The sequence below is a fragment of the Amycolatopsis sp. CFH S0740 genome, from assembly GCF_004522315.1.
Taxonomy (GTDB): domain Bacteria; phylum Actinomycetota; class Actinomycetes; order Mycobacteriales; family Pseudonocardiaceae; genus Amycolatopsis; species Amycolatopsis nivea.
The window spans coordinates 54,257-110,313 of record NZ_SDLS01000008.1 but is presented as its reverse complement, the minus strand read 5'-3'; the positions used below and the strand labels follow the sequence as shown (position 1 = coordinate 110,313).

Below are 56,057 nucleotides of genomic sequence, written 5' to 3'. Positions count from 1 at the left end.
GTTGCTGGCTTGGGCGCTGGAGTCCGGCATCCCGGACGATCGCGCGCACGACATCGTGCTGGCCGGGTACGAGGCGCTGGCGAACGTCGCGGACCACGCCTATCCGGGGGAACCTGGGTTGGTGGACCTCGACGCGGTGTGCCGGCCGGACAGCGTCGAGGTCGTGATCGCCGACCACGGGGAATGGCGTCCGCCGGACGTGGCCGAGGACGACCCGGTGTCGGTGCGCGGGCGCGGGTTGCTGCTGGTGCAGGCGACGGCGGACCAAGCGGACGTGCGGACCGGCGCGGATGGCACGGTGGTCACGCTCGGCTGGAAGCTCTGACGGACCCAGTTCCCCGGTCGATGGGGTCCGGTTTGGAGGGCGGTCGGCACCGGCGACGCTGGCGGCTGAGGGCCGGTCCAGTAAGGACGACCGCTTCCGAAGTCAGCTCACCGGTTCGGCCGCGCGGCGGCGCAGCAGGTATCGCTGCACCTTACCGCTCGGGTTGCGCGGCAGGTCCGGGATGAACTCCACCCGTCGCGGGTATTTGTACGGCGCGGCAAGGGATTTCGCGAAGTCCTGCAGTTCCTTCACCTTCGCGTCGTCGCCGGCGACGCCCTCGTTGAGGACCACGTAAGCGGCGACGATCGAGCCGCGCGCGTCGTCCGGGGCCGCGACGACCGCGCATTCCAGCACATCCGGGTGGCGCAGCAGCACTTCTTCCACCTCGGGCCCGGCGATGTTGTAGCCGGACGAGACGATCATGTCGTCGCTGCGGGCGCGGTAGTGGAAGTAGCCGTCGGAGTCGCGGACGTAGGTGTCGCCGGTGAGGTTCCAGCCGTCCTCGACGAAGACGGTCTGCCGGTCGTCGGCGAGGTAGCGGCAGCCGGTCGGGCCTTGGACGGCCAGGCGGCCGGGGGTGCCGTCGGGGACGGGGTTTCCGTTGTCGTCGACGATCTGTGCCCGGTAGCCGGGGACGACGCGGCCGGTCGCGCCGGGACGGGCGTCCTCGTCGGCGGCGGAGATGAAGACGTGCAGCATTTCGGTGCTGCCGATGCCGTCGATGAGCCAGTGGCCGGTGGCCTCGTGGAAGTCGGTCGCGACGGATTCCGGCAGCGCCTCGCCCGCCGATACCGCGCGGCGCAAGCCGGACAACAGCGGGCGGCGGTCGGAGGCCAGGATCGCGCGGTACGCGGTGGGCGCGGTGAACAGGACTGTTACGTGATGCTCGGCGACGAGGTCGGCGAGTTCGGTCGGGGTGGCGCGCTCGATGAGCAGCGTCGCGGCGCCGGCGTGCAGCGGGAAGACCAGCAGGCCGCCGAGGCCGAACGTGAACGCCAGCGGGGGAGTGCCGCAGAACAGGTCGGTTTCCTGGGGTTTCACCAGGTGCCGGGAGAACGTGTCGGCGATGGCGAGCAGGTCGCGGTGGAAGTGCATGGTCGCCTTGGGACGGCCGGTGGTGCCGGAGGTGAAGGCGAGGAGAGCGACGTCGTCCGCGGCGGTGTCGACGTCCTCGAAGGTCGCGGGACGGGCGGCGCAGCGGGCGGCCAGGTCGTCGGGGCTGTCGCCGCCGTAGGGCACCAGGGGGAGGTCGAAGGACTGCAGTTCCTCGGGATACCGGTGGTCGCACAGGGCGATGACGGGCGTGCTCGCCTCGATGATTTTCGACAGTTCGTGCGCGCGCAGCATCGGCATGGTGGCGACGGCGACCGCGCCCGCCTTCAGCACGCCCAGCCAGCACGCGGCGAGCCACGGGGTGTTCGGCCCGCGCAGCAGCACGCGGTTCCCAGGTACGACGCCCTGCGCGGTGAGCTCGTGGGCGATCTGGTTGGCGCGCGTCAGCAGGTCGCCGTAGGACCAGGATTCGGTGGGGGAGAGCAACGCGGGACGGTCGGCTCCCCAGCGCGCGATCGTGTCGTCGAGCAGGCGCGTGGCCGCGTTGAGCCGGTCGGGGTACTGCAGTTCGGGCAGGTCGAACCACAACCGCGGCCACTGCTCGAACGGCGGGAGGTGGTCCCGGCAGAACGTGTCGACATGCGCACTCGGCTGGAGCTGCACCACGTGCCCCCAATTCAGACGACGGCCATTCACGCGTCCAGCTACTGTAATACGTTTTACGACCGTCAGGAAGACGCAACATCGGACGGCGCTCGCGGGGGCACGGAGCGCAGTCGGGGCGGGGTTGGCGGGCTGCGCCGTCGGTGCGGCCATCGTGGTGGGTGCGGGCTTGGTGCCGGGGTGCGGCGGATCGCGCCTGTCAGGAACGGAGCTGCTCGCGGGGGCATGGAGCGCGGTCGGGGCGGGGTTGGCGGGCTGCGCCCTTGGTGCGGTCACCGTGGTGGGTGCGGGCTTGGTGCCGGGGTGCGGCGGATCGTGCCGATCAGGAACCGAGCCGCTCTCGGGGGCACGGAGTGCAATCGGGACGGGGTTGGCGGGCTGTGCCCGCGGTGCGGTCACCGTGGTGGGTGCGGGCTTGGTGCCGGGGTGCGGCGGATCGCGCCGGTCAGGAACGGAGCTGCTCGCGGGGGCACGGAGCGCGGTCGGGATGGGGTTGGCGGGCTGCGCCTGCGGTGTGGCCACCGCGGAGGGTGCGGGCTTCGTGCCGGAGTGCGGCGGATCGCGCCGATCAGGAACCGAGCTGCTCGCGGAACTTGGCGATGGGCTTGCGGAGGAGGAAGTCGAAGTCCTCGGCGGTTGTGTCGAGCGCGGCGAGGACGCGTTCGAGCCGCTCGAGGTGGTCCGGGCGGGCGTGCCAGTGCGACGGCGGGATGCGCAGTGTCGCCGCGAGCAGGTCGCCGGGGTAGAGGTCGCCTTCGCAGAGGGGGTCGTGCTCCAGCATCGCCAGCGCGCGCGGCAGGAGGATCGGCACGCCGACGTTCTGGCCGAGCAGGAGGCGGAGGTCTTCGGCCGTGAGCAGGGCGATGGGCTTGCGCCGCAAGCGATGCACGGTCTCGATCAGCCGGGTCGCGTCGGCGGGAGGATCGCCCCAGTCTGAGTTTTCGATCTGCTCCAGCGACTGGGCGGACCGGTCGGGTCGTCGGGACAGGGGTGATCACCTCGTTCCGGTGACGAGTTTCGGAGAGCTGCCGATGCTCCGCGAGGAGCCCGTGCGGGGAACCCGCGAGCGAATCAGGGTTCCCCGCACGGCAAAGCCCCAGCGGCTCAGGCGTGCGCGTCCAGGTAGGCGGGGTCCGGGGGCGGGATCGGGACGTCCGGCTGTCCGGCCAGCAGCTGGTTCATCGCGGCGAAGTACGGCGGCGCGGCGACCGTGCCGCCGAAGGCGCCGTGGCCGCAGTTGCCCAGGTGGACTGGGGTGCCGGGGCAGATTTCCTGTGGGTGGGGGCCGTCGGCGAAGACCATGGACGACACCGCGTAGTGGTCGACTCCGCCGACGAACGCGACGGATTCGCTTTCCTGCGTGGTTCCGGTCTTGCCGATGTCCGGGTGGGTCCAGCCCGCCGACTGGGCCGCGCGGGCGGACGTGCCGATGGTGGTGTCCTGGCTCAGCCCCGCCTCCAGCGTGTTCGCGACGCCGGGCGGGATCACCTGTTCGCATGCCTGCTGGTGCAGCGCGACCGGCTGGCCGTGGCGGTCGGTGACGGACAGGATCGGATCGGGCGGGCACCACATCCCGCCGCTCATCAGGGTGGCCGAGACGTTCGCCATCTCCAGCGGGCTCACCGGGCTGTTGCCCAGGGTGAACGAAAGCAGGTTCTGGAAATACTGCGACTGCGGTTCGTTGTACTGCGGGTTCTTCGACCGCGGGTCCGACGGGTCGGTGATCGGCTTGCTGCCCGCGTCGTTGGTCGCCATGGTGTTGCGCAGGCCCAGTTTCCGCGCCATGTCCAGCACCGCGGGCATGCCCACCTGCGATTCCAGGCCGACGAACGCGACGTTCGGCGACGTCGCGAGCCCGGCGGCCAGCGTGATCGGGTTCGGGTAGCTCGTGCCGTCGTTGCTCACCGGATAGCAGTGCGTGTACCGGTTCATGTTGGGCGGGTTGAAACAGTCGCTGAACGGGTTCGGCAGCGGCGTGTTCAGGCCCGCCTTCCCGGCGACCATCGCCGCGGCCGAGGTGAAGATCTTGAACGACGAGCCCGCGCCGAACTTGTTGCTCGCGTCGGCCACGATGTTCGTGGACGTCTCGCCCTGGTCGGGATCGGTGCCGTAGTTGCGGTTCGCGACCATCGCGAGCACCTGGTGCCCGTCGCCGCCGGGCTGCACGACCGCGAACGTGTTGGCGACCCCGTCCTGCGTGGTCGGCACGTTCGCGTTGACCGCGTCCTTCGTCACCTGGCTCACGTGCGGGTCCATGGTGGTCTTCACGGTGTATCCGCCGGTGTCGATCTGGTCGACGGTGAGCCCGGACTGCACGAGATAGCGGACCGCGTACGCGCAGAAGAACCCGGCATCGGGAGCTGCGCCGAGGCACGTGCTCGCCGGCGCCTGCGGCCGCGCACCGCTGAGGCCCAGCGGGGTCGCCTTCGCGGTCGCCCCGTAGGACGCCGGGATCGAATGCGCCTGCACCATCGAATCGATCACCAGATTGCGCCGTTGGAGCGCCTTGTCCGGATGCGTGTACGGGTTGTAGATGTTGGGGTTGTTCACCATCCCGGCGAGCAGCGCTGCCTGCGGCACGGTCAGTTTGTCCGCGGTCGTCCCGAAATACGCCTGCGCGGCGGCGCCGACGCCGTACACCGTGCCGGTGTATTCGACCACGTTCAGGTAGTCGGCGAGGATGTCGTCCTTGGACACGGTCTGCGCCAGCTGCACGGCCATCTTCGCCTCGCGCAGCTTGCGTGCCAGCGAATCCTCCTGATCCCGTTGCTGCGCCGCCTTGTCGTTGCGGTCCACGACGTTCACGAGGTAGTTCTTCACGTATTGCTGCGTGAGCGTGGACGCGCCTTGCAGATTCCCGCCGGAACTGTTGTGCACCGCGGCGCGCAGCATGCCCTGCGGGTCGACGCCGCCCTCGCTGTAGAACCGGCGGTCTTCGATGTCGACGATCGCGGCTTTCATCGCCGGGGAGATCTGCGCCGGAGTGACCGGAATGCGGTACTGCGAGTACAAAGTCGCGATCGTCCCGCCGAACCGGTCGGTGACCGTGGTGACGAGCGGCGGCTCCGCGTGCACGAGATCGGCGGAGATGGCGTCGACCGAATCGCTGACCTGGTTGGACAGCACGCCGGCGCCGATCGCGACCGGGGCGAGCGTGCCCGCGACGAGAATCCCGGCCAGCACGCACAATCCGAGGAACGGGGCTATCCCCCTGCGACGAGACACGGTTCCCAACCTATGCCTGTCCCGGTGAGAAACCGGTGTGCGGACGAGGGTGTTTCATCGAGCCAACCTTCCCAGCAGAGCCGAAGCGACCGCGATCGCCAGCGCGGTCGCACCCACTAAGACGCCGAAGTCGGCCCACAGGTTCTCCGGGGTGCCGATCAATAATCCGCGCAAGGCGTCGACAAGGTAGCTGAGCGGGTTCGCGTGGCTCAGCACCTTGAGCCAGGACGGCATGAGGTTCACCGGATAGAGCGCGTTGGACCCGAAAAACAGCGGCATCGTGATCGCCTGGCCGATGCCCATCAGCCGTTCGCGGGAAAGCACCAAACCGGCGATAACGATGGAAAGACAGCAGAAAAAGGCCGAACCGAGCACAACGGCCACGGCGGCGCCCAGCAGCCGCAACGGGTTCGCGGTCAGCCCGACGCCGAGCAGTGCGGCGAGAATCACCACGATGAACGCCTGCACGAGGGCGCGCACCCCGGCGGCGAAAGCCTTGCCCGCCACCAGCGCCGCGCGCGGCGTGGGCGTGACGAGCAGCTTCGCGAGGACGCCCGCGTCGCGCTCCCAGATGATCTGGATGCCGTAGAAGATGGAGATGAACAGCGCGGACTGGGCCAGGATGCCGGGCGCGAGATAGTCGAGATAGGGCACCGAACCGGTCGGGATCGCGCGCAACCGGGTGAACGTTTCGCCGAAGATGAGCAGCCACAGCGCGGGCTGGATCGCCCGGGTGAGCAATTCGGTCTGGTCCCGGCGGAGTTTCTGCAGTTCCACCAGGCACATCGCGCCGATCCGGGAGAACAGCACGCGCAACTGCCCCAGCGGGCCGGGGTCAGCCGAGACGGCGGGCGGTGCGGCGAGCGGCGCGGACATCGCGGATCCCTCCTGCGTCGAGCGCGTTCCCGGTGACGGTCCGGAACACGTCGTCCAAAGTGGACTGCGGGCCGAGCCCGGCCTCGAGGTCGGCCGGGGTGCCGAGCGCGCGGATCTTGCCGGTGTGCATCAGCGCTACGCGGTCGCAGTACTGCTCGGCTTCGTCCATGTAATGCGTGGTGACGAGCACGGTCATCCCGGTGTGGGCGCGGATCTCGGAAATCCGCTCCCAGACCGCCGAGCGCGCCACTGGGTCGAGGCCGATGGTCGGCTCGTCGAGGATCAGCAGCCGGGGCGAGCTGACCAGCGCCTGCGCCAGTTCCAGCCGGCGGATCATGCCGCCGGAGTAGCGGCCGGCCGGGCGGTCCGCGTCGCTCTCCAGGCCGACGAGCTCCAGCGCCTCCCGCACCTGGGCGGTGCGTTGGGCTCGCGGCACGTCGAAGAGCCGGGCGAACAGAGACACGTTCTCGCGGCCGGTGAGCGCGCCGTCGGCGGAAAGCTGTTGGGGGACATAGCCGATCAGGCGGCGGACGGCCATCCGGCGGCGGGCGACGTCGAGCCCGAAGACGGTGATGCGGTCCGGCGAGACGGGCAAAAGCGTCGTGATCATCCGGATCGTGGTGGTTTTCCCGGCTCCGTTCGGGCCGAGCAGGCCGAAGACCTCGCCGGGCTCGATGGCGAGATCCACGCCGTCGACCGCGACGGTGGTGCCGAAGGAGTGCCGCACTCCGGTGCAGCGGACTGCCGGTTCGCTCACGTGTCCTCCTTGAGCACTTCGGTGAGCCGTTCGAGGGCGGGCAGCGCGGCGACGATCGCCGAAGTGTCCTCTTCGGACAGTTGAGTGAGCGCCGCGGAAACCAGTCCGATGCGCGTACGCCGCCAGGTAGTCATCCGATCCTGGGCCACGTCGGTGAGCTGCAGCCGCGCGGCCCGGCGGTCGGCCGGATCGACCTCGCGCCGCAGCAGGCCCGCCTCGGTGAGCGCGTTCACGAGCGTGCTCACCGAATTCCCGGCCAGGCTGAGCTCCCGGGCCGCCGCCGCGACGCCGATGCCCGGGTTCCGGTGCACGACGCGCAGCAGTTCCACCTGCGAGCCCGGCAGATGCGGTCCGGGCAGTTCGGCTCGCACGCGGCGGCGCACGACACGGCGTACGCCCAGTACCGCGGCGAGAACGCGTTCGGCGAGGTCGATCCGGGGTGCGGGCATGCCTCGAAGTTAGCTCTGAGTCAGAGTCATTAGCAACGCTAAATGTCTCGTTCGCCGGAAGCCTGCTGGTTTATCCCTGATGAAGCAGCAGTACGACGCCCAGCGCGGTCATGGTCGCCGCGATCACGCCGTCCAGAATCCGCCAGGCGGTGGGACGCGCGAAGACGTCGGACAGCTTTCGCGCGCCGAGTCCGAGCGTGCTGAACCAGACCGCGCTCGCGACCACCGCGCCCATGCCGAACAGCCAGCGGCCGTCGCCGTGTCCGGCCGCGACGGAGCCGAGGAGAAGGACGGTGTCGAGGTAGACGTGCGGGTTGAGCCAGGTGAGCGCGAGGCAGGTGAGGAGGACGCGCTTCGGCGAGGACAGGTCGGCCGGGGCGACGGCCAGCGTGCCCGGCCGGAAGGCGCGGCGCGCGGCGAGGATCCCGTATCCCACCAGGAAAAGCCCGCCGACGAGCGCGATCGTCTTGATCGCCGACGGCCACCGCTGCAGCACCGCCCCGATCCCGCTCACCCCGGCGGCGATGAGGACCGCGTCGGACAGCGTGCAGACGAGGATCACCGGCACGACGAGACCGCCGCGCAATCCTTGGCGGAGCACGAAAGCGTTCTGCGCGCCGATGGCGACGATGAGGGACATGCCGGTGCCGAACCCGGCGCTGAGCGCTGCGATCACCCTGCTGACGGTAGAAGCGGTCGTCCGCATTATTCCAGGTAAAGATTCTGAACTAAGATAAGCGTTCGTGATGTCCGATCTTCCGCTCGACCAGGTCCGCACTCTGCTCGCGGTGGTGGACGAGCAGTCGTTCGACCGGGCCGCCGCCGTCCTGCACGTGACGCCGCCCGCGGTGAGCCAGCGGGTGAAGGCGCTGGAGCAGCGGATCGGCCGGGTGCTCGTGCTGCGGTCGAAACCCGTGCGGCTCACCGAATCCGGCGAGGTGCTGGTGCGGTTCGCCCGGCAGCTGACCCGGCTCGAATCCGACACCCGCGCGGAACTGGGCCTCGGCGGAGCCGGCCAGCCGACGACGCTGCCGATCGCGGTCAACGCGGACTCGCTGGCCACCTGGTTCCTGCCCGCGCTCGAAGAGGTCCCCGCCGAACCGCCGGTTTCGTTCGACCTGCGCAGCGACGACCAGGACCACACGGCCGCCCTGCTGCGCGAGGGGCTGGTGATGGCCGCGATCACCGCGACGCCGCAGCCGGTGCAGGGCTGCACGGTCAGCCGCCTCGGCACGATGCGGTACCGGGCGGTGGCGTCGGCGGAGTTCGTGCGCCGCTGGCTGGACGGCGGCGCGCTCGCGGAGCGGCTGCCCGCCGCGCCGGTGGTGGTGTTCGACCGGAAAGACGATTTGCAGGACCGGTTCCTGCGCCGCCTGACCCGGCGCAAGCTCTCGGGCCGGGTCCGGCACTGCATCCCGGCGTCGGTGTCCTTTGTGGACGCGGTGGCGGCCGGGCTCGGCTGGGGGATGGTGCCGGAACTGCAGCTGTCCGGACGGGAACTGGTGGATCTCGCGCCGGACCGGGCGGTGGACGTGGCGTTGTACTGGCAGCAGTGGAAGCTGGACTCGCCGTCGCTGGCCGCGGTGGCGGAGGCGGTGGGGCGGGCGGCTGGGCGCGCGTTGGGGCCGTAGGGCCTACCCCTGCGCGATCGGCCACAGGTCGTCGTTGAGAAGCCGCTTCACGATCTTCCCGGTGGCATTGCGCGGAAGCTCCGGCACGAAGTACACATCGCGCGGCACAGCGAACCTCGCGAGCCGCTGGTGGATGTAGTGCCGGACGTCCTCCGCGTGCATGCGGGCGCCGCGGCGGAGCACGACGTACGCGGCCAGCCGCTGGCCGAACTCGTCGTCCGGGACGCCGACCACGGCCGCGTCCGAGACGCCCGGCAGTGCGGCCAGCGCTTCCTCGACCGGGCGCGGGAACACGTTCTCGCCGCCGGACACGATCATCTCGTCGGCCCGGCCGGTGACGAACAGCCGTCCGGACGCGTCCTGGTAGCCGACGTCGCCGGTGGCCATCAGGTCGTGCGCGCGGGGGACGCTGGAACCGTTGGTGTAGCCGTCGAACAGCATGTCGTTGGCGACGAAGATCTGGCCCTCGTCGCCGGGCGGGACCGGGCGGCGGTCGTCGTCGAGGATCGCGACCTGGGTGCCGGGCGGGCAGCGGCCCGCGGACGTCGGCGCGGCGCGCAGGTCGGCCGGGTCGGCGATGCTCGCCCATGACACCTCGGTGGAGCCGTAGAAGTTGTAGAGGACGTCGCCGAAGGTGTCCATGAACGACGTCACGAACGCGCCCGGCATCGCCGAACCGCTGCTCGCCACGATCCGCAGCGACGACAGGTCGTACCGGTTGCGCACGCGTTCGGGCAGGTCGAGGATCCGCTGCAGCATGATCGGGACCGCGAACAGCGCGTCGCAGCGGTGCTCGGCGATCGTGCGCAGCGTCTGCTCCGCGTCGAACCGGCGGATCAGCGACAGCTCCGCCCGCAGCGCCATGCCGAGCTGCATCGCGGCCAGCCCCCAGCTGTGGAACAGCGGGGCGGCCACGGCGATCTTGTCCCTGGCCCGCAACGGGATTCGCGACAAAACGGTCGCCGATGTGCTCACGCCCTTCGGCGTCGGACGGCGCGCGCCCTTCGGGGCTCCGGTGGTGCCGGAGGTCAGCACGACTATCCGGCCTTCGTGTTCGCTCGGCTTCGGCCGGGTCGTCGGGGCGTCCTGGAGCAGTTCGTCGAGCGTGCGGTAGCCCTGGTCGGCGTCGTCCCACGTGCTCACGCGCGGGAATTCGCCGGGCACCGACGCGATGATCGGCGCGAACTCGTCGTCGGCGAGCACCGCGGCGGGCGGGTGCTGCGTGAGCACCTCCTCGACGGCGGCGGGGGAGAGACCGGTGTTGAGCAGGACGACGTCGGCGCCGAGCTTGCTGCAGCCGACGAACGCCTCGATCATCGCCGCGTGGTTGCGGCACATCAGCGCGACCCGCGAACCGGGCTTCACGTCGAGCGCGGCCAGCGCGTTGGCCAGCTGGTTGCTGCGTTCGTCGATCTCGCCGAACGTGCGCGTGTTGCGCTCGTCGTGCACCGCGACGTCGTCGGCCCCGCGCGCGGTCGCGGCGAGGTATCCGCCGGCCAGGGTCGCGCCCCAGCGGGCGAGGGAACTGAGCTGCTTGACCATCTTGTCCGGCCGTCCCGCGGCCAGCACGCCCGCTCGGACCAGCGTGTTCGCCGTGCGCAGGGCGGTGGCGGGCTCCTGCTCCGGCGGATCGCCCGGCAGCCCGGACAGCTGCTGCCCGATCCGCTTCGCCAGCTGTTTGAGCAGGCCTTTCGCCGTGCCGCGGGCGAGCAGGTCGGAGTGTTCCGGCGGCAGCGACGGGAGCATCATCCGCAGCACGATCTCGGTGCCGCCGCGCGGGACCGGCCGCAGTTCGACCGACACCCAGGTGCGCTCGTCCGGCAGGCCGCACCAGACGACGTGCTCGCCCGGGCGGTACACCGCCGCGTGAATCGTGCCCTCGACCATGGTGTGCCGGTCCGGGGCCAGCCGGATCAGGCAGTGCGGCCCGCGCCCGCGCTCGGCCGGAACGGTGACCTCGCACCAGCTGATCGCCGGGACGAACCTCGGGTACAGCTCCGGACTGCCGACTATCTGCCACACCTGTTCGGGCGAGTGCCCGACCACCGCACTCGCCTCGACTACATCGTCTCGCATCGCGATCCGCCTCGCCGCCGCACGCGTGTGGGCTCCCCGGTCCTTCCCGGACGCGTGTTCAGGTTGCGGGGACGCTACCAGGCACGAGACGCCCGGGGTACTCCGAAAGGCCCAAAATCCAACTGGGTGGGAATTTTCTTGCGAAGCGTGCCCGAGGGTGACGGGCGCGACCCGGCGAGGCCCGGCACGCCGGACATAATGGGCCGGGTGGAGCAACTGGTCGAGGAATACGGACCCAGCTGGGACCCGGGCCCGTACGAACGGGGCACCGACGGACCGCGCGTGATCCTGGTCGGCGCGGACACTTCGCCGACCGGGCTGCGGGCGACGGCCTACGGCGGCGGCCTCGCGCGGAGGCAGCGCGCGCGGCTGGTCGTGGTGTACGTGGCCGCGCCGACGGTGTGGACCGGCCTCGCCGCGGCCGCGGTCGTCGACGTGCAGCAGCAGACCTTCGAGGAAGAGATCGAGCAGCTGCGCGCGGAACTGCGCGACCGGGCGGCCGACCTGCAGGTGCCGGTCACGTTCGTGGTCCGCCGCGGCGAGACCTTCCCCGAACTGCGCCAGGCCGCGCAGGAGGTGAACGCGGACATGGTCGTGGTCGGCGCCTCCGAACAGGGCGGGCACCGGCTCGTCGGTTCGGTCGGCAACCGGCTGGTGCGCGCCGCGACCTGGCCCGTCGTCGTGGTGCCGTGAGCGACTTCGAGGACACTGTCGCGCGGCTGCGCGCCGCGGGGTGCGTGTTCGCCGAGGACGAGGCCCGGCTTCTGCTGGGCCAATCGGGCGACCTAGCCCGGATGGTCGAGCGGAGGGTCGCCGGGGAACCGCTGGAGTACATCCTCGGCTGGGCGGAATTCGTCGGCCGCCGGTTCGTTGTCGCGCCGGGCGTCTTCGTGCCTCGGCACCGCACGGAACTGCTCGTGCGGCTGGCCGCCGGGTTCGCGCGCGAGCAGTCGGTAGTGCTCGATCTGTGCTGCGGCTCCGGTGCACTGGGCGCAACGGTCGCGGCCGAGGTGCCCGGAATAGAGCTCCACGCGGCGGACGTCGAGCCCGTCGCGGTGGCCTGTGCGCGGCAGAACGTGCCTGGTGAGGTCTACCAAGGCGATCTCTACGCCCCGCTTCCGCAGCGGTTGCGCGGCCGGGTGGACGTGCTGATCGCGAACGTCCCGTACGTCCCCACTGACGATGTCGCGCTCATGCCGCCCGAGGCGCGCGACCACGAACCCCGCGTCGCGCTCGACGGGGGAGCCGACGGTCTCGACGTGCTCCGTCGCGTCGTCGCCGAGGCTCCGGAGTGGCTGGCTCCGGGCGGGCACGTGCTTTTCGAGGCCAGCGAACGCCAAGCCGACGCCGCGACGGCCGAACTGCGGCGGGCGGGGCTGGTCGCGTGGGTGGAAGAAGAGGACGAACTCGGCGCGACCGTCGTGGTAGGACGGCGCGAACACTGAGCGGCGAACCGGATTCGCCCGCTTTCCGTACTGCGTGCGTCCGGGGCGGACGTCTAGGGTCGACCCATGAAGGTCGGCCTGCTCACCCGGGAGTACCCGCCGGACGTGTACGGGGGAGCGGGGGTGCACGTCGAGTTCCTCGCGCGGGAACTGCGGTCGCTGGTCGACCTCGACGTGCACTGCTGGGGCCCCGACCGCCCGGACGGCGCGCACGGGCACCGCGACGCGCACGGGTACGCCCAGCCCGCGTTCGCCACCATGGACATCGCGGTCTCGATGGCCGACGCGCTCGCCGGGCACGATCTCGCGCACAGTCATACCTGGTACGCGAACCTCGGCGGCCATCTCGCGAAGCTCGCGCACGGCATCCCGCACGTCATCACCGCGCATTCGCTCGAACCGCTGCGGCCGTGGAAGGCCGAGCAGCTCGGCGGCGGCTACCGGGTGTCGTCGTGGATCGAACGCGACGCGTACGAGGCGGCGGACGCGATCATCGCGGTCAGCTCCGGCATGCGGCGCGACGTGCTCGCCGCGTACCCGAACGTCGACCCGGCGCGGGTGCACGTGGTGCGCAACGGCATCGACACCGAGCTGTACCAACCCGATCCGGGCACCGATGTGCTGGAGAAACACGGCATCGACCCGAACCGGCCGTACGCGTTGTTCGTCGGGCGGATCACGCGGCAGAAAGGCGTGCCGCATCTCGTGCGCGCCGGGGCCGCGCTGGACGAAGACGTGCAGCTGATCCTGTGCGCGGGCGGTGCGGACACGCCGGAGCTGGACGCGGAGTTCCGCGGGCTTGTCGCGGAATTGCAGGAAAACCGGTCCGGCGTGCACTGGATTCCGGAGATGCTGCCGCGCACCGAGGTCGTCCAGCTGCTGACGCACGCGCTGGTGTTCGTGTGCCCGTCGGTGTACGAGCCGCTCGGCATCGTGAACCTGGAGGCGATGGCGTGCGGCACCGCGGTGGTGGCCAGCGATGTCGGAGGCATCCCGGAGGTGGTCGCGGACGGCGAGACCGGCGTGCTGGTGCATTACGACGAGAACGAGCCCGGCGCTTTCGAGGCCGGGCTCGCGCGCGGGATCAACGACCTGGCCGCGGATCGCGATCGCGCCACCCGGCTGGGCCTGGCCGGACGGGACCGCGCGGTGGGAGAGTTCGGCTGGGCAGCGATCGCCGCCGCGACGGTCGGGGTTTACGAGGCGTGCGGGAGGGTTTCGTGATCGACGGATCCGATGTGCTGGGGATCGTCCTCGCCGGCGGCGAGGGCAAACGGCTGATGCCGCTGACCACCGACCGCGCGAAACCCGCGGTCCCGTTCGGCGGCGTGCACCGGCTGGTCGACTTCGTGCTCTCCAATCTGGTGCACGGCGGGATCCGCCGGATCTGCGTGCTGACGCAGTACAAATCGCATTCGCTGGACCGGCATATCTCGACGACCTGGCGGCTGTCGTCGCTGACCGGCGAGTACGTCACGCCGGTGCCCGCCCAGCAGCGGCTCGGCCCGCGCTGGTTCCAGGGCAGCGCGGACGCGATCCACCAGAGCCTCAACCTCGTGCACGACGAATCGCCCGCGTACATCGCGGTGTTCGGCGCGGACAACATCTACCGGATGGACCCGCGCCAGATGATCGACGCGCACATCGCGTCCGGCGCGGGCGTGACGGTCGCCGGGATTCGCGTGCCGCGCGCGGAGGCCCGGTCGTTCGGCGTGATCAGCACCGAGGACGGGACGAAGATCGACGCGTTCCTGGAGAAACCCGAGGACCCGCCGGGCCTGCCGGATTCGCCGGACGAATCGTACGTGTCGATGGGCAATTACGTCTTCACGACGCAGGTGATGCTCGACGCGCTGCACGCGGACGCCAAGAACCCGGCGTCCAAACACGACATGGGCCGCGACATCATCCCGGCGCTGGTGGAAAAATCCGAGGCGGCGGTCTACGACTTCAACGGCAATGTGGTGCCGGGCGAAACAAGCCGCGACCACGGTTACTGGCGCGACGTCGGAACGATCGACAGCTATTACGACGCGCACACGGACCTGATCTCGACGCAGCCGATTTTCAACCTGTACAACCGGAAATGGCCGATCCTGGCCCATCCCGGCCAGCGCGCGGCGGCGAAGTTCGTGGAAGGCGGCACCGCGACCCAGTCGATCGTCAGCAACGGCTGCATCATTTCCGGGGCACAGGTCGTGGATTCGGTGCTGTCGCCGGATGTTTTCGTGGAGAACGGCGCTGTCGTGCAGGGCTCGGTGCTGCTGGACGGCGCCCGGGTCGGCCGCGGCGCGGTGGTGCGGCGCGCGATCCTGGACAAGAACGTCGTCGTCCCGCCGGGTGCGCACATCGGGGTGGACCTGGCGCGGGATCGCGGCCATTACCACGTGAGCGATTTCGGGATTGTCGTGCTGGGCAAGGGAGAAACCGCGATCTAGGGCCGCTGTCCTGGCGAGAGGGGTTCTCGCAGTACCTGCATCATCAGGATCTCCCAGAGGTCGGAAGGGCCTGCCTAATCTGTGGGCAGTAGCAATGGCCTGGATGATGTTTACTGAGGAGCATTTGCGGTGCAGAAGCGCTTGCTGGGACAGCAACTCGAAGTTTCGGCCCTGGGACTGGGCTGCATGGGCATGAGTTTCTTCTACGGCGAGCCCCCGGGCCGCGCCGAGATGACGAAACTGCTGCGGGCGGCCGCGGACCGGGGCGTGACTTTCTTCGACACCGCCGAAGTCTATGGTCCTTTCACCAACGAAGAACTGGTCGGCCAGGCGCTGGCTCCGGTGCGCGACCAGGTGGTGATCGCCACCAAGTTCGGCATCCGGCACGGCGAACAAGGACCGAGCCCGATGTCGGGACTCGACAGCCGCCCGGAGCAGATCCGCCGGGTGACCGAGGCGTCGCTCACGCGTCTTCGCACCGATCGCATCGACCTGCTCTACCAACACCGCGTCGATCCCCAGGTGCCCATTGAAGACGTGGCGGGCACGGTAAAAGAGCTGATTTCCGAAGGCAAGGTCAAGCACTTCGGTTTGTCGGAGGCGGGCGCGGCGACAATCACCCGTGCTCACGCCGTGCAGCCGGTAACGGCGCTGCAAAGCGAATACTCGTTGTGGACGCGCGAGCACGAAGCCGAGATCATTCCGACCTTGGAGAAGCTGGGCATCGGCCTGGTGCCTTACAGCCCGCTCGGGAAAGGCTTTCTGACCGGCAAAATCGATGATCGCACGCCTCTGGCCGACAACGACCTTCGCCGCTCCCTGCCGCGCTTCACGCCCGAAGCACGACAGGCCAATCAGGCGCTGATCGAGTTGCTCCAGCAGATCGCCGGCGACAAGAAAGCCACCCCGGCCCAGATCGCTCTCGCTTGGGTGCTGGCGCAAAAGCCGTGGTTCGTGCCGATCCCCGGTACCACGAAACTGCACCGCCTCGAAGAAAACCTTGGCGCGCTCGATGTCGAGCTGACGCCCGGCGACCTGCAGCACATCGAGGAGGCCGCGGCACAGATTCCGATTCGCGGCGAGCGTGTTCCCGAGCAGCTGAAGTCGCTGTTCGGCCGCTGAGCGCGCGGGCCGAACCGGCCGACGGTCCTGCCGTGTCCGCCCCGCGCGGTGCCGGATCCGGTTCAGCTCAACGCGGCGAGGGCGCGCGCGATGACGTCGGAAGGGCTCGGCTGCCCGGCGATCTCCGCGCGCACCTCGGCCGCCGCCGTGGAGAACGCATCCTCCTCGAGCACCTGCCGCACCAGTTTCCGCATCGTCTCGACGTCCACAGCGGACGGATCATGGCTCAGCCCGACGCCACGCTCGACCACCCGCTCCGCCGACATCGGATTGTCCGCGAAGCTCGGCAACACCACCTGCGGCACCCCGTAGAACAACGGCGCGGCGGTGGTCCCGGACCCGCCGTGGTGCACGATCGCGGAACACCCCGGCAAGAACGCCGAGAGCGGCAGATATCCCACCGACCGGACGTTCTCCGGAAGCTCGCCGAGCTCGCTCAGATCAGCGGTGCCCGCCGCGAGAACGACCTCGACGTCCATCCCGCCGAGCGCGTCCAGCACGACCTTCAAACTGCTGACCCCGGTCATCGCCGGAACCACCGTGCCCAGCGTGACCGCCACCCGCGGCCGTTCCGGCTTCCGCAGCGCCCACTCCGGCAGCACTGCTCCGCCGTTGTAGGGCACGAACTGCATCGGCCACCAAGGCGCGCCGTCGCGTTCGTCGACGTGCTCCTCGTCCGCGCGCAGCCCGCCCATGCTCGGCGCGCGCGGGTCGATCCGGGCGATGACGTTCGGCGGCGCGTCGCCGATGCCGAGCTTCTCGCGCATCAGCGCGACGAGTTCGCCGCTCAGGAAGTCGTCGTGCTCGGCGCGCCACGAGAGGTCCCTGGCCGACCACGAGATCCGGTTGCCGACCTCCAGCGCGGGCACGCCGAGCGCGACCGCGGCGAGCGCGCCGGCCCCGTGGTCGGACGGGTAGACGACCAGGTCCGCGCCGAACGCCCGGCCCGCTTCGATGGTGCCCCCGGTCATGGCGGCGGTGAAGAGGCCGAACGGACCCTGCGCCTGCCGCGCGAGCCGGTATTCCTCGGGTTCGTCCGCGTCCGGGGCGGAACCGTCCTTGACGTTCGCCAGCAGATCGGCCCAGATGTCGCGGCCGGGGAAGACGTCGGCGACCGGCAGCCCGGCGCGCGCGGACACCTCGGCGATCTCGGCGGTGGTGGCCAGCAGCACCTCGTGCCCGGCGGCGCGGGCGGCCCAGACGACCGGGATCAGCGGGAGGGTGAGCCCGTACCCGGGCGCGGTGGCGAACAAGATCTTCACCTCCTCGAGACTGCCAGAACCGTGACGCTCCCCGCATCCAGGTTTCTGTTCGGGCACACCGGTAACGCGCGGGGCGGCCGCCGCGACACATCCGCAGATCATCCTCCCCGGAAAGGCCCGGTCCCCATGCGAAAAGCCCGTGTCGCGGCATTGCTGACCCTGGTCGGCTTCGGCATCGCGATGTCCCCCGCCGTCGCCGCCGACGCCGGGCAGACCAGCACCTGGTGCACCAAGAAGGAGCAGGTCGCGATCCTCGGCACGTCGGCCGACACCGGCTACGGCACCACGGGCTACCAGTCCACTGCGGACACTTACGCGCCGACCACGTACGGCTGGACCACGAAAATCGCCAACGACCTGCACGCCGAGTGGAACACCACCACGAAGAACTACGCGCACAACGGCGCGATGGCCACCGACTACCTCCCCGGCGGCCGCTGGCCCGACACGACCGGCGCGCTTGCCGACATCACGCAGCGCCAGCCCGACCTGGTGCTCATCGACCTCGGCGGCAACGAGCTGATCTCGCAGACCGACCCGGCGGTGTTCAAGGCGAACCTCGGCAAGGTCATCGACAACATCCGCGCCGCGCGGCCCGGGGTCGACATCCTGCTGTCGATCTACGCCGAATTGAAGTGGACGCCCAACCCGTGGGGCGGGCAGACGCAGAAGTACTTCTGGTCGCAGTACGCCTCGTCGATCTACGAGACGGCGGTCGCCAAGGGGACGGCGCTCGTCGACCTGCGGCAGTACATCCCGCCCGCGGGCTCGGCGAATCTGCCGAACCCGAGCCCGTGGCTGGCGGACAACGTGCACCTGAACGACGCGGGGAACCTCGCCGAGTACGGGATGTGGTGGGGCTGGACCTCGAGCCTGGGGAGCATTTGCTGAGCACTTCGGCGATGGGGTGCTGAGGCGCGGTGCGGGCTTGCGGCCGGTCGCGGTGCGCGGTGCGCGGTGCGCGGTGCGGGGTGCGGCTTTGCGGCCGGTCGCGGTGCGGGGTGCGGGCTTGCGGCCGATCGCGGTGGGGGCTTGCGGTGGTGGCTCAAGGGAACTCTCCGCCGGAGGTGACGGAGGCAGCTGGCCTCGCCTGGCTCCGATCCCGCCGGAGCGTCCGCGCCCGTCCGACCGGTTCGCGGTGGCGGAACGCGCCACCGGGTCCCCGTTCCCGCTGCTCACAGCGTTTCCGCAGGTCAATGCGGGTGGCGTAACCTCGGCGTAATCAAAATCCAGGTAGCGTCGCCGAAGTGGTGACTACGCAGCGGAGGGCGGAACGGGCCCGGCAGGTGGCCGACGGGTTGCGGCAGCGGATCGTCGCGGGCGAGGTCGGGGATCTGCTGCCGGGCGAGCGTGCGCTGGGCGAGTGGTTCGGCGCGTCGCGGAACGTCGTGCGGGAAGCGCTCGGCTTGCTGCGGGACGAGGGGCTCGTCGAGCGCAGGCAAGGCGTCGGGACGCTGGTCGTGCGGCCGAAATACGGGCACGGTCTCGATCGGCTGACCGGGCTGGCGGAGGCGCTCGAAGGGCACGGCGAGGTCGTCAACGAGGTGCGCACCGCCGAGACGGTCGCCGCGCCGCCGTCGGTGGCCGAGCGGCTCGGCCTGGCGGCGGGGGAGCAGGTCGTGCATCTCGAGCGCGTCCGGCGGCTGGGCGGGGCGCCGTTGTCGCTGGACTCGACCTATCTGGTCGCGGATCTGGGGATTCCGTTGCTGGGGAAGGACCTCGCGCACCGGGACCTGTTCGCGCTCCTGGAGGAGACGAACGGAATCCGGTTGGGGCGGGCGGAAGTCGAGGTGCACGCGGTGTCCGCCGGGCCGGACACGGCTGCGCTGCTGGACATCGCGCCGGGGACGGCGGTGTTCGCGCTGGACCGGTTGACCCGGCTGCCGGACGGACGACCGGTCGACGCGGAGTGGCTGCACATCCGCGCGGACCGCCTCACGCTGCGCGCGACCTTGCAACGCGGGGCGGCGTGATCCGGCGAGCCTCGTGCGAGGTTATGCCGGTTCTTACCGGCTTCGACACGCACGACGCCCGAGTGCGCTGCGGTTTCTCGTGGCGGGGTGGGCGTGGGCTGGGTGACTCAGCGGCGGAGCGCGGAAGAGAGAGCGGCTTCCGGCGGGTGGGAGTGGGCTGCGGTTTCCGGCGGCCGAGCGGGCGTGGGCCGGGTGTCTCCGCGGCGGAGTGCGGAAGAGCGGACGACGTCCGGCGGGTGGGAGTGCGCCGCGATTCCCGGCGGCGGACCGGGCGCGGACACGCCGACCCCACGGCCGAGCGCAGAACAGAGAACGACTTCCGGAGGTGCCCGAGGTGATCGCCGCGCTCATTGTCACCGGATTGCTCGCCGGGATCGGCATCACTGCCGTCGGGCCGGGCGGGGTGCTCGCGACGGTCGGGTTGTTCGTCTTCACCTCGCTCACCCCGGCGCAGGTGGCGGGCACCGCGATCGTCACGCACGTGGCCACCGGGATCCTCGGCAGTGCCGCGTTTGTCCATTCCGGACAGTTGCGGGAGCCCGAAACCCGGCGGGTGGCGGGAGTTCTCGCCGCGGCCGCGTTCGTCGGGACGCCGCTGGGGGTGCTGCTGAACTCCTGGGTGTCCACCAAGGCGTTCGGGATCGTGCTCGGCGGGTTCGCGCTGGTCGTGGCGGTGTTCGTCGGGCTGAAGGGGCGGGAGCGGGCGGTCGGGCTGCCGGTCGCGGGGGCGATCGGGGCGGGCGTCGCGGTGGTGGCGGGGCTGGTCGGCGTCGGCGGGCCGATGCTGGCGGTGCCGTTGCTGGTCGTCGCCGGGATGCCGGTGCTCGGGGCGCTCGCCGCGGCGCAGGTGCAGTCGGTGGTGATCGCCAGCGTCGGGACGCTCGGGTATGTCCTGCACGGCGCGGTCGATTGGCGGCTGGCGGCGATTGTCGGGATACCTGAGTTGGCGGGGGTCTTGATCGGCTGGCGGATCGCGCACGCGTTGCCGACCAAAACGCTCAAAGCCGCCCTCATCGCGGTGCTGGTCGGGATCGCGCCGTATCTCGCGTTGCACGGCTGAAGCCGGGTGGCAGTCACCCGGCTTCAGCCAGTGCGTTACCGGTCGAAGGGCAGTTCTATGACCGCGCCCGGGACCGGTTTCCCGGCGCGGACGGCGGTCAGGTCCGCAGTGGACAGTGCCCGCCGGAAGAGGCGGCTGTCGTCCAGCGCGCCGGACAGGTGCTGTGCGCCGTCCAGGCGTTCGCCCAGCCACAGCTGGAACGAGACGGTCTGGGTGACCGAACCGGGCGAGTCCGGACCGGACGCGGCTACCGCACCGTCGACCAGGATGCGGAGCTGGCCGCCCGATCGTTGAAGCGCCACGTGATGCCACTTCTGATCGTCGTACGCCGACTGCGTGGTGACCGACTTGCTTCCGGCCGCGGTCGTCATCATCGCGATCAGGCGATGCGACGCGGGTTCGGCGCGGAGCCACAGCTGCGGCGCGGTGGAGCCCATGCCGCCCAGCCACAGGAGAGGCAGCGGGTCCTTCGATGCGCCGTAGTTGACCCAGGTGGAGAAAGTGAAGTCGCCTGAGCCGACCAGTTGCGCCGGCGAGTACGGGACGCGGACGAACCCGTTCTTCAGCTGGACCGCTTTGCCGAACTTGCCGGGAACCAGACTGGCGTCGCCGAGGATGCGCGCGGGCTGTCTACTTGCGACGTCCGGAGTGGACACTCCCGGCGAACGCTTCCAGCCGAGGTAGTTCTCGTCGAAACGAGCGAAGCGGATCTCGTCGCGGGCGTCCACCGCGCCGCCCTCGTACATCAGGCCGATTTTCGCGTTCCGGTCCTGCGGGCCGCTGAGCTGGACCAGGTCGGAATAGCCCGACCAGTCCGTCGTGACCCGCGTGCCCTGGTCCACGTTCTCCCACGTGCGACCGTCGTCATAGGACGAACGGATGGTCATCCAGCGCCGCCGGTCGGTGTCGGCGGGGGAGGCGAACAGGATCCGCTTGCCGCCGGGACGGTCCAGTCGCAGCAGGGAACCTTGCACCATCGGCGTCACGAGGTCGGGGATCGTGGTGAAGCGCTGGGAGAACGTTTCGCCGCCGTCCCGGCTCAACGCGTAGTCGCGGTTGCCGATGTCGGTGCCGCTTTGCTCGCGGCCTCCGGCGTAAATCGTGCCGTCCGGCAGTTCCACGACGCTGACTTCCGACGGCTTTTGCGTGAAGGTGCCGCCTACCGGATGCAGGTAGTTGTCGACAGCGCCGACGTGCCAGGAGGAACCGCCGTCGTCGCTGTAGATGAGCCCGGCGTAGTTTTCGACGGAATTGGTGCCATCACTGCGTTCGGCGTTCACGCCGAAGACGAGCCGGCCCGCGTGCTGGCCGTGCTGGAGCTGGATGCCGTGCACGGGACCCGAGGCGTACCAGGAATCCCACGCGGGCAGCTTCGCCTGCGCGCTGATGTCGACCGGCGTGGACCAGGTGCGGCCGTCGTCGGTGCTGTACTGCGAATGCGGCGTGCGCGGGCACGGCACGTCGCAGCCCTTGTCGTCGGTACGCCCCTTGCTGTACGTGGTGATCAGGACGACCCGGCCGGTCTTGGTGTCCACAATGGGCACCGGGTTGCCGTGGGTGTCCCCGCCGCCGCGGTTGACCACCTGCAGCGGCGACCAGGTGGTCCCGCCGTCGGTCGAGCGCTTCAGCACCAGGTCGATGTCGCCGGTGTCACCGCAGTTGTTCTTGCGGCCCTCGGCGAAGGCCAGCAGTGTGCCGTGCGTGCTGCGGACGATCGCCGGGATGCGGAAACACGCGTATCCGGTTTCCTGATGCGGGTTGAAGAGCGCTTGCTGATCGAACTGCGGCGCGGCTTGGGCCGCACCGGCGGGAGCGAGGAAAGCCAGCAGCACGAACGCCAGCACCACGCGAAGGGCGGTTCTCATCTGGTCTCCGTTCCGAACTGTCCGGAAAGGACGGCCACACCGTGCGCGGCCAGTTCTACTTCGGACGATGGCTGAGCGGGATCGGTGAGCAAGTCGGTACCGGGGGAAGGCAGCGAAACGGTGACAGCTGCATCATTGTGGTTGAGCAGGAACAGATAATCGTCGGCACCGTGCCGCACGATCGCCTGGACACCGTCCGGCAATCCGGGCAGCACCGGCGAAACTCCGGCCTCGGCGGTGATCCGGTCGAAGAGCGTGCGCATGACGTCCGCGTCCGGCCGGGTGCCGAGGTACCACGCGACCCCGGAGCCGAACTCGTGCCGCGTGACCGCGGGACGACCGGCCAGCGGGCCTTCGGCGAAGGTGGCGACGACGTCCGCGCCTTCGGCTTCGATCCATTCGGACCAGATCGTGGCACCGACGGTCGTGCCGTCGAGGTCGAGCGTGGTGGAACCGCCTTCGGGCAGCGGCCAGAACTCGTCGACGCGCAGGCCGAGAATGTCCCGCAGAGGCGCGGGATAGCCGCCGGTGTACACCCGGTCGTTCTCGTCGGCGATGCCGGAGAAGAACGACACCGCCAGATGTCCGCCACCCTCCACATAGGAGCGAAGATTGGCCGCGACCGCACTGTCCGTCAGATACAGATTGGGCACCACGACGAGCCGGTACCCGGACAGGTCGCGTGACGGGTGCACGACGTCGCAGGTGACGTTCGCGTCGAAGAGCGGTGCGTAGTGCGCGAGGTGCGCGTCGAGCTGGCTGAGGTCGTCCGACGGATGCGAGTTCAGCTCCAACGCCCACCAGCTGTTCCAGTCGTGCAGGACCGCGACGTCGGCCTTGACCCGGCTGTCCGCCAGCTGCGGCAGCGACGCCAGTTCCTGGCCAAGGTCGCGCACCTCGCGGAACGTCCGGGTGTCCGGACCGCCGTGCGGCACCATCGCGGAGTGGAACTTCTCGGCCCCGCCCGGGGTTTGCCGCCACTGGAAGAACAACACCGCGTCCGCGCCGCGGGCGACCGCCTGCCAGCTGCCCAGCCGCATCGTCCCCGGCGGCTTCGGGCTGTTGCGGGTGCGCCAGTTGACCGCGCTCGGCGCCTGCTCCAGCAACAGCCACGGCTGACCGTCCTTGATGGACCGGACCAGGTCGTAGGCGAAGGCCGCTTCCAGGTGCCCGCGCGGATCGTACGGGTCGGGGTAGGAGTCGAGGCTCACGATGTCCTCGTGCGGCACCCACTTGTTCCAGTCGAGCGACTTCTGCACGAGGCCGACGAAGTTCGTGGTCACCGGGACGTCCGGGGTGATCCGGGCCAGCACCTCGCGCTCGTTGAGGTAGCAGCCGAGCGACGCGTCGGAGGAGAACCGGTGGTAGTCCAGCTGGTGCGCCGGGTTCGGGAAGGTCGGCGCGACGCGCGGCGGCTGGATCTCGGCGACCTCGGAGTACCGCTGCGACCAGAAAGTCGTGCTCCAGGCGTCGTTCAACGCCTCGATGCTGCCGTAGCGCTCGGTGAGCCAGCGCCGGAAGTCCACTGCGGACTCGTCGCAATAGCAGGCGCGGATGTGGCAGCCGAATTCGTTTCCGATGTGCCACATTTCCAGCGCCGGATGCCCGGCGTACCGGGTGGCGACCTGCTCGACCAGCCGGGCGGTGTGCTCGCGGAACACCGGGCTGGACGGGCAGAACTGCTGCCTCGCACCGGCGGACAGCCGGGTGCCGTCCGCGCGCACCGGCAGGATTTCCGGATACCGGTGGGAAAGCCACGGCGGCGGCGAGGCCGTCATGGTGGCGAGACAAGCGCGGACGCCGCCGGCGGCGAGGTTGTCCATCACCGTGTCGAACCAGCTGAAATCGAATTCGCCCGGCCGCGGTTCCACCTGCGCCCAGGAGAAAATCCCGACCGTCACCATCGAGACCGACGCCTCGGCCATCAGTTTCAGATCTTCCGCCCACACGTCGGGCGACCAATGCTCGGGGTTGTAATCCCCGCCGTAGTACAGCCGATCCATCAGAGGAGACCCGCTTCCGCTAGTTTTCCCTTGATCTGCAGCAGTTCGTCGTCGTTGAGGGGGAGCTGCGGCGGCGCCATGACCGCGTTGTCGATAAATCCGCGCATCTTCATCGACGCCTTGAACGCGCCGAGCGCGGCCGAGCCGCGGCCCATCCGGTTCGGCGGTGCCACGTCGGTGATGCTGAACAGCGTCAGCAGCCGTTCCTGCTCGCGCCGCGCGGCCTGCGGGTTGCCGCCGCGGAAGTGGTCGTAGATCAGCACATAGCCGACCGGGTCGACGTTCCCGAGCCCCGGCACCGCGCCGTCCGCGCCCTGCGCGAGCGCGGAGTCCACGAGCAGTTCGGATCCGGTGAACACGGCGAACTGCTCCAGCCCGCGTTCGCGGCGCTGCTGCAGGACCATCCGGAACCCGGCTTCGTCGCCGCTGGAGTCCTTGAGCCCGGCCAGGACGCCGTCCGCGGCCAGGTTCAGCACCATGTCGCGGTCGAGCTTCGTGTGCACGGCCACCGGGATGTCGTAGGCGAAAATCGGCAGCGACGTCCGCTCGTGCAGGAGCCGGAAGTGCCGGTCGATCTCCGCGACGTGCGTGCGCGTGTAGTACGGCGCGGTCACCACGATGGCGTCCGCGCCGGCCGCTTCGGCGGTCTTCACGTGCTCCGCGACCCGCAGGGTCGTCATATCGATACAGCCGGCGAGCACCGGGACCCGCCCGGCGACCTGGTCGACCGCGGTTTCGACGGTGATCCGGCGCTGGTCGTCGGGAAGGAAGGCGACCTCGCTGGACGATCCGAGCACGAAGATCCCGTGCACGCCGGCGTCGAGCTGGACTTCGATGTGCCGCCGCAGCGACGCGGTGTCCACGGTGAAATCGTCGTGGAACGGCGTGCACAGCGGCGGGATGATGCCGGCGAACTTGGGCGCAGTCATGAGGCGGTCACTCCGGTCGTGATCTCGGGATGGATGCAGCGGTACGTGTGCTCGTCCGGCCCGGACTGCGGTGGCAAGGCGAGGGAGCACTCATCGGTGGCTTTCGGGCAGCGCGTGTGGAACGGGCAGCCGGGCGGCGGCGCGGTCGCCGACGGCACCGGTCCGCTGAGGACGATCGGTTCCACCGGGTGCAACAGGCTCGGTGTCGCCGAAAACAGCGCGCGTGTGTACGGATGATGCGCGTGGTGCGGCAGGTCCGCGGCGGGGGCCTGTTCGACGATCCGGCCGAGGTACATCGTCACGATGCGGTCGCTCATCCGGCGCACGGTCTGGATGTCGTGCGACACGAACACCATCGCCAGTTCGAGCTGTTCGCGCAGTTCCAGCAACAGGTTCAGGATCTGCGCGCGCACCGAAACGTCCAAAGCGGACGTCGGCTCGTCGGCCACCAGCAACGCCGGCCGCAGGGCGAGTGCGCGGGCGATCGCCACGCGCTGCCGCTGCCCGCCGGACAGTTGCGACGGCAGCGCGTCGGCCACGCTGGACGGCAGCCCGACGAGGTTCATCAGCTCCCGGACCCGTTCGGCGCGCTCCTCGGCCGTGCCGATCTGGTGCACGTCGAGCGGGTCGCGCAGGATCTTCGAAACGGGCAGCCGCCGGTTCAGCGCGGTCGACGGGTCCTGGAAGATCATGCCGACCGTGCGGCCCAGCTCGGCCGGACGCAACGCGGACAGCGGTTTCCCGTCATAGCGCACGGTGCCGGAGGTCGGCTTCTGCAGCCCGACCAGGACTTTGGCCAAAGTGGACTTTCCGCAGCCGGATTCCCCGACCACGCCGACGGTTTCGCCCTTCGCGATGGCGAGGGTCGCGTCGGTGAGCGCGTAGACCCGGTCGTGCCCGAACAGGCCGGACCCGCGGATCTTGTGCACCACATGCACGCCGTCGACCTCGGCGAGGCTCATGCTTGCGCTCCTTCGACCATAGCCGCGACGGGACTCTCGGCGGGGTAGTGGCAAGCCACGAGATGCCCGTTGCCCGAAGGCTCAGGCGCGACCTCGAAGCAGTGCCCGCGAGCGGCGGGACAGCGGCTCGCGAACCGGCAGCCGGGCGGGAAGTCCGCCGGTGCGGGCACGACGCCCTTGATCTGGGTGAGCTTCGCTTCGTTCTCCTCCAGCGACAGCACCGCGCTGAGCAGGCCGCGCGTGTAGTGGTGCCGCGGCGCGCCGACGACAGCCGCGGTCGCGCCGGTCTCGGCGACCTGCCCGCCGTACATCACCACAACGCGGTCGGCGATGTCAGATACCAGTGCGAGGTCGTGTGATACCAGCACCAGCGCGAAGCCCAGTTCCTCCTGCAACCGCAGCAAAAGCGCCATGATCTGCGCCTGCACGGTCACGTCGAGCGCCGTCGTCGGCTCGTCGGCCACGATCAGCTTTGGGCTGCGCGACAGCGCCATCGCGATGAGGACGCGCTGCCGTTGCCCGCCGGAAAGCTCGTGCGGATACGCCCGCAGCGTCCGGCCCGGGTCGAGGTTGACCAGTTCCAGCAGCTCTTCCGGCGTGCGCGTGCCGCCGCGCCGGGTGAACTGCTTGAGCTGCGCGCGGATCGTCATCGCCGGGTTCAGCGAGCTGAGCGCGTCCTGGTACACCATCGCCAGGTCGTGCCCGAGATGCCGGCGGCGGACGTTCGGCTTCATGGTCAGCAGGTCGTCGCCCGCGAACCGGATCTCGCCGCTGAGCCTCGCGGCGTCCGGCTGCAGGCCCATGATCGACAGCGCGGTCAGCGATTTCCCGCAGCCCGATTCGCCGATCAGCCCCAGCACCTCGCCGGAACGGACCGAAAAGGACACTCCGTCGACGACGTTGGCGCCGTTGTGCCGGTCCGGGAACGAGATCGCGAGATTCTCCACCGCCAGCACGGTTTCCTGGCCGGACAGATCTCTCGCCTTCGCGGCCAGCCGCTGCCCGGCTTCGCGCAGACCACGCAGCGGCAGCACTGCCGGAACCGTTTCGGGGGCCAGTTCGATCTGTTGTGCCGCCTCGGCCGCCTTCGCGGTCCGGGCCGACGGCGCGGCCCAAGCGTCGGAGATCCCCTCGGAGAGGATGTTCAGCGCCAGCACCGTCGCCAGGATCAGCAGGCCGGGGAACAGAGTCGCCCACCAGCCGCCGGTCAAGACGAGGTCCTTGCCGTCCGACAGCACCGAACCCCACGACGGATCGGGCGGCTGGATGCCCGCGCCGATGAACGACAGCGACGCCTCGAACACGATCGCGTCCGCCACGGTCACCGTGCAGTACACGAGGATCGGCGCCGCACAGTTGACCGCGACGTGCCGGGCGAGGATGAACAGCCGTTTCGCGCCGATCACCCGCTCGGCCGCGACGTAGTCCTCGCCGTACTGCGCGAGCACGTTCGCCCGTACCACCCGCGCCACCGGAGCCATGTTGAGGAAGCCGATGGCGAGGATCAGCACCAGGATGCCGCGCCCGAACACCGCCACCAGCACCGCGGCGAGCGCGATGCCGGGGAAGGCCATCAGGACGTCGAGGACCCGCATGACCAGGCCGTCGGCCCGGCGGCCGGACGTCGCCGCGAACGAGCCGACGACGACGCCCGCGACCAGCGCCAGCAGCGTCGCGCCGAGGCCGATCGCGAGCGACCAGCGGGTGCCCGCGACCAGCCGGGAGAAGATGTCGCGGCCGGACTGGTCGGTGCCGAACCAGTGCGCCGCGCTGGGCCCGCCGGTGTCGGTGCTGAGCAGGTCCGGATTGTGCGTGGCCACGACGGTGCCGAGGACCGCGACGAGCCCGAGCACGATCAGCACGCCCAGCGCGATCCACGAGGACAGGGGAAGCCGCCGGAACCGGACGCCGGGCCGGGAGAGCCGGGCGGTCAGGTTCGGGCGCAGGACCGGGCGCATCACGAGCGGCTCCGCAGACGGGGGTTGGCGACGAGGTAGAGCACGTCGACGATCAGGTTCACGAGCACGAACCCGGCCGCGATGGTGATCACGAAGCCCTGCACCTTGGCGGTGTCGCCGTCCTGCACGGCCTGGATCATGTTCTGGCCCATGCCGGGCAGCGCGAACATCGTCTCGATCACCACCGCGCCGCCGAGCAGGTAGCCGACCCGGAGTCCGAGCACGGTCAGCGGGTTGACCAGGGCGTTGCGCAGCACGTTCCGCCCCACCACGACGACCGGCGGCAGCCCGCCGCCGCGTGCGGTGCGCACGTAGTCCTTGTCGAGCTCCTCGACCATCGACGTGCGGATCACCCGGGTCAGCTGCGCGGCGACCGGCGCGGCCAGCGCGATCGCGGGCAGCGTCAGCGAGTTCAGCCAGCCGGAGAACGAATCCGCCGGGCTGACGTACCCGCTGGTGGGGAACAGGCCCTTGCCGACCGCCAGCCACTGCACCAGCAGCAGCGCGATCCAGAACGCGGGCGCGGCGACGCCGGCGAGCGTCACGAACCGGATCAGGTGGTCCGGCCAGCGGCCGCGGAACAGCGCCGAGGTCACGCCGAGCACGACCGAGACGACGAGCGCCAGCGCCAGGCCGAGCAGGGTCAGCTGCACGGTGAGCGGGAGCGCGGTGGCGATGGTCTGGCCCACCGGCTCCTTGGTGATCACGCTCGTCCCGAAGTCGCCCTGCAGCAGATGCCACACGAAGTGCACGTACTGCAGCGGCAACGGGTCGAGCAGGCCGTTCTGCTCCCGGAACTGCTGGAGCTGATCAGCGGTGGCGTTGGCTCCGTTGAACGCGGCCATCGCCGGGTCGACCGGCGAGAACCGCATCACGATGAACACGAACAGGATCACGCCGAGGAGCAGCGGGATCAGGGCGAGGATGCGGCCGGCCAGCATCCGCACGACGACTGTCACTCGCCGGACCTCCTGTCAGACCTGTTGGGCGAAAGGGCATGGTGGGGTCGTGAGTGGCAATGCCGGTTAGAACCGGCATTGCCACTCACGAGCTGTCAGACCGGTTTGGCCTGGTTGAGGTAGATGCCCGGGTAGCCCTGGGCGCGGACGCCGCTGATCGCCTTCGGGTCCCACGCGGTCCCCATCTGCGTGAAGACGATCGGGTAGATCACCGCCTGCTCGGAAATCTGGTCGAGCAACTGCTTGTACAGCCCGCCGCGCTTGGTCTCGTCGGTTTCCGCGGCGGCCTTGTCCTGCAACGCCAGCAACGCGTTGGTGTCGTCGCCGTTCCAGCGCGCGTACTTCGTCATGAGCACCGATTGCGCGTCGTAGTAATAGCGGATGAGCAGGTCCGGGTCGTTGCCGAACTGCAGCGGGTTGTTCGTGGTGGCCACGACCTGGAAGTCGTCGCCGTTGTCCAGTTTGGAGAACAGCGCCTTGGTGTCCTGGGAGTCCAAAGTGGTCTGCACGCCGATCGCGTCCCAGCCTTCCTTGATCACCTTGACGCAGTCGAGCACCAGCGAGGTGTTCGTTGTGGACAGCGAGATCTTCAAGCCGCTCACGCCCGCGTCGGCGAGCAGCTGCTTCGCCTTTTCCGGGTTGAACTCGAAACTCTGCGACGCGGGCTGCGAACCGGGCAGCTTGGGGTTGATGAACGACGTGCCCGCGGTTCCGGTGCCGCGCAAGCCGATCTCGATCATCTTCTTCTTGTCGATCGCGTAATGCAGCGCCTGGCGGACCCGCTTGTCGGCGAACGGCGAGTGCTTGGTGTTGAAAAGCAGGAACAGGTTGTTGCCGCCGTCGGCGAATTCGACCGTGCGGCCCGCCTTGCGCAGTTGCTCGGCGTTGGCGGGCGGGATGTTCTCCGCGATCTGCGCGTCCGGCTTGGCCCCGGAGATCGCCGCCACTCGCGGTGCGGAATCCACAATGGACTTCCAGAGCATCTTGTCGTACGCGGCCGGGCGCGGGCCGTTGTAGTCCGCGAACTTCTCGAACGAGGTGTGCGACAGCGGCGCCTGCTCGGTGATCTTGTACGGCCCGGAGCCGACGACCTTGCCCGCGGCGGCGGCCTTCCAGTTGTTCTCGAACACGTGCTTGGGCACGATCTTGCAGATCTGGATCCGCTGCAGCGCGTACGGGAACGCGAACTTCAGCTTGAACTCCACCGTCTTCGCGTCGACCTTCGTGACCGACTCCAGCCACTGCGAGAAGAAGCTGTGGATGAGCACGTTTTCTTTCGGGTCGAGCACGCGGGCGTAGGTGAACACGACGTCGTCCGCGGTCACCGGCTTTCCGTCGTGCCACTTCGCGCCGTCGCGCAGTTCGAAGCGCAGCGTGGTGCTCTTGAGGTCCGCAGGCAGCGCCTTGGCCAGGCCGGGGAACGGTTCCCGGGTGACCGGATCGCCTTCGACGAGCGATTCGTAGCTGTGCAGGATCGCCGCCATGGCGAACGCCGACGCGGTCTGCAGCGGGTCCCAGGTCTGGTTGTTGCCGTACCCGATCACCGCGGTGACGGAACCGGACGAACTGCCGGTCTTGTTGGTCGACGCGGGGCCGCCGCACGCGGCGAGCGTCGACGAAACCGCTGCGGCGGCCCCGGCGAGGCCGGCGTAGCGCAGCAATGCGCGCCGGTTGAACTGAGTCCCCATGGCGGTTCGGGACATGGCGTCTCCTGACTTGATGCGGTGTTCCACCCAGAAAGCATCGAGAAGTAGGACGTGGGACGTCCTATGACTTGCCGGAACCCTAAGTCCCGTTCCGGCCCCGGTCAAGAGGCTTGTTCCCACCCGCGCGGGTGCAGCGGCGCGAGCCGATCATGACGTAGGATGTCCTCCGATGGCGACGTGCCAGTGCAAGAAAGACATCCGGGAGACACGTGTGGCGCGCCCGCAACGCAGTGAAGAGATCACCAAGCAGATCATCGACCTGATCGTCGACCGGCAGCTGCCGACCGGCGCGCCGATGCCGACCGAACTGAGCCTGGCCGAGGACATCGGGGTCAGCCGGAATTCGATCCGGGAGGCGGTGAAGGCGCTGCAGGCGCTCGGCATCGTCGAGGTCCGGCACGGGTACGGCACGTTCGTCGGCTCGGCGGGGTCGGAGGCGCTGCAGACGTGGCTGCTCTTCCGCACGCGCAGCCGCGGCAGCACCGACGCCGGACGGCTGCGCGACCTGCTCGAGGTCCGCGAGATGATCGAAACGGAGCTGACCAGCCGGGTCGCGCGCGACCACCGGCCGGAGCTGATCGGGGAACTGCAGGCGTGCGTGGCGCGGATGCGCCGCAAGGGACCGGACGCGGCGGTGGCCGACCGCGAATTCCACGACCTCATCTGCGCCGAGGCGGGGTTCGACCTGGCGCGCGAGCTGACCGGCTTGTTCTGGGACGTCTACCGGGCCGCGGAAGGCGAAATGGGCGGACCGGTTTCGTCCGCTCCGGCCACCGCGAAACGGCACCAGGCGATCGTGGACGCGCTCGTGAGCGGCGACGCGGAGGCGGCCGCGCACGCGGTGCACCGGCATTTCGACGAGGTGCGCAAGCGCGCGAAAGCCGGTCGCTACGGCGGCTTCGGGGAGGCACGGCCCGCGGTTTCCGGCTCGGCCGCCAGCTGAGTGCGGTTAGTCTGGGCAGGTGACGACTCCGGAGATCGCCTTCCTGCCGCCGTCCGCCGCCGAGGACGCCGCGCTGGTGGCCTTGCTGACCGAGCTGGTGAACACCGTCTACGCGAAGGCCGAGGCGGGATTGTGGGCCGGTTCGGCCGATCGGACCAACGCCGCGGAGATGGCCGGGCTGGTTCGCTCGGGGGAAATCGCGGTCGCCCGGATCGACGGGGCCGTGGTGGGTTCGGTCCGGATCCAGCGGCTGGCTGAGGATCTCGGGGAGTTCGGTCTGCTCGCTGCCTCGCCGGAGGTGCGCGGCGCGGGGATCGGGCGGGAGCTGGTCCGGTTCGCGGAGAGGCATTGCCGGGCCGAGGGGTGCACGAGGATGCAGCTCGAGCTGCTGGTGCCGCGGGAGTGGACGCATCCGTCCAAGGAGTTCCTCGCGCAGTGGTACGGCCGGCTGGGGTACCGGGTGGTGGAGACGTCGACGATCGACGGGCCGCATCCGGAGCTGGCTCCGCTGCTGGCCACTCCGTGCGATTTTCTGATCTGGCACAAGGAACTCGGCTGATCTTGCCGCGGGATTTCCGTCCGGTTTTGTCCTGGTGTCAATTCTGACCAGGTGGTAGGAATTGGCGAAAGCCCTCTACCTCTGGGAGTTGGCATGGGTGGACCTTCGGTACAGCTCTACTCGGTGCGCGACGCGTTCGCGGCCGATCCGGACGAGACGTTGCGGCGGTTGGCGGCGATCGGGTTCGGCAGCGTGGAGCCGTACGGGGTGGTGGAGAACGTCGAGGCGCTTCGTGCGGGGCTGGCCGCGCACGGGTTGAGCGCGCCGACCGCACATGCCGCGTTGGTCGGGAAGGAGCTGGACGCGGTGTTCGCGGCGGCTCGGGAATTGGGGATCGAAGTCGTCATCGAACCGATGATTCCGGCGGCGCAGTGGCAGAATTCAGCGGATATCGTTGCCGCTGCGGAAGCGCTCAATGCTGCGGCGAAGGTCGCGGCGGGATACGGCGTCCGGGTCGGGTACCACAACCATTGGTGGGAGCTGGAATCGCGGATCGACGGGCGCAGCGCGTTGGAGGTTTTCGCGGATCGGCTTGGCCCGGAAGTCGTGCTGGAGGTCGACGCCTACTGGGCCGCGGCGGGCGGCGAGGACGCGCCCGCGTTGCTGCGTCGGCTGGGGGAGCGGGTGTGCGCGATTCACGTGAAGGACGGGTCGCTGGCGGTCGACGCTTCCGGGCAGGTGCCCGCGGGGCAGGGGCGGGTGCCGCTGGCGGACGTGCTTGCCGCGGCTCCGGGGGCGTTGCGGGTCGTGGAGTTCGATCGGCATGAGGATGTTTTCGGCGGTATCGCGGAGAGTTTCGCTTATCTCGCCGGGGTGGGGAAGTGACGGTCGGGGTCGGGGTCGTCGGGGCTGGGTTTATCAGTGACACCTATTTGGAGAATTTGACGGCGTTTCCGGATCTGCGGGTGGTGGGGATCGCTGATCTCGACGTTTCCCGGGCCCGGGGGCAGGCGGCGAAATACGGGGTTCCGTGGAGCGGGTCGCTGGCGGATCTGCTCGCGTTGCCGGATGTCGAGATCGTCGTGAATCTGACTGTGCCCGCGGTGCATGTCGAGGTGAGTCTCGCGGCGGTGGAGGCGGGGAAGCACGTTTGGACGGAGAAACCGATCGGGGTGGATCGGCAGACGGTGCGGAAACTTCTCGACCGGGCGCGGGAGAAAGGCGTGCGGGTGGCTGGGGCGCCGGACACCCTTTTGGGGGCTGGGCATCAGACCGCGCTTCGTGCGCTTGGCCGGATCGGGGTTCCTGTTGCGGCGCTGGCGTTGTTTCAGACGCCTGGGCCGGAGAGTTGGCATCCCGCGCCGGAGTTTTTGTTTCAGGCTGGGGGCGGGCCGTTGCTGGATATCGGGCCTTATTACTTGACGCAGTTGGTGCAGGTATTTGGTTCTGTGCGGAAGGTTACCGGGGTTGGGGGGAAGGGGCGGGAGACTCGGGTGATTGGGGCTGGGCCTCGGGCTGGGGTTGAGTTTCCGGTTACTGTGCCTACTACGGTTAGTGCGTTGATCGAGTTTGCGCGCGGGGGGTGTGCGCAGGTTTTGTTGTCGTTTGATTCTGCGTTGCGGCGGACTGGGGTTGTTGAGGTTTCCGGGTCGTTGGGGACTGCGGTTTTGCCGGATCCTAATCGGTTTGACGGTTCTACTGTCTTGCATGTGGGTGGGGAGTCGGAGGAGGTTGCCGCGGTGGGGCATTCGGGTTCTCGGGGTACGGGGGTGCTTGATTTGGCTCGGGCGGTTCGGGCTGGGGTGGGGGAGAGGGCTTCCGGGGAGATGGCTTATCACGTGCTGGATGTGATGGTGGCTGTTGAGGAGTCGATGGAGCTTGGGGTGGGGGTTGAGGTGGGTAGCCGGGTGGAGGTGGCGGAGCCGTTGCCCGTTGGGTGGGATCCGTTTTCGCGGACGTTGTGAACGGCTCGTCGCCTGGCGGCGACATCGCTTGTGCGTGCGTGGGGCACCCCGAAGCTTGATTGTGCTGACGGTCTGGGGGTGCTTGTCAAGGCGGGAAAGATGCCTTGACAAGCACCCCCAGACCGCAGGGAGGCTTCGTATCGGGGTGCGGGGGAGGGGCTGGGTGCCTCGCTCGTTGGGTGCATCGGCTGCGGGTGGGTGGGGTGGGGGCTAGCGCCCCAATGTGGCATTGGGTGCGTGGGATGCACCCAATGTGGCGTTCGGTGCGTGGGACGCAACCAATGCCGCATTGGGGCGGCATCCGGTCAGGTGGCGGGACGGTCTGTGAAGGGCTCCTTGAGGGAATCTGAGTCAGTGAAGGGGCCCCTCGCGGACGGTGGAGGGTCGTGAGGGGAACCCTGAGGGAATCAGAGTCAATGAGGGTGGCCCTCACGGACGGCGCTGGCGGAGATCCGCCATCCAGGGGTGGATTTCCGGGTTTCGCCTAGTTCGGGAACAGGGGGACGGTCAGGAGAGTTTGCAGAGAGAGGCGGAGGGAACCGACTGCATCTACTTGCGTGGGGGTGGTGAGCCACTGGACCTGGAGGCCGTCCATCAGTGCGATGAAGGTGAGTGCCGCCAAGTCCGGGTCCGTGCCGGGGCGCAGCTCGCCTGTTTCGGCGAGCGCGCGGAACGACTGGGCGATGCTCTCGCGGGCCTCGCGGTAATGGCGGGCGAAGTAGGCGTGTGCGGGATGGTCCTCCGACACCGCTTCGGCGGCGAGGCGGGAGTACACCTCGACGATGCCCCGGTGGCGGATGTTGTATTCGGCCAGCGCGATGAAGCGGCGCAGGACTTCCAGGCCGGGCGGGGCGGAGAGTTGTTCCCGGACGGCGTCCTCGGCGTCGCGGCGTTCCAGGACTGCCGCGAGCAGGGCTTCCTTCGTCGGGAAGTGGTACAGCAAGCCGGCGTGGGTGATGCCTGCTCGTTTGGCTATTTCCCGCAGCGACGCACCGTGGTAGCCGGCCTCGCCGTACACCGCGGCGGCCGCCGACACGATGTCGTCCCGGCGGATTCTGCCCTTCAGGTAGCCCTCGCTCACGGGGCGGCGATCGGTTCGGCTTCCACCCGCCCATCATGCCCCAGCGCGTCCCGCACCCGTGTTCCTGACTGGACCCGACCCCCGAAGAGGAGCCGAGCCCGATGACCGAGCTTTCCCCGCCCCCGGTGCTGCCCCGCGCGGCGCGCGTCGGCACCTGGATCGTGTTCGCCTTGTGCGGGTTCGCGGTCGGCATGTGGGTGGTGCACATCCCGGTGATCGAGCGCGCGACCGGCGTCTCGCACACCGCGCTCGGGGCGCTGCTGCTCGTGCTCGGCGGATCGGCGCTGATCGGGATGCAGGTCACCGGGCCGCTCGCGGACCGGTTCGGGCATCCGCGGGTGGTGTCCGTCGCGGGGGTGCTCGTCGGGGTCGCGGTGGTGCTGCCGGGGTTCGCGGCGAACTGGTGGACGCTCGGGCTCGCGCTCGCGGCGTTCGGCTTCTTCAACGGCTCATTGGACGTCGCGATGAACGCGCACGCGGTGGTCGTCGAACGCGCTTATCCGCGGCCGATCATGGCGGCCTTCCACGCGATGTGGTCGATCGGCGGTGCGATCGCGGCCGTCGTCGGCGCGGCGGTGCTGGGCGCGGGCGTGCCGACGCTCGTGTCGCTCGGCGGTACCGGAGTCCTGTGCATCGTGGTTTCGCTGGTGGTCCGCCGGTACTTGCTCGACTCGTCGGAGGAGACCGCCGAAGAAACCACCGAGGAAACCAAACCGGCCCGCACCCCGATGCGCGTGGTGTGGCTGCTCGGTCTGCTGGCTTTCGCGCTGATGCTGTCCGAGGGCGTCGCGAACGACTGGGCCGCGCTGTATCTCCGCGACGGGCTGGGGACGTCCGAAAGCACCGCCGCCCTCGCTTACGGCTCGTTCGCGGTAGCGATGACCGTCGGCCGGTTCGCGACCGACCGGGTGGCCGCGCTGGCCGGACCGGTCGCGGTGGTCCGTTACGGCAGCGGGCTCGCCGCGCTGGGACTGGCGATCGCGTCGCTCGCGCCGTGGGTGCCGCTGTCGTTGTGCGGCTGGGCGTTGTTCGGGCTCGGGCTGTCCGGGGGCGTCCCGCAGCTGTTCACCGCGGCGGGCAACCTGGACAAACGCGCGTCGGGGGCGCTGATGGCGCGGGTGGTCGGCGTCGGCTACGTCGGACTGCTGGCCGGCCCGGCGATCATCGGCGGGCTGGCGCACTGGGTGCCGCTGAACGTCGCGTTCCTGCTTCCGCTGGCATTGTGCGTGGTGGCGGTCGTGTTCGCGTCCGCGATGAAGCCCCGCGGCTGAGTCATCCGCCGCAGGCCCGCGGCTCCAGGGCCTGGCCCCCGCCGGACAGCGCGACCGTTCCGGACTCCCCGCCCCCGCCAGCCGCGACCACCGTGCACACGATCTGCGCGACCGCGTTCGGCGACAGTTCCCGGACGTTCACGCCGATCTCCGCGTCCGAGACCCCGATGGCGATCGGTTCGAACGACGGCGGAAGCTCCGTCGTGTAACCGCTGGCCCGTTCGTCCTCGTCCGGCCCTCGCTCCAGCGCGCGGACCCGGTCCGCGGCCACGTCGCCGATACCGGTGCGCACCACCGGAACGACCTTGCCGTTCAGCACGAAATACACCGTCGCCGTGTGCCCGTTGTTCCCGTTCGGCGGACCGCTGGGCGCGTTCTCGCCGGGGATCACCCCGCTGGGCCGCACCCCGCAGCCGCTCGCCAGCACCAAGACCGCGAGCAACGCCAGCCACCGCTTCACCGTCGCACCTCCCGAGGCAGCCGCAAGGTGAACACCGCGCCGCCTTCGGGCCGGTTGCCCGCGGTCAGTTCCCCTTGGTGCAGCCGCGCGTTCTCCCAGGCGATCGCGAGCCCGAGCCCGCTCCCTTCCGACCGGCTGCGAGCGGTATCCGCCTTGTAGAAACGGGAAAACACGTGCGGAAGCACCTCCTCGTCCAAGCCGGAGCCGGAATCCTCGACGGTGAGCGTGACCCCCGCCTGGTCGCCCCGCAATCGCACGGTCACCGGCTCCGCGCCGTGCCGCAGCGCGTTCCCGACGAGGTTGGCCACGATCACGTCGAGCCGACGCGGGTCGACCCGCGCCCGGATCCCTTCCGGCAGGTCGGTCTCCACCGCGAAGCCCCGCGCGCGCAGCGTTGCGCGAACCGCCTCGGCCACGTCGACGTCGTCCACCTCGAGCGAAGCGGTGCCGGAGTCGAACCGGGTGACCTCGATCAGGTCGTTCACCAACCGCGTCAGGTTGTGGGTTTCTTGGCTGACCAGCCGCACCGCCTCGCCCGCAGCGTCCGGCAGCCGTTTCGCTTCGGCGTCGAGCATGTCGGTGACCGCGGTCATCGCGGCGAGTGGCGTGCGCAGTTCGTGGGACACGTCGGCGACGAACCGTCGTGCGTCGGCTTCCATCCGGCGCAGTTCCCCGACGTGGCGTTGCAGCGAGTCGGCGGTCGCGTTGAACGTCTCGGCCACGCTTGCCAGTTCGTCACTGCCGCGGACGGCGATCCGGGCATCGAGGTCGCCCGCACCGAGCCTGCGCGCCGCGCGTTGCAGCTCGCCGACCGGTCGCAACACGCTCCCCGCGGCCAGCACGGCGAGGATCAACGCCACCACCAGCGCGGCCCCGCCGGCGAGCCACGCGTCCCTGGCCAGCCGGTTCACCGCGTCGATTTCCGCGTCGAGATTGCGCAGTTCGTAGATCTCGATGCCGGACGGGATCGTCGGATTCCGCCGGTCGCCGGTCGAGATCAGCAACGGCGAGCCCAGCAGCAGCTGTGTCACGCCGCCGACGTCCACGCGCTGCCACGCGACCCGCCCGGACCGCACGACCGCCCGCAGTTCCGGCGTGATCACCGAGGCCGGCATATCGCCCGCGCTGTGGCCGCCGCTCGTCACCAGCGCGGCCGTTTTCCGGCCGTTCAGCCGGTCGGCGACCGATTGCAGCGCGCTCGTGTCCACCGGCTGCCGGGGGAGCGGGTACAGCTGCTTGAGCTGGTTCGTCATCTCGGTGGCGGCGTTGTCCTGGGTGCGCTGCAGGATCCCGTTCCTCGCCTGCACGTAGCCGATCCCGGCGACGGCCATCGCGGTGAACACGCTCAGCAGCGCGAACGCCACCAGCAGCCGGGTGCGCAGCCCGCGCAGCCGCCAGCCGGTCACAGCGGCCCGAAGCGATAGCCGAAACCGCGCAGGGTCTGGACGTACACCGGTTTCGCCGGGTCGTCCTCGATTTTGGCGCGCAGCCGCTGCACGCACGCGTCGACGAGCCGCGAGTCGCCGAGATAGCCCTGGTCCCACACGGATTCGAGCAGCTGCTGACGGCTGAGCACGCGGCCGGGTGCCGAGGACAGTTCCAGCAGCAGCCGCAGTTCGGTCGGCGCGAGCCCGATCACCGTGCCGTGCTTGCTGACCACGAGGCCTTCGCGGTCGATCGTCAGGTCGCCGTGCCGTTCCGGACCCGGTTTCGCGTCCGCACTGCGCGGTTCGCCGCCGGTTCGGCGCAGCACCGCGCGGATGCGCGCCTCCAGCACCCGGGCCTGCGCGGGTTTGACGACGTAGTCGTCGGCTCCGGCTTCGAGCCCGGCCACCACGTCGATGTCGTCGTTGCGGGCGGTGAGCATGATGATCGGCAGGTCGCCGGCGGCGCGGATGCGGCGGCAGACCTCGAAGCCGTCCATCCCGGGCAGCATGAGGTCGAGGACCACGACGTCGGCCGGGTCCCCGGCGAGCCGGGCGAGGCCTTCCTCGCCGGTCTCCACCGCGTCGACCGTGTGGCCCTGGTACGTCAGGGCCAGCCGCAGGCCGTCGCGCACGGCCTGGTCGTCTTCGATCAGCAGCACCCTCGGCATGTCTCCCACTATCGCAGTCCGCCCGTCCGGCCGCCCGGACAGTCCACAGCGGACGGCCGGAGCCCAGCCTGCCCGGCCCGGATCCCCGCGCGGTGCGGGCCGTGTCATCGTTCGGTAACAGCGCCGCCGCGGCGAACTGTTACAGAGCTGTCAAACTCCGAGCGCAGTGCGCGCACACTGGGGCCCGAAAGTGGACCCCATGATCGAGTCGCTTCGCCGGCCCCGGGTCCTCGCGGCCGTCACCCGCCTCCTGGCGCTGACGCTGCTCCCGGCCGCGTTCCTGCGTTCGCCCGGCCGCGGCCGCTACCTGGCCTGCCAGTGGGCGCTCGCGATGCGCTACCCGGCCGAGGACCTGGCGGGCCTGAGCGAACCGGCCCGCGCGGCCTTCACCGCGGCGCGCGCCGAGGCGTTCTGGCGAGATCATCAGCTCATCGGCCTCACCTCGGGCCACCGCGATGCCGCGCACCAGCACCGGCTGTTCGCCGAAGAGGTACACCGCACCGGCTCCGTCACCGCGGCCCGGCGTCGGGTGCTGCCACCGCACGAGTCGGCACACGTTCGCGGCACAGCGCTCGACGTACGCCCGACCGAAGGAGCGGCGTGGCTGGAGCGGCACGGGGCGGAATACCGGCTGTATCGCCGCTACGACAACGAATGGTGGCACTTCGAGTACCACGCGCACACCGTGCCGATGCGGTTGCCGGACCCGGGCGCACTGCGTCCGTCATCGATGGCGCGGGCCGCCAGCTAGGGCGATTTCCCGGGCGCGGCGCGGGATTCCAGGTATCTCCGCTCGGGAACGCTGAGCGTTTTCCGTGCCGCTGAACGGTAATAGCCCCGGGCTTGCTCGGGTTCGCCCGCCAGGTCGAGCAGGTGCGCGCGCACGACGTCGACGCGGTGGTGTTCGTCCAGTCCGGCGATCTCGTCCAACTGCCGCAACCCTTCGCGGGCGCCGTGGACCATCGCGACCGGGACGATCCGGTTCAGTGCCGCGACCGGACTCGGCGCGAGGGCGAGCAGCAGGTCGTAGAGGGCGAGGATCTGCGGCCAGTCGGTGTCCTCGGCGCGCGCCGTCTCGGCGTGCACGGCGGCGATCGCGGCCTCGAGCTGATACGGCCCGAGCTGGGCGGTGACCAGGGTTTTCCCGATCAGGTCGAGCCCTTCGGCGATCGCGGCGGCGTCCCAGCGGCTGCGGTCCTGTTCGGCCAGCGGCACCGCGGCGCCGTCCGGCCGGGTCCGCGCGGGCCGTCGGGCGTCGGCGAGCAGCATGAGCGCCAGCAGCCCGGCAACCTCGCCCTCGTCGGGCACCTGCGCGTGCAGCTGCCGGGTCAGCCGGATCGCCTCGGCGGTCAACTCGACCCGGTTGACGGCGGTCCCGGAACTGGCGGTGTGCCCCTCGGTGAAGATCAGGTACAGCACCTGCAGCACCGCGGCCATCCGGTCGGCCCGTTCGCCCGGCGGCGGCATCCGGAACCGGGCCCCGCTGAGCCGTTTCTTCGCCCGGTTGATCCGCTGGCTCACGGTTTTCTCCGGAACCAGCAGCGCCCGGCCGATCTCCGCGGTGGTGAGGCCGCCGACCGCGCGCAGCGTCAACGCGAGCTGCGACGGCTTGGCGAGTTCGGGGTGACAGCACAGCATCAGCAGGGGCAGCGTGTCATCGTCGGCCGGGGCCAGTTCCGGTTGCGGCACCGCCAGCGCGGCAACCGTCTGCTCGCGCTGCCGTCGGGCGGACTCACTGCGCTCGATGTCGATGCGCCGGCGCGCGGCCGCGGTGATCAGCCAGCTCTTTGGGTTGTCCGGCAGGCCCTGCTCCGGCCATTTCACGGCAGCCGACAGCAGCGCTTCCTGTACCGCGTCCTCGCAAAGCGTGAAATCGCCGAACCGGCGGCAGACAGCGGCGAGCACCTGCGGCGCGAGGTCGCGCAGGAGCTGTTCGAAACCGGCCGGGGGAGTCAGAGGCCCAGCTCTTTCACGTTGAGGATCGGCCGTACCTCGACCTTGCCGTACAGCGCGTCCGGCACCCGCGCGGCGTGCTCCAGCGCCCGCTCCATGCTCTCGCATTCGACCAGGTAGAAGCCGACCAGATGCTCCTTGACCTCGGCGAACGGCCCGTCGCTCGCTACCGCCTTGCCATCCTGCACGGTGACGCACTTGGCTTCGGCGGGATCGGCCAGCCCGTCGCTGAGCACCAGCTCGCCGGACTCCTCGAGCGCCCGGTCGAGCGCGAGGTGGCTCCGGCCGAACGCGGCCTTCTGCTCGTCCGAGAACTCCTCCCAGAGCGCCCGGAACCGCGGGTTGCTGTGGATCATGATCAGGTACCGCACGACGGCCCCCTCCGAAAACTTTTTCGCCGCCGGGTGTCGCCTCGCGGATTCCGGCTCCGACGTCCCCCGTGTCCAGGTCAGCTGAAGAAGGAGCATAGCCGTGCGGAAGATCGTGGCCGGACTGTCGGTTTCGCTGGACGGGGTGACCGAGTCGCCGCCGGAGTGGATGATGCTGAACCACGAGGCGGACGAGGTGATCCGCGCCGGCATCGCCGAATCGGACGCCGTGCTGCTCGGCCGGAACACCTACGCGGACTTCGCCCGGATGTGGCCCGCGCTGGGCGACTCGTCGCCGATGGCCGCGTTCCTGAACAACACCCCGAAGTACGTCGTGTCGAGCACACTCACCGAAGTGGGCTGGAGCGGGTCGACATTGCTCGGCCCTGATGTGACAGCCGAGCTGACCGCGCTGAAGAGCAAGCCGGGCAAGAACATCCACATTCCCGGCAGCCCGCGGCTGGTGCGGTCGCTGCTGCTGACGGGCTTGCTCGACGAGCTGAATCTGCTGATCCACCCGATCGTGCTCGGTTCGGGCGAGCGGCTGTTCTCGACGGCTTCTTCCCGGGCTGACCTCGAACTCGTCGCTTCCCGGACGTTCGGCAATGGCGTCCTCTGCGTGACTTACCGCCCTCGGCACTGACAATTATCCAGGAGGAAAAATGTTCGACACTAGCAAGGCATTCAGCGGTTTCTCCGTCGACGACATCCCGGCCGCGCGGAAGTTCTACGCCGAGACGCTCGGCATCGAGGTCGCCGAAAACTGGGGGATGCTGCGGCTGCGTCTCGCCGAAGGACGCGAAGTGCTCGTCTACCCGAAGGGCGACAAGCACGTTCCGGCTGAGTACACCATTCTCAACTTCCCGGTGGACGACATCGACCAGGCGGTCGCGGACCTCGGTGCGGCCGGGGTTTCCTTCGAACCGTTCGACGGCGTCGACGAAAAAGGCATTTTCCGGCTTGGCGGGCCACTGATCGCGTGGTTCCGCGATCCGGCGCGGAATATTCTTTCGGTGCTTCAGGAAAACTGAGGACAGGACCGCAAAACTGAAGATGCCGGAACGCGCGCCCGGATGAGAAGTTGGAGGCATGACGACAGTTTCGGGGCCGGCTCGCACGAGCTGGCGGGGAGTGCTCGCGCTGGCGGCGGCGGTGGTCGTGGTCGCTTCGGCAACGGGCTTTTTCCGGGCTTTCACGATGCCCGGAATGGAGTCGATGGACTCGATGGGTCCACCGGGTTCGACAGCCGACCGGCGGCTGCACGGCATGGCGCTGGCCGACATGCCGGAAATGTTCGTCGCCGGCGCGGCCTTGCTCCTCGCGCTGGGAGCCGCGCTCGTCCTCGGCCGGACGCGGCAGGGCGCGGTTCCAGCGGTCCCGGCTGTCCGGCCTCCGCAAACGGTCCGGGGAAGGCGGACGATCGCAGTGGTCGCCACCGCCGCGCTCACGATCGACATCAGCAAGACGTCGACGCTGGGGTTCGTCATCCCCGGCCTGCGCACGGAATACGGCATCGACGCCTCGACCGCGTCGCTGCTGGCGGTGAGCGGGCTGTCCGGCACGGCGCTGGGCGCGTTGCTGTGCAGCAGGCTGGCCGAGCGCATCGGCCGCCGAGCTTGTTATCTGCTCGCCACGCTCGGGTTCACCGCCACGAGCATGTGCGGCACCATGCCGGATTTCGGCGGCAACGTGGTGATGTGCTTCCTGATGGGCATCGCCGTCGGCGGGCTGGCTCCGATGCTGATCACGGTGCTCAGCGACCTCTTCCCGGGGCCGGGCAGGGGAGCGGCGGTCACCGGCCTGTCGATCCTCGCGACCGCGATCGGCTACCTGGTCGCGTCCGGTTCCGCGTTGTGGCTGGAGCCCGTCTTCGGCTGGCGGGTGCTGTGGCTCATCGGCGCGCCGACCGGACTGCTGCTGGCCGCCGCGGCAGCCGTCATCCCGGATCAGCGGAGCACCCGCGCGCCCACCGCGGCGGAGGACAACTGGCTGGCCCGGAACACGCTCACGACCCGGCTGCAATGGGTGTTCGCCTTCTCGATCGGCTTGACCACATTCGGCCTGACCACCTGGGTGCCGACCCTGTCCCGCGTCGGCGGTCTCTCGCTGACCACGGCGAACGCCCTGCTGACCGGATCCGCGGTGGCGATGGTGCTGGGCGCGGGACTGCTGGTCCTCGGCTACCGCCGCTTCGGCCCCACCGGCGTCACGGTGCGGCTGGCCGTCTGCGTCGCGTTATTGCTGTTGGCGCTCGCGGTGTCGGGATGGGCGGTAGCCGCGCCGTGGCTGTCGGCAGCGGTGCTGACGGTCGCCTTGCTAGGCGTCAACACGATGGCGGCGGTGTTCCTGCCAGTCGCCGCCGATGTGGCCGACGACGGCTTGCGCGGGCGAGTCGCGGGGTCGGTGTCGTTCTTCAACCGGCTCGGCGGGCTGGCTGGCCCATTGGTGCTTTCGCTGCTGGTGAGGTCGGTGTCGGAGGTACTGGTTTCGGTCGCGCTCCTGGCGCTGCTGTGCGGTTCGGTCGCGGCTTATACGAGCCGTCGACAACGGGTGCTGCGGAAGGCCGCAGCGGTCAGAACCGCCGCGTGAACGGCAGCGGACGGCGCATCCGCACCAGCAGCAGCAACGGAACCAGCACATAGGGGAGGTTGAACGCGAGGAACTTGGCCGGGTTGCCGGTGCGCGTCGCCGGGTCGCCGAAGAACTCGACGCCGAACACGACGATCCCGGTGAGCGTGACGATCATCGTCGCGTAGACCACCGCGAACAGCTGGATCCCGTTGCGGCCCGCGACGAGGCACCAGACGAGCACGACGTAGAACGGGAGGTATACGAACGCCGACAGGCCGGTGACGATCCGCATCCAGTCCGGCGGGTGCATGAAGAGCGGGTCGGCGTCGTGGGCGTACCAGTAGTTGGAGTCGACGAAGAAGTTGCCGGTCGGCCGCGAGAAGTCGACGCCGACAGTCGGCAGCAGGTCGCTGATCAGCGACGTCACCGTGAACGCCGAGAAGATCACGGCGAAGAAAATGTCGATCTTGCGCTCGCGCAGGGGCAGGTTCGCCGTCGTGGTGCCCATCGGCGGATTGTAGGGCGTCGCAGCGGCGATTTCGGCAGTACAGTCGCGGTCATGAACGCGTTCCAGGTGTGCCTCTGGGTGTTCGCGGGAGTGTGCGCCGGCTGCTGGCTGCTGTCGGTGCTCACCAGGGAGTACTCCTGGGTGGACCGGATCTGGTCGGTCGTCCCGGTGGCCTACGTCGGCATCTTCGCCGGGCACGCGGGGTTCGCGGACGCGCGCCTGAACCTGCTGTTCGCGCTCGTGTTCCTGTGGGGCGCGCGGCTCACGTTCAACTACGGCCGCAAAGGCGGCTACGCGCCCGGCGGCGAGGACTACCGCTGGGCGGTGCTGCGCGGCCGGATGGCGCCGTGGCAGTTTCAGCTGTTCAACCTCTTCTTCATCACGCTCTACCAGAACGTGATCCTGCTGCTCATCACGCTTCCCGCGTGGACCGCGCTCGACCACCAGACTCCGCTGGGCGCCGCCGACATCGTGCTGGCCGTCGCGTTCCTCGCGTGCCTGGCCGGCGAGACGATCGCGGACCAGCAGCAATGGAACTTCCACCAGTGGAAGAAGCGGGAGACCGCCGCCGGGCGCACTCCCGAACCGCGGTTCGCGCAGACCGGGCTCTTCCGGTTTTCCCGGCACCCCAACTTCTTCTTCGAACAAGCGCAGTGGTGGCTGGTGTTCCTGATCGGCGTCTCGGCGGCCGGCGCGGTCACCTGGACGATCGCCGGCGCGGTCCTGCTGACGGCGCTGTTCATCGGCTCGACGATCTTCACCGAGAGCATCACCCTCGGCCGCTACCCCGAGTACGCGGACTACCAGCGGCGAGTCTCGCCGATCGTGCCGTGGTTCCCGCGCCGGGCCGACCGCCGCGGAAGCGCCGTCGGGTCCACTTCGGACTGAGTCCGGCCCGCGGTGTGACCGCCCTCACGGGAATGCCGTGAACCTCCCCGGTGTCCGATGAGTCGGAAGGGATACCGTTCGCCCGGTAGGGTCACGGTTCACACGACTGGGGGTAGTTTCATGATCGGTTTCGAAACCGACCTCGACGACCTGCGCAAGGCGAGCGGGTTCGTCGCGAACGCCGGGGACGCGGCGGAGACCGCGCGCGGCGGAGTGCGCAGGCTGGACCTGCCCGACGCGGTCGGCCCGGCCGCCATCATCGGCTCGATCGACCTGTTCGGCGGCGGCCCGACCACTGCGTTCGGCGGATCGCTCGGCATGCCCAAGATCGCGGCGGCGTACGAGAACCACCGCGCGAAGGTCGAGGAAGCACTCGCGAAGCTGGCCTACACGACGCATCAGGCGAGCGAAGCGCTCAAGCGCGTGGCGGAGCTGTACGAGGCGTCGGACGCCGAGGCGCAGTCCGCGGTGCGGCGCGCGGGCGGAGAGGTGCGCTGACGTGAGCGAGCAGGAAGACTACTTCGGGCTCAGCGGCGGCTCGGACGGGCGTCCGCGCGCGGAACTGCTCGAAGGCATCAGCGAGGATCTGCACAAGGGCGCCAACGACGCGCTCGACGGGCTGGAGTTCCTGCGCTACGCGGAGTTCTTCAAGTTCTCCGCGATCAAAGAGCTGTACGAGTCGTACCAGGACAAGGTCACCGAGGTCTTCCGGGAGTTCTCCGAGGCCGACCTCAAGGACACCGGCGGCGGCTTGCAGTCGATGATCAACTCGTACGAGCCGGTGTGGAAGAACCTCAGCCGCGGGTCGATCACCGAACTGCGCCGGGCGAAGGAACTGCTGGGCTCGTGGCGCGGCAACGCGGCCGAGGACGTCAAGACCTACCTCGACCGGCTGTCAGAGGCCTACGAAGCGCTCGCCGCGGAGATCACGGTCGTGGAGAGCGACATCGTCGCCGCCCGCGACGGCGTATGGGCCGCGCGGGACGACCTCAGCTCGCTCGCGCTGACGTTCCGGGAAACCGCCGAGAAGTACCAGAAGGAGAAGGCCAAGGAAGGCGAAATCTCCTGGTCCAAGGTGGCGGCGGTGGCGTTCACCGGCGCTCTGGTCGGGATGCTCGCCGTGGTCGCCACCCCGGGCGGAGCCGTGGCCGCGGCGGGCGGGCTGTCGATGAGCGCGGTCGGCGCGCAGGCCGCGGTCGCGGGTGCGGGCGCCGGGCTCACCGAGGTGACGGCGCAGGCCTCGGCGAAGGTCGAAGGCGACAACGCGGACGACATCTTCCAGAGCTTCCTCAGCGGCGTGGACAAGATCCGCTCGCACATGCAGGAATCGGCGGGAAGGCTGGCGGACAAGATCCACGAGAAGTCGGTCAACCTGCCGCCGGTGCCGAACCCGCCCGACGTCAGCCCCGGCGATTCGTTCGACCCGGCCAACTTCGAGACCTCGAACACCCCGAAGGGCACCGAAAAGCGGGTCCGGGACCGGAACGTCGACATCGCGCCGGACGGTTCGGTGTCGCAGCCGCTGTCGCCGTCCACGATGGACTGACGTGCCCAGTCCGGAAGAACTGATCCAGGCTCTGTCCGCGTTGTCGGTCGAGGCGTCCTCGCCCGGCAACGCGGTCACCGCCACGGTCAACACCGACGGTGTCCTCACGGAACTGAAACTGTCCGGCACAGTACGGAATCTGCCGCCGGACGAGCTGGCCGCGCTGGTGCTGCGCACGTACGCCGAAGCGCAACGGGAATCGGCGAACCGCACGGCGGCGCTGCTGGCTCCGCTCGGCACCCGCGGATACGTGATGGACCGCCTGAAGTGGCGGGCCGGGTTCACCCCCGAAGCCGCGCCCGCGGCTCCGGCTCCCCGGCGACCCGCTCCGCCCGCCGAGCCGAGGCCGTCTCCCGCGCCTGCCGAGCCGAAACCCGCTGCCGCGCCGGAGAAGCCCGCAGTCTCCCGGAACCCGGCGGCCGCTTCGGCCGTGCAGGGCGAAGGGGACTACCTCCGCAACCGCACCTCCGACCCCGAACGTTCCGCGGAACCGGAGCGCCCGGTGAGTGACGAGGATTGGTACGAGGCTGGCGTGCGGTTCGACGAGGCCTGGTAGTCGCGCAGTCCGGCGGAAAAGTTCTTTGCCGGTCCGGAAAGCGACTGCCGTCGTCTCCGTCTCGGCGTCTGTGGCTCGTTGTGAGCGACCAGGCGCGGTACGCGTTCAGCCGAGCGTGCCTTCGTCGCCGACGGCCAGCACGGCGGAAAGTCTTTGCTGGTAGGGAAACGACCACCGCCGTCTCCGTCTCGCCATCGCGGCATCGAACGCTGCTCGTGAGCGACCAGGCGTGGTAGCCGTTCAGCCGAGCGTGCCCTCGTCGCCGAGCAGCTTGCGCAACCCCGGAAGCACCGCGGAAAGGTCTTTGCCCGTCCGGAAAGCAACCACCGTCGTCTCCGTCTCACCAGTATTGCCGAACAGCGCGACCGTGTCCGCCATCGCAGCGTCAAACGCCGCCTCCGGATCCGCAGCCTGTCCGCGCAGCCATCGCCGAAGGACGTGGTTGTGCGCCGTCACCACCGCGGCCGCCATGAGTTCGGCGCGCAGCGCGGTTTCTTCGCCGCCGCCCATCCAGCGGTGGACGAATTCCTGGAACAGCCGTTGATACTGCCGCGTGCCCGCGATTTCCCGCGCGCGTAGTGCGGGCACGCTGCGGGTGAGCCGGTAGCGCGCCAGCGCGAGGTCGCCTTCCGCGACGTAATGCCGCAGCACCAGCCGCGCGGCTTCGGTGACCGCGACGATCGCGGTGCGCGGATCGGATCCGGCCAGTCGGGCCTCGATCGCGCTCAGCAGCACCTCGTGGTCGGGGAAGATCACGTCCTCTTTGGACCGGAACGCACGGAAGAACGTGCTGCGCCCCACGCCCGCGCGGTCGGTGATGTCGTCCACCGTCGTCTGGTCGTAGCCGCGTTCCTCGAACAGCGCGAACGCGGCCTCGGTCAGCCGTTGCTTGGCCGGTTTCTCGGGCATCGGGCCACCTTTCGCACGCACGCTGCGGCCAGCCTAATCGGACGCGGCCGCGCGGGAGCAGGGTGAGGTGGGCCACCCCGCTCTCGCCTACTCGCCGGTACTGAGTACCGTTATCATGAAACCAAGTACCGGAGGGATGGGTGAGGCACGTGGAGCTCGTCGGCGTGGTCGGCTGCGGCCAGATGGGGGCGGGGATCGCCGAGGTGTGCGCCCGGGCCGGGCTGGACGTCGTGGCGGTCGAATCGAGCCGGGCGGCCGCCGACGCGGGCCGGGCGCGGCTGGAGGCGTCGCTGGGGCGGGCCGAGCGCAAGGGGAAGATCGCGTCCGCGGCCGAGGTGCTGGACCGGATCCGGATCACCGAGGACCTCGACGACCTGGCCGACCGCACGCTCGTCGTCGAGGCGATCGTCGAGAACGAGGCGGTCAAGGCGGAGCTGTTCGCGAAGCTGGACAAGATCGTCGCCGCGCCGGACGCGGTGCTGGCCTCCAACACGTCGTCGATCCCGATCATGAAGCTCGGCACCGCGACCGAGCGCCCGGCGCAGGTGCTCGGCATCCACTTCTTCAACCCGGTCCCGGTGCTGCCGCTGGTCGAACTGGTGCCGAGCCTGCTCACCGGCGACGAGACCACCGACCGCGCGCGGAAGTTCGCCGAGGAGACCCTCGGCAAGCACGCCATCCTGTGCCAGGACCGCGCCGGATTCGTGGTGAACGCGCTGCTGATCCCGTTCATCCTCGCCGCGGTGCGCATGCTGGAGTCCGGCTTCGCGACGAAGGAAGCCATCGACGAGGGCCTCGTGCGCGGCGCCGCGCACCCGCAGGGCCCGCTCGCGCTGGCCGACCTGATCGGACTGGACACCACGAAGGCGGTCGCGGAATCGCTGTACGAGGAGTTCAAGGAGCCGCTGTACGCGCCGCCGCCGCTGCTGGCCCGCATGGTCGACGCCGGCCTGCTTGGCCGCAAGACCGGCCGCGGCTTCTACACCTACTGAGTTCCGGCGAGGAGAACCCGATGAGCTTCGACCTGTTCAAAATCAACGAAGACCACGAAGCGATCCGCGAAGCCGTGCGCGCGGTCGCCGAAGAGCAGATCGCCCCGCACGCCGCGGAGGCCGACGAGCGCGAAGAATTCCCCAAGGCGTCCTACGACGCTCTGGTCGCGTCGGACTTCCACGCCCCGCACGTGCCGGAGCAGTACGGCGGCGCCGGTGCCGACGCGCTGGCCACCTGCATCGTGATCGAGGAAGTGGCGCGCGTGTGCGCTTCGTCCTCGCTCATCCCCGCGGTGAACAAACTCGGCAGCCTGCCGCTGATCCTGGCCGCGAACGAGGACGTCAAGGCGAAGTACCTGCCCCCGCTGGCTTCGGGCGAAGCGGGATTCTCGTATGGACTGTCCGAACGCGACGCGGGCTCGGACACCGCCTCGATGCGTTGCCGCGCCACCCCTTCCGGCGACGACTGGATCCTCAATGGACAGAAGTCGTGGATCACCAACGCGGGCTTCTCCGAGTACTACACGGTCCTGGCGGTAACCGACCCCGATGGTCGCCGCGGCGCCAACGTGAGCGCCTTCGTGGTCGAGAAGTCCGACCCGGGGTTCTCGTTCGGCGCCAAGGAGAAGAAGCTGGGCATCAAGGGCTCGCCGACGCGGGAACTGCTGTTCGACCAGGTCCGCATCCCGGGCGACCGCATGGTCGGCGAGCCGGGTCAGGGCTTGAAGATCGCCCTGAAGACGCTGGACCACACCCGCGTGACGATCGCCGCGCAGGCCGTCGGCATCGCGCAGGGCGCGCTGGACCACGCGCTGGGATATGTCAAGGAGCGCAAGCAGTTCGGCAAGCACATCGCGGATTTCCAGGGGATCCAGTTCATGCTGGCGGACATGGCGATGGCAGTCGAGACGGCGCGCCAGATGGTGTACACCGCGGCCGCGAAGTCCGAACGAGGCGACGACGACCTGTCGTTCTTCGGCGCGGCGGCCAAGTGCCACGCGTCGGACGTGGCGATGAGCGTGACGACGGACGCGGTCCAATTGCTGGGCGGGTACGGCTACACGCGCGACTTCCCGCTGGAACGCATGATGCGGGACGCGAAGATCACGCAGATTTACGAGGGCACGAACCAGATCCAGCGCCTGGTGATGGCTCGGCAGTTGCTGAAGGGCTGACGTTTCTGCCCCGTTAGTTCGGGCGGCTCTGGCTGCTCATGATCAGGTCTCTTGCGGGCCGTCAGAGCAGCCAGGCCGTCTGAACACCGCGGCGAGCGCGCTCACGGAGTTCAGCGAGTCCGGTACTCGTCGAGGAGCCGGAAGAACACGTTCAGCGGCTCCTCGCCCTCGGCGTGCCCTTCGATGGCGACCGCCCATCCCGCGGCCATCGGCCAGCCGTAGCGAGCCTCGATCCATTGCGCGAACGGGCCGGCGGGCCCCAGCGCGAACTCCTCATCGCATCCGTGCACGTTCAGGGCGACGCTGTAACCGAAGAGGACGCTCTGCAAGTCCTGCAGAGAACGCTGCCGAAGCCACATTCCCGGGCGAAGCCGGATCTCGTCGAGAACCTCGTGCACGTCCTGGCACTGAGCGATGGGTTTCGGCCGTTTCCCCGATGCAGCTGTCACACCGCAGATCCTGCTGAGCCAGCACTGCCGCAGCGAGCACGCAGTCAGGTCGAAGGCTTGTGCTGCCGATCATGCCTTCGCTGCGCCTTCACCACATCCACCGCCCGCACGCGGACCCATTCCAGCAGGCCCTCCAGCGGCGTCGCCAGTTCCTGCCCAAGCTCTGTGAGCGAGTACGTCACCTTGGGCGGCGTAGCGGGCTCCACCTCGCGATGGATCAACCCGTCGCGGGTGAGGGTGCGCAGGTTCTGCGACAGCATCTTCTCGCTGATTCCGCCGATCGTGTCGCGCAGTTCGTAAAAGCGCGCCGGACGATCGCGCAAGGACAGCAGGATCAGCGTGCCCCAGCGGCTGCACACGTGGTCGAGCACCGTCCGGCCGGGGCAGTCGCTGTTGAACGCGTCACCCGGGTCCGGGGCGGTGCGGCGTCCTGCCTCGGTGCCTACTCCCATGTCCGGAGCTTACCCCACGGTGCGTCCTTACCAAAAGTTAGCCCAGAACCTACGGTGAGCTTCACTGCGACACAAGGAGGTACGACCCGTGACTGTCTTGGTGATCGGCGCTACCGGCAACGTCGGCCGTCAGGTGGCCGTCCAGTTGGTCGAGCGCGGTCTTCCGGTGCGTGCGCTGGCTCGGCGGCCGGAGAAGGCCGATCTGCCACCCAGCGTTGAAGTCGTTCCCGGTGATCTGTCTGATTTGGACAGTCTGCGAGCTGCGTTGCGAGGGGTGGGCTCGGTCTTCTTGATGTGGCCGTTGATTTCCGGCGACCCGGCCGAGGCGATCGCGGACACGATCGCGGGCAGTGCTCGTCGGCTGGTGCTGCTCTCGTCGGCCGCGGCGCGCGGGGACTCGGATGACGCGATCAGTCAGGTTCATCGCGCGGTGGAGAAGGCGATCGAGCGCACCAGTCTGGAGTGGACGTTCCTTCAACCGCACGGGTTCGCGACCAACACCCTTGGCTGGGCATCGCAAATTCGCGAGGACGGCGTCGTGCGCGGGGCTTACGGTTCGGTGTACTCCACGCTCATCCACGAAGCCGACATGGCGGCGGTCGCGGTGACTGCGCTGACTTCCGAAGGGCATGTCGGGGCGAAGTACGACCTCACGGGGCCCGCTGCGCTCACGCAGGCTGAGCAGGTCCGGGTGATCGGCGAGGTGATCGGCCGGGAGACCCGCTGGGAGGAGGTGCCGCGCGAGGTTGCGCGCGAACTTCTGCTCCAGCGGATTCCGGCGAAGTACGCGGACGCCATGCACGACGCGTTTGCCCGCTTGGCTGGCAGCGAACCCGACCGGCCGACGACGACGGTCGAGGACGTCACCGGGGTTCCGGCGCGGACTTTCGCCCAGTGGGTGGCCGATCACGCGGCTGAGTTCGCTCCGGAGGGAAGCTGACAGACCCCGCGGGTTCAGCAATTGCTAATATTCGCAATTGCTGAACCCGTCCGGTCGAGAGGGCGGACCCGGACCGAAGGCGGCACCCGTGAGCAGACCGCTCTACCAGCTGAAAGCCGAGTTCTTCAAGACGCTCGGCCATCCGGCGCGGATCCGGGTGCTGGAACTGTTGTCGCAGCGCGAGCACGCGGTCGCTGAGATGCTGCCGGAGGTCGGGATCGAGCCGGCGAACCTGTCGCAGCAGCTCGCGGTGCTGCGGCGGATGGGGCTGGTCACCACGCGCAAGGAAGGGTCGAGCGTCTACTACTCGCTGATCAGCCCACAGGTCGCGGAGCTGCTGGCGGTCGCGCGCGAGATCCTCACCGGCGTCCTGTCGGGCCAGGTCGAACTGCTCGACGACCTGCGCACCGCGCACGCGGACAGCTCGCGTTCCCCGCGCGGCTGAGACCAACGGAGGCGATGTGACGAGCGAATTCGTGCGGGAGCTGAAGCGGGGGATCGCGGCGGCGCAGCAGGCGCTGGAGCACGCCGGCGAGGACGAGGCGGAGGGTCATCGCGAGCGGCTGGCCGAACTGCGGGAAATCGCGCAGCAGAACGACGTCGACCTCGGCGAGTCCGGTCGATGAGCTGGACGCGTCCCGGGCTGGCGATCGTCGGGGAGGACGGGCCGTCGCGGCTGCAGGCGGACGCACGGGCGATCCAGGAGCACACCGGTGTTCCGACGTCGGCGTTCACGGTGCGCTCGCGCGACGCGGCGGAGCTGGCGGCGGCCTTGCGCTCGCTGCCGGACGAGGTCGCGGTGGTGTACCTGGCCGGGGTGGAACCGGCGAAAGCCCGTGCGGCACAACGAGAACTGGCTTCGACGCTTCCGGTCGTCACCGAGGAGGAAGCCGCCGCGATCGTGCTGACTGCGGCGGTGCTGATCCGGTCGCGACGGCTGCAGGTCGCGCCGTTCGACGCGAAGGTGGTCGTGGCCGGTTCGGACGCGATGCCGTTGCTGGTGCCGCTGCTGGTGGCGTCCGGAGTCGGCGACGTGGTGGCCTGGCGACGCGACGACGCGGCCGGGTTTCCGCTGCGGGAAGTCGCGAGGAACGCGACTGCGGTGGTCGATGCGGTGGGGGAGTTCGAGGGCTCCGCGCTGGTGCCCCCGGAACGGAGTGCGCTCTTGCTGCCGCTGCCGGGGTTGTTCGCAGCACTGCGGCGGGGGCTGGCCGGGTCTGACCCGGTGGACGTGCATCGGGCCTGCGCGCACGCGTTGACGACGCTCGCGCCGGTGGATCAGCCGCTGCCGGAACTGTCGGACCCGGATCTGGCGACCCGGGTGCTGGACGCGATCGCGGAGGCGGTTCGGTCGCCTCGGAAGCGTTAGCTCAGCGGTCGTAATACGTAGTCGGCCCCTCCGGCCACTGCCGCGTAGGCGGAGGCGGCGGCTGCTGCTCCGCCCGGCTGTTCCGCTTCCGCCGATGCAATGTCCGGGCACTCGCCGCCATGCTGCTCACCAGTGAGGCGATCACCAGCCCGATCACCAGGTTGATCGCCGCCGTCGCGATTTTCGCTTCCAGGCCCACCGTCAGGGTGAGCGGCAGGACCACCGCGATGGCTGTCACCAGCACCATGATCCAGCCGAAAAACTGGCCCGGCGCCGGGGTCGCCACGCTCAGCAAGTGCATCAGTCCGGTCGCCAGCAGGGCGACGGCAGCGGCGGAGATCGCGTACGTCGGCGTGCTCGCCTTGCCCCACAAGCCGTCACCCTTTGGGGCCAGGACCGGCACGTCGAAGATGCCTCGCGCGATCAGCAGGCCCACTACCGCCACGAGGGCCGCGACCACCGCTGTGGCCACGCCGCCTGCCCACAACCTCGCTGCGTCGATGCCTGGCCGGGTGTCCTCCCCGTAATTGCCGGGGTACTGCTGAACCATCGGGCGGTCCTTCCCTCGCGCATGCGGTCGCTTCGATTGTCGCCCTACCGAGGCTGTTCCGCCGGATCGGCGGATTTCGCCAGCGAGCGCAGCCGGAACGACAGGACCACCAGGGTTACCCCGTAAATCACCGCGTAAATCCCGATCAGCAGCGCGACGCCGAACGCGCCCGCGATCGGGTGGAACAGCACGAGCACCCCGGCGATCACCGAAAGCGCGCCCGCCGCGATCAGGAACGCCTCGCCGGTGATCTGCTTGCGCAAGCGGATCGCGGCGACGATTTCCATGATCCCGGTGACGACCGCCCACGCCCCGACGAGCGTCGCCAGCACCAGCACGGTCACCCCGGGCCACGCGAGCGTCATGATCCCGGCGATCAGGCCCAGCACGCCGAGCACCGCGTACGCGATCCGGTGCGCGCCGTCGCCCGGCCGGAACGCCTGCATGATCGCGCCGGCCGCGTCGATCAGCACGTAGATCCCGAACAGGAAAGCCAGCGCCAGCACGGTGATCCCCGGCCACACCAGCGCCAGCACGCCGAACAGGACGCCCAGGATCCCGCGCGTGAGCACGAGCGGCCACGCGCGCCGCGGGTCGAGCACCGCGAAGCCGAGGACGGGCGGAATGGGCGTGGACATCGAGGGCCTCCCGGAGGTGTGGTGCTGACCTGGCAAAACGGTAGCCGGACCAGGGCAGCACCGCCGGGACCTCACCCGATCGAGGGCGCTACCAGGCGACGGTCAATCCGGCGAGCCGCCACGTCCCCGGGTCGGGTACCCGCTTCGCCTCGAGGACACGCAACCCGGCGAACCGGTCCAGCAGCGCGGTCAGCGCCACCTCCGCCTGCACCCTCGCGAACGACGCGCCGAGGCAGAAATGCGGCCCGTGCGCGAAACCGAGGTGTGCGCCTGCCGACCGGCGGACGTCGAAGCGGTCCGGGTCGGCGAAGACGCGCGGGTCCCGGTTCGCCGCCGCGATCGACGCGGTCACCGGCTCGCCCTGGCGGATCTGCACGCCGTGCAATTCCAGGTCTTCGGTCGTCCGCCGGGGAATCGTCAGCAGCTGCGAACCGCACCAGCGCATCAATTCTTCGACCGCGCCCGGCCACAGCTCCGGTTCCCGGCGCAGCACTTCGAGCTGATCCGGGTGCGACAGCAGGGTTTCCACCGCATTGGCGATGAAATTCGCCGGGGTCTGCCCGGCCAGCACGAGCTGCCAGACCAGCGCGACGGCTTCCGTTTCGGTCAGGCCCGCGCTCGTCAGATGCGCCAGCATCGCGCTGTCCGGACGCGAGACCAGCGTCCGCGCGCTGTCGATGATCCCGGGCACGGCGGCGGCGAACCCCTCGCCGGACACCTGCACGACCGCCGCGCCGTATTCGTGCCAGCGCGGCCGTTCGGCTTCCGGCACGCCGACCAGCGCGCAGATGACCTCCATCGGCAGCGGCCGGGCGAACTCGGCGAGCAGGTCGACGGGGCCGTCCGCGGGCAATGCGTCGAGGTAGCGGGCGACGATTTTCTCGATCTCCGGCCGGAAATCCAGCGCCCGGCGGGCGGCGAACGCCGGCGTGGTGAGACGGCGCAGCCGGGCGTGTTCGGCGCCTCCCATTTCCTGCATGGTCCGCAGGTAGGGACGGCAGTGCTCGGGGACGTCCGGACGCTGATAGCTGGCCTCGCTCAAGGCGAACCGCTGGTCAGTGAGCATCGCGCGGGCTTCGGCGTGCCGCGTCAGGACCCACATCGGCGGGAAGCCGGGGCCGGTGAGCTTGGCCAGCGGGCCCT

At 69.6% G+C, this 56,057-nt stretch carries 58 protein-coding genes (2 of these 58 running past the window's edge); 29 read left to right on the top strand and 29 right to left on the bottom strand.

Going from position 1 to position 56,057, the window contains the following annotated elements:
• Positions 1-325, top strand: partial view of an ATP-binding protein gene (locus EIZ45_RS16180; protein ID WP_134663480.1) — the 3' portion only. It extends 83 nt beyond the left edge of the window; only the last 325 of its 408 coding nucleotides appear in the window; its start codon lies off the left edge, out of view; the stop codon is at positions 323-325.
• A gap of 102 nt (positions 326-427) precedes the next feature.
• Here the strand turns inward: EIZ45_RS16180 and EIZ45_RS16175 are convergent, their stop codons facing one another.
• From EIZ45_RS16175 to EIZ45_RS16145, 7 genes are all read right to left on the bottom strand, one after another.
• Positions 428-2,041, bottom strand: a complete 1,614-nt coding sequence (locus EIZ45_RS16175) for an AMP-binding protein (protein WP_134663618.1) — start codon at positions 2,039-2,041, stop codon at positions 428-430.
• Positions 2,042-2,609: 568 nt separating this feature from the next.
• Positions 2,610-2,987 (bottom strand): contact-dependent growth inhibition system immunity protein, encoded by a 378-nt coding sequence (locus EIZ45_RS16170; RefSeq protein WP_255443209.1) that lies wholly within the window; start codon positions 2,985-2,987, stop codon positions 2,610-2,612.
• 158 nt (positions 2,988-3,145) lie between these two features.
• The gene (locus EIZ45_RS16165; RefSeq protein WP_205669956.1) at positions 3,146-5,275 is read right to left on the bottom strand and encodes a transglycosylase domain-containing protein; all 2,130 of its coding nucleotides are present in this window, start codon (positions 5,273-5,275) and stop codon (positions 3,146-3,148) included.
• A 45-nt stretch (positions 5,276-5,320) separates the two neighbouring features.
• Positions 5,321-6,142: an ABC transporter permease gene (locus EIZ45_RS16160; protein ID WP_134663478.1), complete on the bottom strand. Its 822-nt coding sequence runs from the start codon at positions 6,140-6,142 to the stop codon at positions 5,321-5,323.
• On the bottom strand, positions 6,102-6,899 hold the full coding sequence (locus tag EIZ45_RS16155; protein WP_134663477.1) for an ABC transporter ATP-binding protein: 798 nt from the start codon (positions 6,897-6,899) through the stop codon (positions 6,102-6,104). Before EIZ45_RS16155 ends, EIZ45_RS16160 begins: the two co-directional genes overlap by 41 nt.
• Entirely contained in the window at positions 6,896-7,348 is a 453-nt protein-coding gene (locus EIZ45_RS16150) for a MarR family winged helix-turn-helix transcriptional regulator (protein ID WP_134663476.1), read from the bottom strand. The genes EIZ45_RS16155 and EIZ45_RS16150 overlap by 4 nt, the downstream gene beginning before the upstream one ends.
• A gap of 70 nt (positions 7,349-7,418) precedes the next feature.
• Entirely contained in the window at positions 7,419-8,024 is a 606-nt protein-coding gene (locus EIZ45_RS16145; protein WP_167756465.1) for a LysE/ArgO family amino acid transporter, read from the bottom strand.
• A 70-nt stretch (positions 8,025-8,094) separates the two neighbouring features.
• On the opposite strand from EIZ45_RS16145, the gene EIZ45_RS16140 reads away from it, so the two are divergent.
• Positions 8,095-8,979 (top strand): LysR family transcriptional regulator ArgP, encoded by an 885-nt coding sequence (locus EIZ45_RS16140; RefSeq protein WP_134663474.1) that lies wholly within the window; start codon positions 8,095-8,097, stop codon positions 8,977-8,979.
• A 3-nt stretch (positions 8,980-8,982) separates the two neighbouring features.
• Here EIZ45_RS16140 and EIZ45_RS16135 read toward each other — a convergent pair whose 3' ends face one another.
• Complete coding sequence (locus tag EIZ45_RS16135) at positions 8,983-11,055, bottom strand: AMP-binding protein (protein ID WP_037818776.1); 2,073 nt, start codon at positions 11,053-11,055, stop codon at positions 8,983-8,985.
• Positions 11,056-11,202: 147 nt separating this feature from the next.
• Between EIZ45_RS16135 and EIZ45_RS16130 the strand changes: the two genes are divergently transcribed.
• The 5 genes from EIZ45_RS16130 (at position 11,203) to EIZ45_RS16110 (ending at position 16,060) form a co-directional block, all read left to right on the top strand.
• Entirely contained in the window at positions 11,203-11,748 is a 546-nt protein-coding gene (locus tag EIZ45_RS16130) for a universal stress protein (protein ID WP_240690656.1), read from the top strand.
• Positions 11,745-12,500, top strand: coding sequence for a putative protein N(5)-glutamine methyltransferase (locus EIZ45_RS16125; protein ID WP_134663473.1), 756 nt, complete (start codon positions 11,745-11,747; stop codon positions 12,498-12,500). Before EIZ45_RS16130 ends, EIZ45_RS16125 begins: the two co-directional genes overlap by 4 nt.
• 66 nt (positions 12,501-12,566) lie before the next feature.
• Positions 12,567-13,724 (top strand): glycogen synthase, encoded by a 1,158-nt coding sequence (gene glgA / locus EIZ45_RS16120; protein WP_134663472.1) that lies wholly within the window; start codon positions 12,567-12,569, stop codon positions 13,722-13,724.
• Positions 13,721-14,938, top strand: coding sequence for a glucose-1-phosphate adenylyltransferase (glgC, locus tag EIZ45_RS16115; protein WP_037818780.1), 1,218 nt, complete (start codon positions 13,721-13,723; stop codon positions 14,936-14,938). The genes glgA and glgC overlap by 4 nt, the downstream gene beginning before the upstream one ends.
• A gap of 129 nt (positions 14,939-15,067) precedes the next feature.
• Positions 15,068-16,060, top strand: a complete 993-nt coding sequence (locus EIZ45_RS16110) for an aldo/keto reductase (RefSeq protein ID WP_134663471.1) — start codon at positions 15,068-15,070, stop codon at positions 16,058-16,060.
• Between the two features lie 62 nt (positions 16,061-16,122).
• Here EIZ45_RS16110 and EIZ45_RS16105 read toward each other — a convergent pair whose 3' ends face one another.
• Positions 16,123-17,322 (bottom strand): glycosyltransferase, encoded by a 1,200-nt coding sequence (locus EIZ45_RS16105; RefSeq protein ID WP_167756464.1) that lies wholly within the window; start codon positions 17,320-17,322, stop codon positions 16,123-16,125.
• 126 nt (positions 17,323-17,448) lie between these two features.
• Here EIZ45_RS16105 and EIZ45_RS16100 point away from each other — a divergent pair, with 126 nt between their 5' ends.
• The 3 genes from EIZ45_RS16100 (at position 17,449) to EIZ45_RS16090 (ending at position 20,355) form a co-directional block, all read left to right on the top strand.
• The gene (locus EIZ45_RS16100; RefSeq protein WP_134663470.1) at positions 17,449-18,213 is read left to right on the top strand and encodes an SGNH/GDSL hydrolase family protein; all 765 of its coding nucleotides are present in this window, start codon (positions 17,449-17,451) and stop codon (positions 18,211-18,213) included.
• Positions 18,214-18,569: 356 nt separating this feature from the next.
• Positions 18,570-19,295 (top strand): GntR family transcriptional regulator, encoded by a 726-nt coding sequence (locus tag EIZ45_RS16095; protein ID WP_037818785.1) that lies wholly within the window; start codon positions 18,570-18,572, stop codon positions 19,293-19,295.
• 325 nt (positions 19,296-19,620) lie between these two features.
• Positions 19,621-20,355, top strand: coding sequence for a sulfite exporter TauE/SafE family protein (locus tag EIZ45_RS16090; RefSeq protein WP_037818787.1), 735 nt, complete (start codon positions 19,621-19,623; stop codon positions 20,353-20,355).
• 35 nt (positions 20,356-20,390) lie between these two features.
• On the opposite strand, the gene EIZ45_RS16085 is transcribed toward EIZ45_RS16090, so the two are convergent.
• From EIZ45_RS16085 to EIZ45_RS16055, 7 genes are all read right to left on the bottom strand, one after another.
• Positions 20,391-22,220: a sialidase family protein gene (locus EIZ45_RS16085; RefSeq protein ID WP_134663469.1), complete on the bottom strand. Its 1,830-nt coding sequence runs from the start codon at positions 22,218-22,220 to the stop codon at positions 20,391-20,393.
• A complete protein-coding gene (locus EIZ45_RS16080) occupies positions 22,217-24,223 on the bottom strand; it encodes a beta-galactosidase (RefSeq protein WP_134663468.1) in 2,007 nt (668 codons plus the stop codon). The genes EIZ45_RS16085 and EIZ45_RS16080 overlap by 4 nt, the downstream gene beginning before the upstream one ends.
• Positions 24,223-25,152 carry a dihydrodipicolinate synthase family protein gene (locus EIZ45_RS16075; protein WP_043833635.1) on the bottom strand — a complete coding sequence of 310 codons (930 nt, stop codon included), beginning with the start codon at positions 25,150-25,152 and terminating at the stop codon, positions 24,223-24,225. The genes EIZ45_RS16080 and EIZ45_RS16075 overlap by 1 nt, the downstream gene beginning before the upstream one ends.
• Positions 25,149-26,114 carry an ABC transporter ATP-binding protein gene (locus EIZ45_RS16070; protein WP_134663467.1) on the bottom strand — a complete coding sequence of 322 codons (966 nt, stop codon included), beginning with the start codon at positions 26,112-26,114 and terminating at the stop codon, positions 25,149-25,151. Before EIZ45_RS16070 ends, EIZ45_RS16075 begins: the two co-directional genes overlap by 4 nt.
• A complete protein-coding gene (locus tag EIZ45_RS16065; protein WP_134663615.1) occupies positions 26,111-28,072 on the bottom strand; it encodes a dipeptide/oligopeptide/nickel ABC transporter permease/ATP-binding protein in 1,962 nt (653 codons plus the stop codon). The genes EIZ45_RS16070 and EIZ45_RS16065 overlap by 4 nt, the downstream gene beginning before the upstream one ends.
• Positions 28,072-29,031, bottom strand: coding sequence for an ABC transporter permease (locus EIZ45_RS16060; protein WP_037713542.1), 960 nt, complete (start codon positions 29,029-29,031; stop codon positions 28,072-28,074). The genes EIZ45_RS16065 and EIZ45_RS16060 overlap by 1 nt, the downstream gene beginning before the upstream one ends.
• A gap of 95 nt (positions 29,032-29,126) precedes the next feature.
• The gene (locus EIZ45_RS16055) at positions 29,127-30,734 is read right to left on the bottom strand and encodes an ABC transporter substrate-binding protein (protein ID WP_043833629.1); all 1,608 of its coding nucleotides are present in this window, start codon (positions 30,732-30,734) and stop codon (positions 29,127-29,129) included.
• A 214-nt stretch (positions 30,735-30,948) separates the two neighbouring features.
• Here EIZ45_RS16055 and EIZ45_RS16050 point away from each other — a divergent pair, with 214 nt between their 5' ends.
• From EIZ45_RS16050 to EIZ45_RS16035, 4 genes are all read left to right on the top strand, one after another.
• Positions 30,949-31,680, top strand: coding sequence for a FadR/GntR family transcriptional regulator (locus tag EIZ45_RS16050; RefSeq protein WP_043833627.1), 732 nt, complete (start codon positions 30,949-30,951; stop codon positions 31,678-31,680).
• A gap of 19 nt (positions 31,681-31,699) precedes the next feature.
• Positions 31,700-32,239: a GNAT family N-acetyltransferase gene (locus tag EIZ45_RS16045; protein WP_051172388.1), complete on the top strand. Its 540-nt coding sequence runs from the start codon at positions 31,700-31,702 to the stop codon at positions 32,237-32,239.
• 93 nt (positions 32,240-32,332) lie between these two features.
• Positions 32,333-33,064, top strand: a complete 732-nt coding sequence (locus EIZ45_RS16040) for a sugar phosphate isomerase/epimerase (protein ID WP_043833625.1) — start codon at positions 32,333-32,335, stop codon at positions 33,062-33,064.
• Positions 33,061-34,143, top strand: coding sequence for a Gfo/Idh/MocA family protein (locus EIZ45_RS16035; RefSeq protein ID WP_134663466.1), 1,083 nt, complete (start codon positions 33,061-33,063; stop codon positions 34,141-34,143). Before EIZ45_RS16040 ends, EIZ45_RS16035 begins: the two co-directional genes overlap by 4 nt.
• Before the next feature lie 484 nt (positions 34,144-34,627).
• On the opposite strand, the gene EIZ45_RS16030 is transcribed toward EIZ45_RS16035, so the two are convergent.
• Positions 34,628-35,224, bottom strand: a complete 597-nt coding sequence (locus EIZ45_RS16030; protein ID WP_134663465.1) for a TetR/AcrR family transcriptional regulator — start codon at positions 35,222-35,224, stop codon at positions 34,628-34,630.
• Between the two features lie 101 nt (positions 35,225-35,325).
• On the opposite strand from EIZ45_RS16030, the gene EIZ45_RS16025 reads away from it, so the two are divergent.
• Entirely contained in the window at positions 35,326-36,495 is a 1,170-nt protein-coding gene (locus EIZ45_RS16025) for an MFS transporter (protein ID WP_043833619.1), read from the top strand.
• 1 nt (position 36,496) lies between these two features.
• Here the strand turns inward: EIZ45_RS16025 and EIZ45_RS16020 are convergent, their stop codons facing one another.
• Genes EIZ45_RS16020 through EIZ45_RS16010 form a run of 3 tightly spaced genes read right to left on the bottom strand, consistent with a single transcriptional unit; the run spans position 36,497 to position 39,050 of the window.
• Positions 36,497-36,955, bottom strand: a complete 459-nt coding sequence (locus EIZ45_RS16020; RefSeq protein ID WP_134663464.1) for a hypothetical protein — start codon at positions 36,953-36,955, stop codon at positions 36,497-36,499.
• Positions 36,952-38,361: a sensor histidine kinase gene (locus EIZ45_RS16015; protein ID WP_134663463.1), complete on the bottom strand. Its 1,410-nt coding sequence runs from the start codon at positions 38,359-38,361 to the stop codon at positions 36,952-36,954. Before EIZ45_RS16015 ends, EIZ45_RS16020 begins: the two co-directional genes overlap by 4 nt.
• The gene (locus EIZ45_RS16010; protein WP_051172386.1) at positions 38,358-39,050 is read right to left on the bottom strand and encodes a response regulator transcription factor; all 693 of its coding nucleotides are present in this window, start codon (positions 39,048-39,050) and stop codon (positions 38,358-38,360) included. Before EIZ45_RS16010 ends, EIZ45_RS16015 begins: the two co-directional genes overlap by 4 nt.
• A gap of 199 nt (positions 39,051-39,249) precedes the next feature.
• Between EIZ45_RS16010 and EIZ45_RS16005 the strand changes: the two genes are divergently transcribed.
• Positions 39,250-39,801, top strand: a complete 552-nt coding sequence (locus tag EIZ45_RS16005) for a D-alanyl-D-alanine carboxypeptidase family protein (RefSeq protein ID WP_134663462.1) — start codon at positions 39,250-39,252, stop codon at positions 39,799-39,801.
• Here EIZ45_RS16005 and EIZ45_RS16000 read toward each other — a convergent pair.
• Entirely contained in the window at positions 39,798-41,006 is a 1,209-nt protein-coding gene (locus tag EIZ45_RS16000; RefSeq protein WP_134663614.1) for an RNA polymerase sigma factor, read from the bottom strand. The genes EIZ45_RS16005 and EIZ45_RS16000 overlap by 4 nt on opposite strands.
• A complete protein-coding gene (locus EIZ45_RS15995; protein ID WP_134663461.1) occupies positions 41,003-41,374 on the bottom strand; it encodes a YciI family protein in 372 nt (123 codons plus the stop codon). Before EIZ45_RS15995 ends, EIZ45_RS16000 begins: the two co-directional genes overlap by 4 nt.
• 100 nt (positions 41,375-41,474) lie before the next feature.
• Here EIZ45_RS15995 and EIZ45_RS15990 point away from each other — a divergent pair, with 100 nt between their 5' ends.
• Genes EIZ45_RS15990 through EIZ45_RS15980 form a run of 3 tightly spaced genes read left to right on the top strand, consistent with a single transcriptional unit; the run spans position 41,475 to position 43,960 of the window.
• Entirely contained in the window at positions 41,475-42,014 is a 540-nt protein-coding gene (locus tag EIZ45_RS15990; protein ID WP_134663460.1) for a dihydrofolate reductase family protein, read from the top strand.
• Between the two features lie 19 nt (positions 42,015-42,033).
• Complete coding sequence (locus EIZ45_RS15985; protein WP_134663459.1) at positions 42,034-42,402, top strand: VOC family protein; 369 nt, start codon at positions 42,034-42,036, stop codon at positions 42,400-42,402.
• A gap of 58 nt (positions 42,403-42,460) precedes the next feature.
• Positions 42,461-43,960, top strand: coding sequence for an MFS transporter (locus EIZ45_RS15980; RefSeq protein ID WP_134663458.1), 1,500 nt, complete (start codon positions 42,461-42,463; stop codon positions 43,958-43,960).
• Here the strand turns inward: EIZ45_RS15980 and EIZ45_RS15975 are convergent.
• Positions 43,944-44,450, bottom strand: a complete 507-nt coding sequence (locus tag EIZ45_RS15975) for an emopamil-binding family protein (protein WP_134663457.1) — start codon at positions 44,448-44,450, stop codon at positions 43,944-43,946. The two genes, EIZ45_RS15980 and EIZ45_RS15975, sit on opposite strands and share 17 nt — an antisense overlap.
• A 51-nt stretch (positions 44,451-44,501) precedes the next feature.
• Here EIZ45_RS15975 and EIZ45_RS15970 point away from each other — a divergent pair, with 51 nt between their 5' ends.
• From EIZ45_RS15970 to EIZ45_RS15955, 4 genes are all read left to right on the top strand, one after another.
• A complete protein-coding gene (locus tag EIZ45_RS15970) occupies positions 44,502-45,338 on the top strand; it encodes a DUF1295 domain-containing protein (protein ID WP_134663456.1) in 837 nt (278 codons plus the stop codon).
• Between the two features lie 120 nt (positions 45,339-45,458).
• On the top strand, positions 45,459-45,836 hold the full coding sequence (locus EIZ45_RS15965) for a hypothetical protein (RefSeq protein ID WP_037818608.1): 378 nt from the start codon (positions 45,459-45,461) through the stop codon (positions 45,834-45,836).
• Position 45,837: 1 nt separating this feature from the next.
• A complete protein-coding gene (locus EIZ45_RS15960; RefSeq protein ID WP_134663455.1) occupies positions 45,838-46,884 on the top strand; it encodes a hypothetical protein in 1,047 nt (348 codons plus the stop codon).
• Position 46,885: 1 nt separating this feature from the next.
• Complete coding sequence (locus EIZ45_RS15955) at positions 46,886-47,440, top strand: YbaB/EbfC family nucleoid-associated protein (protein WP_134663454.1); 555 nt, start codon at positions 46,886-46,888, stop codon at positions 47,438-47,440.
• Between the two features lie 240 nt (positions 47,441-47,680).
• On the opposite strand, the gene EIZ45_RS15950 is transcribed toward EIZ45_RS15955, so the two are convergent.
• Entirely contained in the window at positions 47,681-48,349 is a 669-nt protein-coding gene (locus tag EIZ45_RS15950) for a TetR/AcrR family transcriptional regulator (RefSeq protein ID WP_037818612.1), read from the bottom strand.
• A 140-nt stretch (positions 48,350-48,489) separates the two neighbouring features.
• Between EIZ45_RS15950 and EIZ45_RS15945 the strand changes: the two genes are divergently transcribed.
• Complete coding sequence (locus EIZ45_RS15945) at positions 48,490-49,341, top strand: 3-hydroxybutyryl-CoA dehydrogenase (RefSeq protein ID WP_205669953.1); 852 nt, start codon at positions 48,490-48,492, stop codon at positions 49,339-49,341.
• Positions 49,342-49,361: 20 nt separating this feature from the next.
• The gene (locus tag EIZ45_RS15940; RefSeq protein ID WP_134663453.1) at positions 49,362-50,516 is read left to right on the top strand and encodes an acyl-CoA dehydrogenase family protein; all 1,155 of its coding nucleotides are present in this window, start codon (positions 49,362-49,364) and stop codon (positions 50,514-50,516) included.
• A 110-nt stretch (positions 50,517-50,626) separates the two neighbouring features.
• On the opposite strand, the gene EIZ45_RS15935 is transcribed toward EIZ45_RS15940, so the two are convergent.
• Both EIZ45_RS15935 and EIZ45_RS15930 read right to left on the bottom strand, forming a co-directional pair.
• Entirely contained in the window at positions 50,627-50,965 is a 339-nt protein-coding gene (locus tag EIZ45_RS15935; protein WP_205669952.1) for a hypothetical protein, read from the bottom strand.
• Between the two features lie 44 nt (positions 50,966-51,009).
• The gene (locus tag EIZ45_RS15930; RefSeq protein WP_134663452.1) at positions 51,010-51,417 is read right to left on the bottom strand and encodes a helix-turn-helix domain-containing protein; all 408 of its coding nucleotides are present in this window, start codon (positions 51,415-51,417) and stop codon (positions 51,010-51,012) included.
• An 88-nt stretch (positions 51,418-51,505) separates the two neighbouring features.
• Between EIZ45_RS15930 and EIZ45_RS15925 the strand changes: the two genes are divergently transcribed.
• The 4 genes from EIZ45_RS15925 (at position 51,506) to EIZ45_RS15915 (ending at position 53,726) form a co-directional block, all read left to right on the top strand.
• A complete protein-coding gene (locus EIZ45_RS15925) occupies positions 51,506-52,357 on the top strand; it encodes an NAD(P)H-binding protein (protein WP_134663451.1) in 852 nt (283 codons plus the stop codon).
• An 88-nt stretch (positions 52,358-52,445) separates the two neighbouring features.
• A complete protein-coding gene (locus EIZ45_RS15920; RefSeq protein WP_037818621.1) occupies positions 52,446-52,802 on the top strand; it encodes a helix-turn-helix transcriptional regulator in 357 nt (118 codons plus the stop codon).
• A gap of 16 nt (positions 52,803-52,818) precedes the next feature.
• The gene (locus EIZ45_RS46125) at positions 52,819-52,983 is read left to right on the top strand and encodes a hypothetical protein (RefSeq protein ID WP_158714566.1); all 165 of its coding nucleotides are present in this window, start codon (positions 52,819-52,821) and stop codon (positions 52,981-52,983) included.
• Positions 52,980-53,726: a hypothetical protein gene (locus EIZ45_RS15915; RefSeq protein WP_134663450.1), complete on the top strand. Its 747-nt coding sequence runs from the start codon at positions 52,980-52,982 to the stop codon at positions 53,724-53,726. The genes EIZ45_RS46125 and EIZ45_RS15915 overlap by 4 nt, the downstream gene beginning before the upstream one ends.
• A 1-nt stretch (position 53,727) precedes the next feature.
• Here EIZ45_RS15915 and EIZ45_RS15910 read toward each other — a convergent pair whose 3' ends face one another.
• The 3 genes from EIZ45_RS15910 to EIZ45_RS15900 all read right to left on the bottom strand — a co-directional run.
• Positions 53,728-54,276, bottom strand: a complete 549-nt coding sequence (locus EIZ45_RS15910; RefSeq protein WP_134663449.1) for a DUF6069 family protein — start codon at positions 54,274-54,276, stop codon at positions 53,728-53,730.
• Positions 54,277-54,320: 44 nt separating this feature from the next.
• Positions 54,321-54,914 carry an HdeD family acid-resistance protein gene (locus EIZ45_RS15905; protein ID WP_134663448.1) on the bottom strand — a complete coding sequence of 198 codons (594 nt, stop codon included), beginning with the start codon at positions 54,912-54,914 and terminating at the stop codon, positions 54,321-54,323.
• Between the two features lie 88 nt (positions 54,915-55,002).
• A protein-coding gene (locus EIZ45_RS15900) for a cytochrome P450 (RefSeq protein WP_167756463.1) crosses the window boundary here: on the bottom strand, positions 55,003-56,057 show its 3' portion. 112 nt of this gene lie beyond the right edge of the window; 1,055 of the gene's 1,167 nt are visible here — the last part of the coding sequence; its start codon lies off the right edge, out of view; its stop codon occupies positions 55,003-55,005.

Coding starts and splice junctions, on each gene's coding strand:
- glgA (WP_134663472.1), top strand. CDS start 12,567: ATGAAGGTCGGCCTGCTCACCCGGGAGTACCCGCCGGACGTGTACGGG.
- EIZ45_RS15905 (WP_134663448.1), bottom strand. CDS start 54,914: ATGTCCACGCCCATTCCGCCCGTCCTCGGCTTCGCGGTGCTCGACCCG.
- EIZ45_RS16150 (WP_134663476.1), bottom strand. CDS start 7,348: ATGCCCGCACCCCGGATCGACCTCGCCGAACGCGTTCTCGCCGCGGTA.
- EIZ45_RS15950 (WP_037818612.1), bottom strand. CDS start 48,349: ATGCCCGAGAAACCGGCCAAGCAACGGCTGACCGAGGCCGCGTTCGCG.
- EIZ45_RS15970 (WP_134663456.1), top strand. CDS start 44,502: ATGAACGCGTTCCAGGTGTGCCTCTGGGTGTTCGCGGGAGTGTGCGCC.
- EIZ45_RS16140 (WP_134663474.1), top strand. CDS start 8,095: ATGTCCGATCTTCCGCTCGACCAGGTCCGCACTCTGCTCGCGGTGGTG.
- EIZ45_RS16080 (WP_134663468.1), bottom strand. CDS start 24,223: ATGGATCGGCTGTACTACGGCGGGGATTACAACCCCGAGCATTGGTCG.
- EIZ45_RS15915 (WP_134663450.1), top strand. CDS start 52,980: ATGAGCTGGACGCGTCCCGGGCTGGCGATCGTCGGGGAGGACGGGCCG.
- EIZ45_RS15910 (WP_134663449.1), bottom strand. CDS start 54,276: ATGGTTCAGCAGTACCCCGGCAATTACGGGGAGGACACCCGGCCAGGC.
- EIZ45_RS16160 (WP_134663478.1), bottom strand. CDS start 6,142: ATGTCCGCGCCGCTCGCCGCACCGCCCGCCGTCTCGGCTGACCCCGGC.
- EIZ45_RS15980 (WP_134663458.1), top strand. CDS start 42,461: ATGACGACAGTTTCGGGGCCGGCTCGCACGAGCTGGCGGGGAGTGCTC.
- EIZ45_RS16010 (WP_051172386.1), bottom strand. CDS start 39,050: ATGCCGAGGGTGCTGCTGATCGAAGACGACCAGGCCGTGCGCGACGGC.
- EIZ45_RS16065 (WP_134663615.1), bottom strand. CDS start 28,072: ATGCGCCCGGTCCTGCGCCCGAACCTGACCGCCCGGCTCTCCCGGCCC.
- EIZ45_RS16025 (WP_043833619.1), top strand. CDS start 35,326: ATGACCGAGCTTTCCCCGCCCCCGGTGCTGCCCCGCGCGGCGCGCGTC.
- EIZ45_RS16075 (WP_043833635.1), bottom strand. CDS start 25,152: ATGACTGCGCCCAAGTTCGCCGGCATCATCCCGCCGCTGTGCACGCCG.
- EIZ45_RS15965 (WP_037818608.1), top strand. CDS start 45,459: ATGATCGGTTTCGAAACCGACCTCGACGACCTGCGCAAGGCGAGCGGG.
- EIZ45_RS15940 (WP_134663453.1), top strand. CDS start 49,362: ATGAGCTTCGACCTGTTCAAAATCAACGAAGACCACGAAGCGATCCGC.
- EIZ45_RS16055 (WP_043833629.1), bottom strand. CDS start 30,734: ATGTCCCGAACCGCCATGGGGACTCAGTTCAACCGGCGCGCATTGCTG.
- EIZ45_RS16005 (WP_134663462.1), top strand. CDS start 39,250: ATGATCGAGTCGCTTCGCCGGCCCCGGGTCCTCGCGGCCGTCACCCGC.
- EIZ45_RS15975 (WP_134663457.1), bottom strand. CDS start 44,450: ATGGGCACCACGACGGCGAACCTGCCCCTGCGCGAGCGCAAGATCGAC.
- EIZ45_RS16040 (WP_043833625.1), top strand. CDS start 32,333: ATGGGTGGACCTTCGGTACAGCTCTACTCGGTGCGCGACGCGTTCGCG.
- EIZ45_RS15985 (WP_134663459.1), top strand. CDS start 42,034: ATGTTCGACACTAGCAAGGCATTCAGCGGTTTCTCCGTCGACGACATC.
- EIZ45_RS16135 (WP_037818776.1), bottom strand. CDS start 11,055: ATGCGAGACGATGTAGTCGAGGCGAGTGCGGTGGTCGGGCACTCGCCC.
- EIZ45_RS16085 (WP_134663469.1), bottom strand. CDS start 22,220: ATGAGAACCGCCCTTCGCGTGGTGCTGGCGTTCGTGCTGCTGGCTTTC.
- EIZ45_RS16100 (WP_134663470.1), top strand. CDS start 17,449: ATGCGAAAAGCCCGTGTCGCGGCATTGCTGACCCTGGTCGGCTTCGGC.
- EIZ45_RS15930 (WP_134663452.1), bottom strand. CDS start 51,417: ATGGGAGTAGGCACCGAGGCAGGACGCCGCACCGCCCCGGACCCGGGT.
- EIZ45_RS16070 (WP_134663467.1), bottom strand. CDS start 26,114: ATGAGCCTCGCCGAGGTCGACGGCGTGCATGTGGTGCACAAGATCCGC.